The organism is Enterovibrio calviensis DSM 14347 (assembly GCF_000621165.1).
Lineage (GTDB): Bacteria > Pseudomonadota > Gammaproteobacteria > Enterobacterales > Vibrionaceae > Enterovibrio > Enterovibrio calviensis.
Window position 1 is genome coordinate 57,672 of sequence record NZ_JHZA01000019.1, and the last position, 45,731, is coordinate 103,402.

At 45.8% G+C, this 45,731-nt stretch carries 50 protein-coding genes and 1 tRNA gene (1 of these 51 only partly in view); 16 read left to right on the top strand and 35 right to left on the bottom strand.

Going from position 1 to position 45,731, the window contains the following annotated elements; translation table 11 throughout:
* Nucleotides 1–1,474: the 3' portion of a SulP family inorganic anion transporter gene (locus Q365_RS0115390; protein WP_028024187.1), read on the top strand. It extends 83 nt beyond the left edge of the window; the window shows 1,474 of its 1,557 coding nt (coding positions 84–1,557); the start codon falls outside the window, past its left edge; the stop codon is at nt 1,472–1,474.
* A gap of 92 nt (nt 1,475–1,566) precedes the next feature.
* Here the strand turns inward: Q365_RS0115390 and Q365_RS0115395 are convergent, their stop codons facing one another.
* The 3 genes from Q365_RS0115395 to Q365_RS0115405 all read right to left on the bottom strand — a co-directional run bounded on the left by Q365_RS0115395 (nt 1,567) and on the right by Q365_RS0115405 (nt 3,217).
* The gene (locus Q365_RS0115395) at nt 1,567–2,055 is read right to left on the bottom strand and encodes a fasciclin domain-containing protein (RefSeq protein ID WP_407637594.1); all 489 of its coding nucleotides are present in this window, start codon (nt 2,053–2,055) and stop codon (nt 1,567–1,569) included.
* A gap of 132 nt (nt 2,056–2,187) precedes the next feature.
* The gene (locus Q365_RS0115400) at nt 2,188–2,877 is read right to left on the bottom strand and encodes a helix-turn-helix transcriptional regulator (protein ID WP_028024189.1); all 690 of its coding nucleotides are present in this window, start codon (nt 2,875–2,877) and stop codon (nt 2,188–2,190) included.
* Between the two features lie 22 nt (nt 2,878–2,899).
* Nucleotides 2,900–3,217 carry a hypothetical protein gene (locus tag Q365_RS0115405; protein WP_028024190.1) on the bottom strand — a complete coding sequence of 106 codons (318 nt, stop codon included), beginning with the start codon at nt 3,215–3,217 and terminating at the stop codon, nt 2,900–2,902.
* Between the two features lie 131 nt (nt 3,218–3,348).
* Here Q365_RS0115405 and miaE point away from each other — a divergent pair, with 131 nt between their 5' ends.
* Together miaE and Q365_RS0115415 are read left to right on the top strand one after the other, a co-directional pair.
* Nucleotides 3,349–4,128, top strand: a complete 780-nt coding sequence (miaE, locus tag Q365_RS0115410) for a tRNA isopentenyl-2-thiomethyl-A-37 hydroxylase MiaE (RefSeq protein ID WP_028024191.1) — start codon at nt 3,349–3,351, stop codon at nt 4,126–4,128.
* Nucleotides 4,129–4,279: 151 nt separating this feature from the next.
* Nucleotides 4,280–5,020: a sporulation protein gene (locus Q365_RS0115415; RefSeq protein WP_028024192.1), complete on the top strand. Its 741-nt coding sequence runs from the start codon at nt 4,280–4,282 to the stop codon at nt 5,018–5,020.
* Nucleotides 5,021–5,097: 77 nt separating this feature from the next.
* Here the strand turns inward: Q365_RS0115415 and Q365_RS0115420 are convergent, their stop codons facing one another.
* A complete protein-coding gene (locus Q365_RS0115420; protein ID WP_028024193.1) occupies nt 5,098–5,802 on the bottom strand; it encodes a class I SAM-dependent DNA methyltransferase in 705 nt (234 codons plus the stop codon).
* A 75-nt stretch (nt 5,803–5,877) separates the two neighbouring features.
* On the bottom strand, nt 5,878–6,705 hold the full coding sequence (locus Q365_RS0115425) for a LysR family transcriptional regulator (RefSeq protein WP_245621565.1): 828 nt from the start codon (nt 6,703–6,705) through the stop codon (nt 5,878–5,880).
* Nucleotides 6,706–6,850: 145 nt separating this feature from the next.
* On the opposite strand from Q365_RS0115425, the gene Q365_RS0115430 reads away from it, so the two are divergent.
* On the top strand, nt 6,851–7,141 hold the full coding sequence (locus Q365_RS0115430; RefSeq protein ID WP_028024195.1) for a hypothetical protein: 291 nt from the start codon (nt 6,851–6,853) through the stop codon (nt 7,139–7,141).
* A gap of 27 nt (nt 7,142–7,168) precedes the next feature.
* Here Q365_RS0115430 and Q365_RS0115435 read toward each other — a convergent pair whose 3' ends face one another.
* Complete coding sequence (locus Q365_RS0115435) at nt 7,169–7,885, bottom strand: RluA family pseudouridine synthase (RefSeq protein ID WP_028024196.1); 717 nt, start codon at nt 7,883–7,885, stop codon at nt 7,169–7,171.
* Between the two features lie 324 nt (nt 7,886–8,209).
* On the opposite strand from Q365_RS0115435, the gene Q365_RS0115440 reads away from it, so the two are divergent.
* Nucleotides 8,210–8,695 carry an acyl-CoA thioesterase gene (locus tag Q365_RS0115440; protein ID WP_028024197.1) on the top strand — a complete coding sequence of 162 codons (486 nt, stop codon included), beginning with the start codon at nt 8,210–8,212 and terminating at the stop codon, nt 8,693–8,695.
* Between the two features lie 85 nt (nt 8,696–8,780).
* On the opposite strand, the gene Q365_RS0115445 is transcribed toward Q365_RS0115440, so the two are convergent.
* Both Q365_RS0115445 and Q365_RS0115450 read right to left on the bottom strand, forming a co-directional pair.
* Nucleotides 8,781–10,292 (bottom strand): CoA-acylating methylmalonate-semialdehyde dehydrogenase, encoded by a 1,512-nt coding sequence (locus Q365_RS0115445; protein WP_028024198.1) that lies wholly within the window; start codon nt 10,290–10,292, stop codon nt 8,781–8,783.
* A gap of 221 nt (nt 10,293–10,513) precedes the next feature.
* Complete coding sequence (locus tag Q365_RS0115450) at nt 10,514–12,451, bottom strand: bifunctional 5-dehydro-2-deoxygluconokinase/5-dehydro-2-deoxyphosphogluconate aldolase (protein WP_028024199.1); 1,938 nt, start codon at nt 12,449–12,451, stop codon at nt 10,514–10,516.
* Between the two features lie 184 nt (nt 12,452–12,635).
* Here Q365_RS0115450 and Q365_RS0115455 point away from each other — a divergent pair, with 184 nt between their 5' ends.
* The 3 genes from Q365_RS0115455 to Q365_RS0115465 all read left to right on the top strand — a co-directional run bounded on the left by Q365_RS0115455 (nt 12,636) and on the right by Q365_RS0115465 (nt 15,046).
* Nucleotides 12,636–13,262: a TetR/AcrR family transcriptional regulator gene (locus Q365_RS0115455; RefSeq protein WP_028024200.1), complete on the top strand. Its 627-nt coding sequence runs from the start codon at nt 12,636–12,638 to the stop codon at nt 13,260–13,262.
* Nucleotides 13,263–13,395: 133 nt separating this feature from the next.
* Nucleotides 13,396–14,436, top strand: a complete 1,041-nt coding sequence (locus Q365_RS0115460; protein WP_028024201.1) for an NADP-dependent oxidoreductase — start codon at nt 13,396–13,398, stop codon at nt 14,434–14,436.
* A 133-nt stretch (nt 14,437–14,569) separates the two neighbouring features.
* Complete coding sequence (locus tag Q365_RS0115465) at nt 14,570–15,046, top strand: DM13 domain-containing protein (protein WP_028024202.1); 477 nt, start codon at nt 14,570–14,572, stop codon at nt 15,044–15,046.
* Here Q365_RS0115465 and Q365_RS27010 read toward each other — a convergent pair.
* Nucleotides 15,037–15,177 (bottom strand): hypothetical protein, encoded by a 141-nt coding sequence (locus Q365_RS27010; RefSeq protein WP_169737856.1) that lies wholly within the window; start codon nt 15,175–15,177, stop codon nt 15,037–15,039. The genes Q365_RS0115465 and Q365_RS27010 overlap by 10 nt on opposite strands.
* 107 nt (nt 15,178–15,284) lie before the next feature.
* Here Q365_RS27010 and Q365_RS25795 point away from each other — a divergent pair, with 107 nt between their 5' ends.
* Both Q365_RS25795 and Q365_RS0115480 read left to right on the top strand, forming a co-directional pair.
* The gene (locus Q365_RS25795) at nt 15,285–16,187 is read left to right on the top strand and encodes a patatin-like phospholipase family protein (protein WP_051563811.1); all 903 of its coding nucleotides are present in this window, start codon (nt 15,285–15,287) and stop codon (nt 16,185–16,187) included.
* 233 nt (nt 16,188–16,420) lie between these two features.
* A complete protein-coding gene (locus tag Q365_RS0115480; RefSeq protein WP_028024203.1) occupies nt 16,421–17,332 on the top strand; it encodes a DMT family transporter in 912 nt (303 codons plus the stop codon).
* A 76-nt stretch (nt 17,333–17,408) separates the two neighbouring features.
* Here the strand turns inward: Q365_RS0115480 and Q365_RS27460 are convergent, their stop codons facing one another.
* Nucleotides 17,409–17,501 carry a DNA-3-methyladenine glycosylase I gene (locus Q365_RS27460; RefSeq protein ID WP_407637591.1) on the bottom strand — a complete coding sequence of 31 codons (93 nt, stop codon included), beginning with the start codon at nt 17,499–17,501 and terminating at the stop codon, nt 17,409–17,411.
* 263 nt (nt 17,502–17,764) lie between these two features.
* On the opposite strand from Q365_RS27460, the gene Q365_RS0115485 reads away from it, so the two are divergent.
* The gene (locus Q365_RS0115485) at nt 17,765–18,331 is read left to right on the top strand and encodes a replication/maintenance protein RepL (protein ID WP_162176376.1); all 567 of its coding nucleotides are present in this window, start codon (nt 17,765–17,767) and stop codon (nt 18,329–18,331) included.
* On the top strand, nt 18,328–19,887 hold the full coding sequence (locus tag Q365_RS0115490) for a recombinase family protein (protein ID WP_028024205.1): 1,560 nt from the start codon (nt 18,328–18,330) through the stop codon (nt 19,885–19,887). Before Q365_RS0115485 ends, Q365_RS0115490 begins: the two co-directional genes overlap by 4 nt.
* Nucleotides 19,888–20,330: 443 nt before the next feature.
* On the opposite strand, the gene Q365_RS0115495 is transcribed toward Q365_RS0115490, so the two are convergent.
* The 18 genes from Q365_RS0115495 to Q365_RS0115575 form a co-directional block, all read right to left on the bottom strand.
* On the bottom strand, nt 20,331–20,768 hold the full coding sequence (locus Q365_RS0115495) for a hypothetical protein (protein ID WP_028024206.1): 438 nt from the start codon (nt 20,766–20,768) through the stop codon (nt 20,331–20,333).
* A 116-nt stretch (nt 20,769–20,884) separates the two neighbouring features.
* Complete coding sequence (locus Q365_RS27515) at nt 20,885–21,130, bottom strand: ParE family toxin-like protein (protein ID WP_456072984.1); 246 nt, start codon at nt 21,128–21,130, stop codon at nt 20,885–20,887.
* Between the two features lie 820 nt (nt 21,131–21,950).
* Complete coding sequence (locus tag Q365_RS0115500; RefSeq protein ID WP_028024207.1) at nt 21,951–22,199, bottom strand: hypothetical protein; 249 nt, start codon at nt 22,197–22,199, stop codon at nt 21,951–21,953.
* Nucleotides 22,196–22,423: a hypothetical protein gene (locus Q365_RS0115505; RefSeq protein WP_028024208.1), complete on the bottom strand. Its 228-nt coding sequence runs from the start codon at nt 22,421–22,423 to the stop codon at nt 22,196–22,198. Before Q365_RS0115505 ends, Q365_RS0115500 begins: the two co-directional genes overlap by 4 nt.
* 14 nt (nt 22,424–22,437) lie before the next feature.
* Nucleotides 22,438–22,845: a hypothetical protein gene (locus Q365_RS0115510; RefSeq protein ID WP_028024209.1), complete on the bottom strand. Its 408-nt coding sequence runs from the start codon at nt 22,843–22,845 to the stop codon at nt 22,438–22,440.
* Nucleotides 22,846–22,895: 50 nt separating this feature from the next.
* Complete coding sequence (locus Q365_RS0115515) at nt 22,896–25,292, bottom strand: hypothetical protein (RefSeq protein WP_028024210.1); 2,397 nt, start codon at nt 25,290–25,292, stop codon at nt 22,896–22,898.
* A gap of 2 nt (nt 25,293–25,294) precedes the next feature.
* Entirely contained in the window at nt 25,295–26,545 is a 1,251-nt protein-coding gene (locus Q365_RS0115520; RefSeq protein WP_028024211.1) for a hypothetical protein, read from the bottom strand.
* Nucleotides 26,542–26,925, bottom strand: a complete 384-nt coding sequence (locus Q365_RS0115525; RefSeq protein ID WP_028024212.1) for a hypothetical protein — start codon at nt 26,923–26,925, stop codon at nt 26,542–26,544. The genes Q365_RS0115520 and Q365_RS0115525 overlap by 4 nt, the downstream gene beginning before the upstream one ends.
* A gap of 44 nt (nt 26,926–26,969) precedes the next feature.
* Complete coding sequence (locus tag Q365_RS0115530; protein ID WP_028024213.1) at nt 26,970–27,605, bottom strand: hypothetical protein; 636 nt, start codon at nt 27,603–27,605, stop codon at nt 26,970–26,972.
* 1 nt (nt 27,606) lies between these two features.
* Nucleotides 27,607–27,876: a hypothetical protein gene (locus tag Q365_RS0115535; RefSeq protein WP_028024214.1), complete on the bottom strand. Its 270-nt coding sequence runs from the start codon at nt 27,874–27,876 to the stop codon at nt 27,607–27,609.
* Nucleotides 27,876–28,616, bottom strand: coding sequence for a hypothetical protein (locus Q365_RS0115540; RefSeq protein ID WP_028024215.1), 741 nt, complete (start codon nt 28,614–28,616; stop codon nt 27,876–27,878). Before Q365_RS0115540 ends, Q365_RS0115535 begins: the two co-directional genes overlap by 1 nt.
* Before the next feature lie 3 nt (nt 28,617–28,619).
* Nucleotides 28,620–29,597, bottom strand: a complete 978-nt coding sequence (locus Q365_RS0115545) for a hypothetical protein (protein WP_028024216.1) — start codon at nt 29,595–29,597, stop codon at nt 28,620–28,622.
* The gene (locus tag Q365_RS0115550; protein ID WP_028024217.1) at nt 29,594–29,812 is read right to left on the bottom strand and encodes a hypothetical protein; all 219 of its coding nucleotides are present in this window, start codon (nt 29,810–29,812) and stop codon (nt 29,594–29,596) included. The genes Q365_RS0115545 and Q365_RS0115550 overlap by 4 nt, the downstream gene beginning before the upstream one ends.
* A 3-nt stretch (nt 29,813–29,815) precedes the next feature.
* A complete protein-coding gene (locus Q365_RS0115555; RefSeq protein WP_028024218.1) occupies nt 29,816–31,918 on the bottom strand; it encodes a portal protein in 2,103 nt (700 codons plus the stop codon).
* Between the two features lie 16 nt (nt 31,919–31,934).
* Entirely contained in the window at nt 31,935–33,431 is a 1,497-nt protein-coding gene (locus Q365_RS25800) for a terminase large subunit domain-containing protein (protein WP_162176377.1), read from the bottom strand.
* A 31-nt stretch (nt 33,432–33,462) separates the two neighbouring features.
* On the bottom strand, nt 33,463–33,792 hold the full coding sequence (locus Q365_RS0115565) for a hypothetical protein (protein ID WP_028024219.1): 330 nt from the start codon (nt 33,790–33,792) through the stop codon (nt 33,463–33,465).
* A 121-nt stretch (nt 33,793–33,913) separates the two neighbouring features.
* A tRNA-Arg gene (locus tag Q365_RS0115570) sits at nt 33,914–33,989 on the bottom strand.
* A gap of 352 nt (nt 33,990–34,341) precedes the next feature.
* Nucleotides 34,342–34,779 (bottom strand): hypothetical protein, encoded by a 438-nt coding sequence (locus tag Q365_RS0115575; protein ID WP_028024220.1) that lies wholly within the window; start codon nt 34,777–34,779, stop codon nt 34,342–34,344.
* A gap of 710 nt (nt 34,780–35,489) precedes the next feature.
* Between Q365_RS0115575 and Q365_RS0115585 the strand changes: the two genes are divergently transcribed.
* The gene (locus tag Q365_RS0115585; protein ID WP_028024221.1) at nt 35,490–35,723 is read left to right on the top strand and encodes a hypothetical protein; all 234 of its coding nucleotides are present in this window, start codon (nt 35,490–35,492) and stop codon (nt 35,721–35,723) included.
* Nucleotides 35,724–35,832: 109 nt separating this feature from the next.
* Here the strand turns inward: Q365_RS0115585 and Q365_RS0115590 are convergent, their stop codons facing one another.
* Genes Q365_RS0115590 through Q365_RS0115600 form a run of 3 tightly spaced genes read right to left on the bottom strand, consistent with a single transcriptional unit; the run spans nt 35,833 to nt 36,964 of the window.
* A complete protein-coding gene (locus tag Q365_RS0115590) occupies nt 35,833–36,189 on the bottom strand; it encodes a hypothetical protein (RefSeq protein WP_028024222.1) in 357 nt (118 codons plus the stop codon).
* Nucleotides 36,186–36,482 (bottom strand): hypothetical protein, encoded by a 297-nt coding sequence (locus Q365_RS0115595; protein WP_028024223.1) that lies wholly within the window; start codon nt 36,480–36,482, stop codon nt 36,186–36,188. The genes Q365_RS0115590 and Q365_RS0115595 overlap by 4 nt, the downstream gene beginning before the upstream one ends.
* Complete coding sequence (locus Q365_RS0115600; RefSeq protein WP_028024224.1) at nt 36,479–36,964, bottom strand: hypothetical protein; 486 nt, start codon at nt 36,962–36,964, stop codon at nt 36,479–36,481. The genes Q365_RS0115595 and Q365_RS0115600 overlap by 4 nt, the downstream gene beginning before the upstream one ends.
* Before the next feature lie 273 nt (nt 36,965–37,237).
* Here Q365_RS0115600 and Q365_RS0115605 point away from each other — a divergent pair, with 273 nt between their 5' ends.
* A complete protein-coding gene (locus Q365_RS0115605) occupies nt 37,238–38,122 on the top strand; it encodes a hypothetical protein (RefSeq protein ID WP_155859019.1) in 885 nt (294 codons plus the stop codon).
* 319 nt (nt 38,123–38,441) lie between these two features.
* Here the strand turns inward: Q365_RS0115605 and Q365_RS25805 are convergent, their stop codons facing one another.
* The 3 genes from Q365_RS25805 to iolB form a co-directional block, all read right to left on the bottom strand.
* The gene (locus tag Q365_RS25805; RefSeq protein WP_051563813.1) at nt 38,442–38,975 is read right to left on the bottom strand and encodes a DNA-3-methyladenine glycosylase I; all 534 of its coding nucleotides are present in this window, start codon (nt 38,973–38,975) and stop codon (nt 38,442–38,444) included.
* Between the two features lie 218 nt (nt 38,976–39,193).
* Nucleotides 39,194–40,180: an inositol 2-dehydrogenase gene (iolG, locus tag Q365_RS0115615; protein WP_028024226.1), complete on the bottom strand. Its 987-nt coding sequence runs from the start codon at nt 40,178–40,180 to the stop codon at nt 39,194–39,196.
* A 92-nt stretch (nt 40,181–40,272) separates the two neighbouring features.
* On the bottom strand, nt 40,273–41,103 hold the full coding sequence (gene iolB / locus Q365_RS0115620) for a 5-deoxy-glucuronate isomerase (protein ID WP_028024227.1): 831 nt from the start codon (nt 41,101–41,103) through the stop codon (nt 40,273–40,275).
* A gap of 165 nt (nt 41,104–41,268) precedes the next feature.
* Here iolB and Q365_RS0115625 point away from each other — a divergent pair, with 165 nt between their 5' ends.
* On the top strand, nt 41,269–42,444 hold the full coding sequence (locus Q365_RS0115625) for a phytanoyl-CoA dioxygenase family protein (protein ID WP_028024228.1): 1,176 nt from the start codon (nt 41,269–41,271) through the stop codon (nt 42,442–42,444).
* Nucleotides 42,445–42,524: 80 nt separating this feature from the next.
* Complete coding sequence (locus Q365_RS0115630) at nt 42,525–43,148, top strand: GNAT family N-acetyltransferase (protein WP_245621566.1); 624 nt, start codon at nt 42,525–42,527, stop codon at nt 43,146–43,148.
* Nucleotides 43,149–43,208: 60 nt separating this feature from the next.
* Here Q365_RS0115630 and Q365_RS25810 read toward each other — a convergent pair.
* Nucleotides 43,209–45,731 (bottom strand): calcium-binding protein (locus Q365_RS25810; RefSeq protein WP_081796278.1); only part of this gene is annotated, 2,523 nt, incomplete at its 5' end.

Sequence of the window (45,731 nt, forward strand, 5' to 3'; positions counted from 1 at the left end):
AGAAGCCGTAGCATTTGCATTTGTCGCCGGTGTCGACCCAATGGTTGGCCTTTACGCCGCCTTTATTATGGGTCTGCTTACCTCCATTCTTGGTGGTCGTCCTGGCATGATCTCTGGCGCAACTGGCGCAATGGCTGTGGTTATGGTGAGCCTTGTAGCCCAGCATGGTATCGAATACCTATTTGCCGCCGTGATGCTGGCAGGTCTACTTCAAGTCTCGGCAGGTGTATTCAAGCTGGGTAAATTTATCCGCATGGTTCCGCATCCCGTTATGATCGGCTTTGTTAACGGTCTTGCCATCGTTATCTTCCTTGCCCAACTAGGCCAATTTAAAGCTCCAGATGCCTCTGGCGCTTTAGTGTGGCTGCAAGGCGAGCAGATGTTCCTTATGCTTGGTTTAGTTGCTACCACCATGGCAATCATTCACTTCCTGCCTAAGCTAACCACTTCAGTGCCTTCATCGCTGGTTGCGATTGTTGGTGTGACAGCAGCCGTTGTACTTTTGGATTTGGACACACGTAATGTGGTCGATTTCCTTCGCGCGATGAGTGGCGATGAAAACGCAACACTAGCGGGTACACTCCCTGCATTCTCAGTCCCTGCAGTGCCATTTAATCTAGAGACCATCTATATTATTTTGCCTTATGCGCTGATTCTTGCTGCTGTTGGCCTCATCGAATCACTACTTACACTGACTGTTATTGATGAAATGACAGGGACACGTGGCCGAGGTAACCGCGAATGTGTCGGCCAGGGTGTCGCTAACGTGACTTGTTCTGTGTTTGGCGCTATGGGTGGCTGTGCGATGATCGGTCAATCTATGATCAACGTGAATTCAGGTGGTCGTGGTCGTTTGTCAGGCATTGTTGCGGCAATTGCCCTACTCTGCTTTATTTTGTTCACGTCATCGCTCATCGAGATGATCCCATTGGCTGCACTGGTTGGCGTGATGTTCATGGTGGTTATCGGGACGTTTGAGTGGGCAACGTTCAAGCTAGCACGCCGTGTGCCAAAACAAGATTTCTTCGTCATTGTTCTCGTGACCGTCGTTACCGTCATGACTGATTTGGCAATTGCTGTCATCGTAGGTGTTATTGTGTCTGCACTGATGTTTGCTTGGGAACACGCTAAGCACATCTACGCGTCTAGCCACACCAACGATGAAGGCTCAAAAATCTATGAAGTTAACGGCCCTCTTTTCTTTGGTTCAGTGGCAAACTTCCTAGAACTGTTTGATGCACAGAATGACCCAGATGACGTTATCGTTGATTTTGGTAAATCTCGTGTAGCCGACCATTCAGCCATTGAAGCGATTGATACGTTGGCAGACCGCTACAATAAGGCAGGGAAGACATTGCACCTTCGCCATTTGTCGCATGACTGTCGCGCGCTACTGACGAAAGCAGGCAGCTTAGTCGAAATCAATCACATTGAAGATCCGAGCTACAAAGTGGCAGATGACTTATTGGGTTAACGCCCAATCAACGTAACTCACTGATTAATAATTAAAAAGCGAGCCAGGGGCTCGCTTTTTAATTAGTGATGACATGGTTGCTTTCAAGAAACCTAAGGAATAATCACACTGTCAATCACATGAATCACGCCGTTTGACGCTTCAATGTCCGTTGCTACTACGTTGGCATTGTCGACCTTTACACCGTCAGATGTATCAACCATGATCATATTTCCTTGGACGGTCGGCGCTTTGGTCAAGCCAACAACATCCGCAGCCATCACTTTCCCCGGAACAACGTGATACGTCAAAATCGAAATCAGTTGGTCTTTGTTTTCAGGAAGCAAAAGATTCTCGACCGTACCAGCAGGCAGCTTCGAAAATGCAGCATTAGTCGGTGCAAATACCGTGAATGGACCTGAACCTTGAAGCGTATCCGCGAGTCCTGCGGCTTTCACCGCTGCCACCAGCGTTGTAAAATCAGGGTTGCCCGCAGCAATTTCTACAATGTTTTGTTTGGAACCGTGATGATCAGCTTGAGCACTGCAGGCAGTAATGGTGAAAAGAATGAACATTGAAACGACAATAGATTTTAAAGACATGAAACCCTTCGTAGAAATCATCTGATTTCTCCTATTCCGTAATGATAAATCCTGAGCTTTCGCTCGACTCTACTGATCAGTGAAATACCAATACGGGGGTGTCAAACAAATGGTTTACCTCTTTGTAAAATGTCAGTTCTCGCAGCTATAGCAAATCGTCAAATAGTGCCTAAATGATTTCTCATCGCTGGTTTCAAAGGTGTCTCCCATCACATCAACACGTTTTATTCGGTCAATGCGAAAGCTTCGATAGTCATTTCTCAGTTCGCACCAAGCAACAAGCGTCCACACTTTGCCCCAATACACCTGTCCAAGTGGATGGATGATTCTTTCTGAATCAACACCCTCACCCGTAGCATAGTGAATATGTACTTTCTCACAGTTAGACGTTGCCTCACGCAATTGCTCGCTGCGGTCTGCACAGTCGCTTTCTACGTGAAACGCTGGCACCTCTAGAGGGATAGCTTCGATCTGAGCTTTCAAATGTTCAGGTAAAATAGAATGGATCTTGCGGGAAGCTGACTCAGAAGCGGAAGCTAGGCGTTTATCGGACCAAGCCCTGACCATTCTCATGCCGAGCTCAATGCCTAACATTTCCTCTTCTGTGAACATTAACGGCGGAAGATGTGAGCCTTTACCGAGCAGATATCCAACCCCTGCCTCTCCCTCAATAGGAACGCCTGACAACAGCAAAGATTGGACATCTCGATAAATCGTGCGCTCGCTAACACCGAGCTCTTCTGACAGTGCTTTTGCCGTCACCGCGTAACGCTTAGAGCGCAGCAGGGTCAATAGCTCAAACAAACGCTCCGATTTACTCATTCACTCTTCCTAACCATCAGATTTACATTGAGGAACTACATACACTCATTTTGACGTAATCATGCGCCATGACAAGCGACGTAGGATCAATAAATGCAACCAGCTTCTGTGCAGCTTCAAACGACATAAATTGCTCTGATGCAGCAACCGCATTTTCCATCGTTGCCCAATACACAATATCCGTCCAAAGTTGTGAGTCAGCATTGTAGCTGAGTGAGCGATACTGGAATCCTTCAAAATCACGAATGAATGACTCGGTATTCTCAGCCGCCGCAACAAATGCCTGCGTGTCTGTGCCTTCGACCAATTTAAAGCGAACGGTTTCAACAACGTTTTCCATGGTACTCTCTCCTTTTGTTTGGGTTAGGAGAAGCTTACTGCCACCTACTGACAGAATATGTCAGGAGTGTTTGTCAGGCTTCTCATCACTTGTATAATCAACACCTTCAAAAAGATGAAAAGACCCGACCCATGTCATTAAACCAAGAACTAGAAAGCCTTCTTGAGCCCGTTCGAGGCTTCTTACATTGCGATACCCCACAAGCTTGGGTCGATGAAGCAATCAAACCAGAAAATGAAACCATTCTGTTGCGCGACCATGCCAACTGCGAATTGAAAGCTAGCCAAACAGCGATGTGGCTGATTCGTAAATACGCGATTGACAGTGAGAGCGGCGCGCTCCTTCTCGCATGGTCAAAACCTTACGAAGACTTTGTTTATAAGCGTCAGAGAGATGGCCTGTTCCAAGGCAAGAAAAATGGACTTAGTGCCCCTCTTACTCCCAAGGCTGGTTTTAAACATGGCCAAGAATTGATCGACAAAATGGTTCGATTGATCAAAGAGGAATTTCATCATTTTGAACAGGTTATCGAGATCATGGACAAACGCGACATGCCTTATGCATATCTACACGCAGGTCGCTATGCCAAAGGAATGATGTCTGTCGTTCGTACCTTTGAGCCAGCAACATTGATTGATAAATTGATTGTGGGTGCCTACATCGAAGCGCGATCATGTGAACGTTTTGCCAAGGTTGCGCCTTATCTTGACGAAGAATTGCGTAAGTTTTATATCTCATTGCTCCGTTCAGAAGCCCGCCACTATCAAGACTACCTGCAACTAGCCGCCTGTATTGCTGGTGAAGACATCAGTGAACGTATTCGAGTAATTGGAGAGCGAGAAGCTGAATTAATTCAAGCGCCCGACGAACTGTTTCGCTTTCATAGTGGCTCCCCCATCCAAGCTGCCTAATACTATTCAATTATCCTGCTGGAACTGCCTAATTAGGCGGCAAATTTTTAGGATTTCGCGTAAACCGACACTTGTTTCAAGGTTGCTGCTTGCGCAAAACCGCATGGTTGTGTAAACAGAAACATAGGTTTAACACTTAACAAGGATTAGCATGTTCAAGAAACTCAAGGCGTCGCTGGGCATTGGCGCTGCCAAGGTAGACACACTTTTGCACAATGAGTCTGTCTATCAGGGAGAGACGCTAAAAGGCGTGGTTCTCATTAAAGGTGGAGACATTGAACAGCAGGTAGACGCGATCACGCTGAAACTTTGCACAGAAGTAAAGGTGGAATCGGACTCAGGTACTAGCTATCAAACGTTCGTCCTTGGTTCATTGCAAGCCAATGATCCATTCGTTATCCAACCAGGGGAAGAAAAAGTCGTTCCTTTTGAGTTGGTTCCTCATCAAGAAACGCCAATCACGGCTGTGAATGCACGCTCAAACAAGTGCCATGTATGGGTAGAAACCGCCTTAGACATTGAATTCGCTATTGACCCGAGCGATCGTGATTTTCTCGAAATTCGCCCCCTGCCAGCCGTTCAACGCGTACTTGATGTGTTAGAGCGAGAAGGCTTCACCATGGTGAAAGCCGATGTAGAAAAAGGCCACCTGCGTGGCGATGGGTTTTCTTCACAATCAGGTTGTTATCAGGAACTAGAGTTCCAAAACAGCGGCCTGTTTAACCGTCGCGAAATCGAACTTTCATTCATCCTTGATGGTGGTCGAATCCACTGCTTGGCAGAAATTGACCGTGCACTCGGCCGTGGTGACATGTTCCGTTCATTCACTATTTCACGTGATGCATCGCAAGGTGAAGTAGAGCAAGCATTGGCAGCAACGCTAAGAGCATAAATCCATACGCCAAATGTCGATCTAAAATGCCTGCATTGCAGGCTTTTTTATGCACAGAGCAATGAAAGAAAGTGCTATCACGCTAGTGCTTTTTCACATCTCACGAAAATGAAGTTAGGGCTTCTTTTCAGATGGTTATAGGTTGATTCACACATGGCTTTCGCTCGGTCATCAACACATCCTTCACTGATATTGGAGATCAGTAACCCCGCGGACGTTATCGCGCTGCAAATTTCCGTGAGTGAGCGACGATAGAAGCTCACCTTTACCGGAACCCCAACCGTGTTCCATTCTTCTTCTATCTGTTCGCGGCTAAAATAGTTTCCTGATGGCGAGCATTCAAAATCAGCAAACGGGTGATGCGTAGAAAACACCATATAACCTCCCGGTTTCAATACGCGAAATGCCGCGTCAAACACGGGGACAAGTTCTTCCACGTAATGCAGCACCAATGGGCATACGATAACGTCAGCACTGTTATCAGATTCCGACGGCAGACCCTTTGAAATGTCTTGGGTATAAGCGCGCACTTGGTCACCGAACCTATCTTTCACCAGCGCAACCATCTCTTCCGATAAATCCGTACAAACAAGACTCTTTACTGATTGTTGTAAAAACCATTCTGCATAGGCACCCGGACCGCAGCCAATATCAATGACATCCTTACCCTTCACGCAGTCCAATAAGGCTAACGTTGATGGTCGTTCCAGCATCGCGTTGTAAATATTGTCTTTCACCGCTTCTGCGTACTTGGCTGCATGCTTTGTGTACATATCAGACATAAGATTCACCTTATTATTGTTCTTATCATGCTTAGATTCAGAGTCTTACACCAACGAGGTATTTCGCCAACAAGGTCACCCTGTCAGTACATCACAAATTTTATCTATCAGTTGGCGAACCTCTGGCAAATAACGATCATCTTGATGTGTCACCATCCATTGGTCATGCCCCAACGCTTCAATAGTGTCTCCGACACGATGTAACGAAGGTTCGGCATCACCAATAAATGTCGGAAGCAAAGCAATACCTTGACCAGCAAGGGCTAAATCCAAGCTGTTACGCGGAACATTCACCTCGCATATGGCATCATTGCAAACAACACGATCTAGCCACTGCGCTGAAGGTATATCGGCCAGCACTTTGATCCACAACGTCTGTTCACTATCAGTGGCGTAAGGCGCAAACTCAACCTGGGCGAGCTTTCTGCACGCGAGGGTAGGCTCAATAGGGCGATGGTTTCTAATCCCAAGTACGACCTCACGATGCGCGATATCCAACACTTTTTCGGTTGAAACAAAGCGTAAGCGGATCCCAGACAATGGCTCGGACAGTTTGTCGAGACGCTGGATCAAAAACAGCGTTGTCCATGTGCCGGCAGAAATTTTCACCAGTGGTCGCAAATCTCGATCTGGAGACGGTGTCAGGTCATGGATACGAGACTCAATCTCCGTCAATGCTTGAAGCAAAACCTTACCCTCGGCGAGTAATTCATAGCCGCGATCATGGCGGGCAAACAACTCTTTTCCTAACGCACGCTCTAGCATATGCATACGCCTACCCAATGTAGCAGCACTGCGCTGACAGGATTTCGCGGCTGCAGACAATCCCCCTTCTCTGGCCACAGCAAGAAACAACTGTAAGTCATTCCAATCGACATCGACGTTCTCGCTCATTTCATTCATGAAAAGACCTTTGCATCTCATTTCATTGATGAAACGATTTTATCTTGTATTCTCAAATCAATTCACTACTGGGAGCACACTTTTTGCTGACATCTCAAATCAGCGAACAGCGCTAACCGGCAGGTGATAGTTAGAGGAGCACAAGATGAAAACGAATCCAGCTAGACAAACAACGAGTGCCACGATGCGTAGCGCAGGTCTCATACCTTTCCCACAACAAGGTAAATCTCGATCGCTAAAAGAGGAAGATGATTTTTACACAACCTATGGCAGCGACGAGATCTGTGCATTCTATGGCTTAACCAAAGCACTTGGGATGACAACTGAAAACACAATACGTTGGATAAAACGAGTCTGCGGACAGAGAGCCGAAAAGCGGGACAGTGATGAGCAACGCCTTTCCGTCAAACCTGCACGCTCGTCTAAGTCTTCTTAGCGCTCAGTTAGACGCATTCAATAGGCGCTAGGCAAACGGACTTGCACACTCCGCATGCATTGCTTCACCACTTGCTGGATGTTCGAAGAACAAATCACTCGCATGAAGTTGAAGTCGGTCTGCCAACTGTTCACTCTGCGCGTTTTTATACAAATCACAGCCAAGAATCGGATGCCCTATGCTTTGGCTGTGAATGCGCAACTGATGCGTACGTCCGGTGACAGGTGTATACCGCACCAAAGTTCGGCGGGGGTTATCCAATCGCTTTATCACTTTAAAATGGCTAGTTGCCGATTTGCCCGTTTCCTGGCAAATCTTCACGCACGGAAAAAGAAGCTTGTCTTTGGCAATCGGCGCTGTGATTTCGCCCTCATCATCTAGCACCCAACCTTCCAGCATGGCGACATAGCGTTTTTGAACCGCACGCGTCTGAAACTGCTTATTGAGGTGCTGACCGGCAACAGCGTTGAGCCCAACAACCATGACACCTGATGTGCCAAAATCTAATCGATGCGGCAGTATGGCATTGGGAAACGCTGGCGTGCGCCCCTCTTGCCCGTTCACTAAACGGTAATGCACTGAATCCCAGTTCAACGGATTTTTCCCTGAAAGGCTGAACAAACCGCTGGGTTTATTGATCAATAAGATATCCGCATCTTGATAAAGAATGTCGACGACACCCTCGCAGGCTGGAGCAACGAAATTATCCACGATGGTATGCGTTTGAGGATCAGCTTGGTGCATTCAATATTATCCGGTAGTAAGAAAAACACAGATCAAACATCTCGTGTGAGGGCTGTGATAGTAACGGTTCCTTTGTCGCTTGGCATCCAATTACATGGTATTACCCAAACAACCTGAAGATGCAGGATTCAGCGAGCATCTTCAGGTTGCTTTGATATAGCTATGTCCGTTCGAAAAACAATGCCGCTCATTGTCGCTTTCCAAGAATGAATTACGCGCTAAATTCACTGAAAAACAAAGAAAATCCCAGCATGAAAGTAATGTGTTTGTTATAAATAAGGGTATTCACGCAGTAAGAATGTTCACGTAGTAAGGATCATAACGATGAGCGCAAAACAACGGGATATCACTTTACGCTTTCTCGCAGAACCGAGTGATGTAAATTTTGGCGGCAAAGTACACGGTGGTGCCGCCATGAAATGGATCGACCTTGCCGCCTATGCTTGTGCAGCAGGATGGAGCGGAAAGTACTGTATTACCGCCTATGCTGGCGGCATTCGTTTTGTGGCTCCCATCCACGTGGGCAACTTAGTCGAAGTCAGTGCCAAGGTAATTTATACCGGTAACTCCTCCATGCACATCGCCATTGATGTCCAAGCGAGTGACCCAAAAGAACTCAAAAATCGCCTCACCACTCACTGTATCGTCATCATGGTAGCCGTTGATGAAAACGGCAAACCTAGCGCCATTCCAAAGTGGGTACCTGAAACGGATGAAGACAAGGAATTGGAACAGTCCGCCATTCGTTTAATGAACATGAGAAAGCAAATTGGCGAAGAAATGGAAGCGCACGTAAAACTGTATAAATGATTCACGCGCAATGCCAAAATTCAAAAGGCCGCATCTGCGGCCTTTTTGCTCTACAACACTCGGTCGTTGATACGTAATCTGCGCATTAGCCCATGGTCGGCATCGTAAAGTGGCTCTCATGGGTTTCCAGTCGAACACTCGCAGGCCAGCGTGTGGTCACGGTTTTCATTCGCGTATAGAAACGCACGCCATCGTTGCCGTGAACATTCAGAGGGCCAAAAATCGAACGCTTCCAACCGCCGAAGCTATGAAATGCCATAGGGACCGGAATTGGCACATTCACGCCAACCATGCCCGCCAGAACATCTTCACTGAACTGACGTGCTGTTTCGCCGTCACGCGTAAAGATGGCGGAACCATTACCGTATTCATGTTGATTGATGAGTTCCAGCGCCGTTTGATAATCAGGAACACGAACAACAGATAACACAGGCCCAAAAATCTCTTCTTGGTAAATGCTCATGTCAGGGGTGACATCATCAAACAAGGTTGGCCCCACGTAGAAGCCATTTTCATGCCCGTCGACTTGGCAATCTCTGCCATCCACCACCAGCTTCGCACCTTGAGCCTCACCTGCATTGATGTAACCAAGGATCTTCTCTTTGTGTTGTGCGGAAATCACAGGGCCCATATCATTTTCTGGGCCTTCTACGATACCTGGGCCAACACGCATTTTGGCAATGCTGTCTGACAGCGAAGCAATCAATGTATCCGCCGTTTCATCACCCACGGCGACAACAACAGACAGCGCCATGCAACGTTCGCCTGCCGCACCAAATCCGGCCCCTAAAATCGCACCACTTGCCATGTCCATGTCTGCATCTGGCATCAATATACAATGGTTTTTCGCACCGCCAAGCGCCTGACAACGCTTACCATGGGCCGATGCAGTGGAATAAATATATTCTGCAATAGGTGTTGAGCCAACAAAGCTTACCGCTTGAACACGTGGGTCAGTCAGAAGCACATCTACCGCTTCTTTGTCGCCGTTCACCACATTGAATACGCCGTCTGGCAATCCTGCTTCTTTGAGTAACTCCGCCAACACTAAGCCCAGTGATGGGTCTTTTTCTGACGGCTTCAATATGAAAGTGTTACCGGTAGCAAGCGCTATGGGGAACATCCACATTGGCACCATAGCGGGGAAGTTAAACGGCGTGATCCCGGCACAAACACCCAATGGTTGCATGAGAGAATGGCTATCAACCCCAGAGCCAACATTGGCTGAGCTTTCACCTTTTTGTAGATGAGGAATGCCGCATGCAAACTCCACTACTTCTAGGCCACGGGTTAGCTCACCCACCGCATCTGAATAGACTTTGCCGTGTTCATTGCTGATCAAGCGAGCCAGTTTGTCTTGGTTTGCTTCCAGCAAAGCTTTGAAATTGAACATGACACGCGCTCGGCGCAACGCAGGCGTTTTCGCCCACTTAGGAAATGCAGCCTGCGCAGCAGTGATCGCTTGCTCGACTTCTTGAGCTTTGCTCAAAGCAACTTGGCGAGTTTGCTCACCGGTTGCAGGGTTAAAGACCGCACCAAAGCGTTGAGAGGTGCTTTCTACGATCTCGCCATTGATAAAGTTGTGAACGGTTTCCATGTCTTGGGTCTCCATGCTTTGATTCTGGGAGCGTAAGTTCTGAGTGAAAGTTCTGATTGAAAGTCATCAGGTTCCAACATTCAGATTAGGTCAGCATTGTGCGCAAACGCCGCCAAATTGTGATAACTGGGTATTCATCGGTATGCGGATAGGCAATGTAGGGATCTCGCTCTGCGTCAACAGCTATAGATCCCTTGCCTTGCCTTGCCTTGCCTTGCCTTCTAGCGCTGACGCCACGTCTCGATAAGCGCAAGGTAGTTGGCCTTTACAGCGTCAACAAAGCGCTCGTTATCCAACTCACCACGCAGCCACTGTCGGCTTGGCTCTCCGAATATTGTTCTTCCTACCGCAAACCCTTTTACCGTCTTTGCATTCGCTGATGCCGAAAACCCTGCTTTTAACTCATCAGCAGGTGCATCAAGCCCGAGTAACACAACGCCTCTACAGTGGGTATCTCGTTCAAAGATCAAGGTGTCCACACCCTGCCAGCCATTTGCGGTGAGCGGAGGTAGTTTCCACCAATCAGGCTTAATGCCCACGTTATAAAGCTTTGTCATCACACGCAGGTAAAGATCATCGGCAACGTCGGGCGACACGGCCTCGCCGTCACGAGGTAAAATGACTTCCACTAACAATTCATTGCCCGTGGCACAGCATGCTTGATATACCTCTAACAAGGTTTGTTCTTGTTCCTGTTGCATTTCAAGCTGGTCGTCTGGGTGATAGAACATCAAACATTTCACCACTTGCTCTCTTGGCCAGTTCGCAAGTTGTGTCCCAATATTTCCGTGCTCTAAGCGAAGAGGACGAGAGCTTGGCAGCTCAATCGGTCGGCCTATCCAGTAACGCTCTTCCACTGAGTTTCCAAAGCCAGTAACTGCGTTAAGAACATCTGTCCCAAAGGTAGAGTCACACAAAATACCGGCCTTACCTTGAAGACCCGCACTTTCCGCCACTTCTTGTGCGGCACGCCAAATCAATTTTTTCAAATAAGGAATGTGGTCAATATCAGCACCGGCTTGCTGCGCCATTTCAACGAACTGAGAACGGTGATCAAACGCGAGAACACATAATTCGGGCCACTCTTTTTCACGGGTTGTTACGCGATGCAAGTGATTGAGATTGTTGTCTCTATCTGGGCGCGGGATTTCATGCTCATGAAGCAGGTAATAGTCGAGTTCTTCTTTGGTTGGCATCGCCGGTGAACAACCATGGCGAGACACCACCAATGCACCGCAGGCATTCGCATAACGGCAGCTCTGTTCCCATGGTTCATCGTTTAGATAACCACGCAACAAGCCCGACATAAATGCGTCACCCGCACCGAGGACATTCAGTACCTCCACGCGCACGCCTTTGACCGTTATCCCATCATCAAGATGGTTACCGATCTCATCAGTAAATACGCTGCATCCCAGCGGGCCGCGTTTGCACACTAAGGTTGCATCGGTAAACCCGCGCACGACTTTCAATGCTTCGATTGAATCTTCTGAGCCGCCAGCAATGTGGAACTCTTCTTCTGTGCCAACAATCAGGTCGAACAAACCAAGCACTTCTTGAAGCTGATTGGTAACTTCTTCAGACGCAATGAATCGTGTTTCACCGTCACCCAAGGATGTCAGTCCCCAAAGCACAGGGCGGAAATCCACATCTAGTGCCGTGCGTACGCCATGCTTTCGCGCGTAGTTAAGCGCTGTGATTACGGCTTCTCTTGAACTTGGGTTGGACAAGTGCGTTCCCGTGATCGCCAGACACTTCGCAGAGGCAATGTATTCTTCGCTAATGTCATCGGGCGTGATGGCTTTGTCTGCACAGTTGTCACGATAGAAAATCAGAGGAAAGGTGTCTTCATCTTTGATGCCGAGCAACACCAACGCAGTAAGTCGTTCTTTATCCGTAATAATATGACTGGTATCGACGCCCACTCGCTCAAGTTCTTCACACACAAAACGCCCCATGTGCTCATCACCCACGCGCGCCAACATGCCAGATTTCAGCCCCTGCCGTGCAGTTCCGTGTGCAACGTTACCTGATGAACCGCCCAGATATTTCGCAAATGTGCGCATGTCTTCCAGCCTTGCACCCACTTGTTCGCCATAAAGATCGACGGCTACCCGCCCTAGGCAAATAACATCCAATGTCCTTTCCTGCGTTGTCATGTCTGGCTCCTATCTGACGGTGAGTTTTCTCTCCGAAAACACAAAATGAAATGTTCATTTCATTTTATGGTAATTGCGAAACGAAAAAAGCGCAACCCATGAAACAAACATTTCATTACTCTCTTTAACATTTTCCTTTCACTCTCCTCTAGACGACTGGTCTAATTTCTTGTAGGGTAGCGACATGAATACAGAATCACACTCAACTCGCCAACACATCCTTGATGTGGGCTATCAGTTAATTGCAGAGCGAGGCTTCTCGAATGTTGGCCTATCGCAACTGCTCGCTGAAGCAGGCGTACCAAAAGGCTCCTTCTATCACTACTTCAAATCCAAAGAGAAATTTGGTGAAGCACTGATCGAAGACTATTTCGCCAGTTATCGTTCTCGCCTTGATGTTTTATTCAGCGATCAATCCCAAAATGGATTCGATAAAATGATGACCTATTGGGGAAAGTGGATTGAAGCCAGCAATAGCCAAGGCGCTAGCCAGCAGTGCTCTCAACACGGCTGCTCTAATCAACGTTGCTTAGTGATCAAGCTTAGCGCGGAAGTCTCTGATCTTTCTGATGCCATGCGCGTATCACTGCTTAATGGTGCCAATACCGTTATTGCAATGCTCGCCAACTGCATTCAACAAGGTATCGACGATGGCTCTATTGGTGTGTCTAACAGCCAAAATGCCGCAGAGCAGCTCTATCACTTGTGGATTGGCGCTGGACTAATGAGCAAACTGAATCAAAACACTGAATGCTTATCGCAAGCATTTGATACCACTGCGCGTATGCTGAAAGGCGACGTTGCTTTTTAATCTGTCACGTGACAATGCATTACCGATTAACTCGGAAATAAACCTAACTGTGATTGGAAATACCGCCATAATTTGTTGGCGGATTTTTTTGCCCAATCACTAGACGACTGGTCTAATTTTAAAGGAAACGACAATGTCTGCAGCCATGGAAAATACGAAAATCGTCCTAGCCTCTCGCCCTGTTGGCGCACCTGTTACCGATAACTTCCGTTTAGAAACATCAGACGTTCCTGCCATCAATGCAGGTGAAGTGCTGCTTCGTACCATCTATTTGTCGCTTGATCCCTATATGCGTGGCCGCATGAGCGACGCTAAGTCATACGCCGATCCTGTTGAGCTTAACGATGTCATGGTGGGAGCAACCGTTTGTCAGGTTGAAGACTCTCAGCATGCAGACTTTGAGAAAGGTGAATGGGTATTGGCATACACAGGTTGGCAAGGCTACGCCGTGTCTGACGGTGAAGGTCTACTTAAGCTGGGTAAGAACCCTTCACACCCATCGTTTGCATTAGGCATCATGGGCATGCCGGGCTTTACCGCCTACATGGGCCTGCTAGACATTGGCCAACCTAAAGAAGGCGACACCATAGTGGTTGCTGCGGCGACTGGCCCTGTTGGCGCAACGGTAGGCCAAATTGGCAAGCTAAAAGGCTGTCGCGTTGTCGGCATTGCGGGCGGCGAAGAGAAATGTCGCTATGCCGTAGACACTCTAGGATTTGATGTGTGTATCGACCACAAAGCCGATGACTTCGCCCAGCAACTCGCAGCGGCGTGCGACAACGGCATCGACGTTTATTATGAAAACGTCGGCGGCAAAGTGTTTGACGCCGTTATGCCATTGCTGAACACCGGAGCTCGTATTCCTGTGTGTGGCATGATTTCCCAATACAACGCGACCGCGCTACCAGAAGGCCCAGACCGCATGGGAATGCTAATGGCGACGCTGCTAATCAAGCGCATCAAGATGCAAGGTTTCATCATCTTTGATGATTACGGACACCGTTATAACGAGTTTGCCGCGGACATGACCAAGTGGCTAACTGAAGGAAAAATGCGATACAAAGAGCAAGTTATTGACGGACTAGACAAAGCGCCTGAAGCCTTCATGGGTTTGCTTGAAGGCAAAAACTTCGGCAAGTTGGTGATTAAAGTTGCCGACCCTGTCTCGTTCTAACTTTTAAGAACGCGCTAAAAAAGCCTGTCGGTGATTTCACTGGCAGGCTTTTCTTTTCACCGTTAACAAATCAGCGTGTTATGGTTATTAAAACAGTCTGTTTAGTATGGATGCACAAACAGGAGCCATCACAATGAAACCTCATCACATTCTCTTGCTACTTTTTTCACATGGTATGGCCATTGTCGTGGGTTTTGCGGCGGGAATTTACGCTCTCCCCATTTTAATTGCCCCAGAAGGGCCAAGCACTGAAGATGTCTCCGCTTCCGCCGAGAGTGCGAGTTTTTACGGTGAATTTCGCAAAGATCTCATCTCTAGCGACACCTTTCACTGGGGGGAAGGCACAGTGGCTATTGGGCCTACGACTGTTTCATTTGAAGGCGAATTGGCACCTGGGCCAGACTACAAGCTCTATTTCTCGCCAGAGTTCGTTGAAACTGAGGCAGATTTCGAAAGGCTCAAACCCAAAATGGCCCAAGCGGGCGATGTTAAAACCTTCGATAATTTTCTCGTAAGGGTTCCGGCTCACATTGACCCGACGAAATACAACACTGTGATTGTTTGGTGTGAATCCTTTGGAGAGTTCATTACGGCAGCTCGCTACCAGTAGTTTCTATTCGCGGAAACTGTCACACCCTTATCGTTTATCGCTTCAATAGCTTCAATAGCTTCAATAGCTTCAATAGCTTCAATAGCTTCAATAGCTTCAATAGCTTCAATAGCTTCAATAGCTTCAGCCATCAAAGCTTCTTCCTATCACAGTGATAGTCAATAACGGCTATCACTGACTCCCCTTCTTCACTATCGTGACCGCTCAACACTCAATGAAATCGAGTCGGAATTTAACGATGACAAACAAACGAGCAATAGTCGTAGAAGGTGGTGCAATGCGAGGCATTTTTGCCAGTGGCGTATTGGATGAATTCCTTGATGTAGACTTCCGTCCGTTTGATTTCGCCATCGGCGTGTCTGCCGGGGCATCGAACCTTGTAAACTATCTCGCCAAACAGCCTCAGCGTAGTTATCACGTGGTGACTGAGTTAGCAACAAACTCGCGTTTCTTTAATCCCGCTCGTTTCGTCAAAGGCGGTAACTTAATTGATGTCGATTGGTTGTGGAAAGAAGCGCTGCTGCGCTACCCGTTAAACACAGACGCGCTATTTGACAGCATTCCACTCCTCGCAGCGGTAACAAACGTTGAAACCGCGGCTGCAGATTACTATTGGGTGAACGAAAGCAACTTATCGAATGTCATCGAAGCGACCTCAGCTCTGCCCATTGCTTATCGCCAAACTCCGTGTTTCTCAGGCGGTTGCTACACAGACGGCGGCGTGGCGGATTCAATTCCTGTTGTCGAAGCCTATCGTCGAGGCGCGCGCGATATTACCGTTATCCTGTCGCAGCCTGAATCTTATGAAATGACGCCAATGCGCATTCCTAGCTTGATGGATCATATTCTGAAAAAGCACCCTAGCATTGCAGATGCCATGCGCCTGAGAGCGGAACGATACAATGCTTCTCTGGCATTTATTCGCCAACCACCTGTCGATTGCAAAGTACGCGTTATCGCACCACCTGAAAGCTTTCCTGTTGGTCGATTTACCATGAAGAAAGCGAAATTAGATGAGGGCTACCACATGGGACGTCAAGCAGCGAAAAACCACATTTTCGATACACTGAAACTTACCGTGCTGAAACATCATGATTGGAACAACACAGCGGCCAAGCCGACGACAAAACCAACCTATTAACCGTTGCATATCAACCGTTGCATATCAGCCGTTGCATATCAAGAGTATCTGCGTTAGTTTGTTTGTTCATCCAATAGGAACGCTATTACTCATGTTCACTTTTACGCAATCACTCTGGCTCCTGCTTCTTATGCCCTTCAGTCGGTAGAGTGATTCGTTCCCGGCTGTGAGCAACGCAGCCGGAACTCGTTCTCACAGCCTTGATTAATCAACACAACATCAAGGAAGTTTCAATGAACGATGCGTCAGTCAGTACACATTCCTCTTCAGATTATCGTCAAGGCATTGTCTATGCGTTGATCGGCACGGTGCTATTTTCCATCAAGCCTGTGCTCGTTAAACTCGCGTACGCTGCTGGCGGCGATGCTACTGCAATCATGAGTCTGCGTGCTGTCTCGTCACTTCCTCTCTACATTGCCATTCTCCTCTGGCTTTGCCGACTCCCTGATGAACGAAGTAAGTTGCGCCAATTTGGCTGGCAAGCTGCGCTGGTTGGCGTACTCGGCTATTACTTTGCTTCGTTACTCGACATTTTGGCGCTGGAATTTATTTCGGCTCAGCTCGAACGTTTACTGATCTTTTTGTTTCCTTCATTTGTTGTCGCTATCAGTTGGATTTTTCTCAAAGAGACGCCCATTAAAGGCACCTTGCTGTCTATTGTTCTGGGTTACATCGGCGTGGCCTTGATCGTCGCCCATGACTTGCAATCATTCGGCCCTCAGGTTTGGACAGGTAGCCTAATGGCTGTTGGTTCAGCGTTGGTATTCGCTATCTATTTGATACTCAGTAAAAAAGTCATTGGACAGATTGGGCCAAAGCTTTTTACCAGTGTGGGGATGGGTAGCGCGGGTGTAGTCATCATGATGCAGCATCAACTAAATGGAACGGATTTCTCGGCCATGCCGAATGAACTGGTTCTGATGGGCATTGCTATCGGTATTTTCTGTACTGTTTTGCCCTCTTACTTTGTCGCAGCAGCAATGGCGAAACTAACACCCTCGGTGCTTAGTTTAACCAGTAATATTGGCCCCGCGATCACAGCGTTATTTGCTATCACCTTACTGGATGAGACCTTTACTATTTTGCACGGTATTGGCATGTGTTTGGTGGTGTATGCGGTGGTGAGGATGAGCAAGAAAAACTAACGTATAAAGGTGCTTAGAACTAAACAGCGGGCTGAAGGCCCGCTATTTTTTGCGTTGGTCGCGAGAAATCCGGAGATTACTCGCCCACATCCACGCCATAGCGAAAGCACGATGTCATGTGGTCATTGACCATGCCGGTGGCTTGCATCCTATTGTGGCAAGAACACACCCCTGTTGAAAGAGTGCTTGAAGGGGTATTGTTAGAACTAAATAAAGGGAGTTTTCGCCATAAATGGCGATAAGTGATTGATTTTAGAGAGGAATGTATAGTTTAAATTGTTAAACTCACACTTATACAATGATAAAGTGTAGCTTTAACAATTGTTTGTTTGCATAATCACGCCCTGAAACGAGAAAACCCCCTGTTGAAGTCGGTCGCCAAACTTATTCAACAAGGGGTTTAATTTGCTAATCCGAACAATGGAAAAACAAGTGGTCGATTATAAACTACAGCTAACAATTCTTCAATCTGCATACAATGAACAAGCAAGGGAACTTGCGAAAGCAACCGCTGAAATTAGGCAACTGAAACAGACACTTAAAACCGTTGAAAGCCAATCAGAAGACAAAAACAGAACGAAATTTATGATGATTCAACTTGCTGTAATGCCTGCTATACATGAACTGCTAGACTCAAACCAGAATGCAGCCCTGAAAACTTTCTTCTATCTCGCTGAACATTCAGCCCGTGATGGTTCGCACTCCGAAACAGTGCGCTCAATGGCGCAATCACTTAACTATTCCGCTCCAACCATTCAGGCAAGCATTAACCGCTTGCGTGATAAAGGGCTAATCAAGGTTGTTCGTGATGGTCGCCGCAACTTCTACTGTGTTAACCCTTCGTTTTGTATGAAGATGAACACAAAACACATTGATTCAACGGCTTATCGTAAATTGGAACGCTTCGAAAATGGCGACATTACCAAAGATAAACTGTCTTTCCTGACCAATTACGTTATTAGCACCGCCGAAATTAAGAAGAAGAAGAAACAACAATGAACACCTATTATTCATACCTCCGCTTTTCATCTGGCAAGCAATCAAAAGGTGATTCTTTCAAGCGTCAAACCGAGCTTGCAGAAGCATACGAAAAGGCCAATGGAATAACGATTTCAGACACTCGCTTTGCTGATTTGGGGGTATCTGCATACCATAAGCATAACCTCAATTCTGACGCGGGTTTAGGTCGCTTTATCGCTGCTGTTGAATGCGGGGAAATCGCCACACCTTGCACACTGTTGGTTGAAGACTTCGACCGCATGAGTCGTGCCGATGTAGACACAGCCCTATCTCAATTGATTAACCTGACAAATCATCAGGTGAAGATAGTCACGCTGTTTGATGGTCGCACCTATCAGAAAGGCATGGGCGTAACTGAATACATTACAGCAATCGTTGCAATGCAACGTGCCTACGAAGAAAGCGACACCAAATCAAAGCGACTTAAATCAAAATGGTTAGCCCGTCGCGTTAATCCAGAAGAACACAAGAAATCAAAGAACTGCCCATTCTGGCTTGAACCATCAGAAGATAAACAAAGCTACGTGCTCAATGACAGCGCAGAAATAGTCGCCCGTATGTTTGACTATTCAGTTGACGGTTTCGGCTCACTTCGCATTGCTAAAATCTTGAATGGTGAAGGTATCAAAAGCCCGAAAGGTAGTGATTGGAGTTGTTCCACTATCTCCAAAGTTCTATCAAGTCGCGCAGTGATTGGAGAGTATCAGCACCACACCCGAGAAGGGCGCAAATCAACGCCTGTTGGTGAACCTGTCCCTAACTACTTTCCCGCTGCCATAAGTGAAGACACGTTCTATTTGTCCCAATCACGCCGAAAGGGTCGCCACCGCTCACAACAACACGGCACAACAAGAACGCACTTGAACGTACTTCGAAAGATTGGCACTTGTTTAGAGTGTGGCTCACATCTAACCCTTGTTTCACACGATGGCCTGAACTATCTGAAATGCACCGCTTCAACCAATGGCACGTGCAAGCAAGGCAAGTTTAATCTGTTTTATCTTCGTGATTGGTTAAAGGAACAATTCGTTAGCCCAATGTTCCATTCTGTTTGGTCTAAACAAGTGAAGAAGACAAGAGACAACAGCAAGCAAATAGCCACGCTGGAAGGTCGTCAGTCTTCAATGGTCGCTGACCTAGAAAGAATGCTTGAAGCCTTTGGAGCGCTTTCTAGCCCCCTTATCGTGGACAAAATAGCCCAACGAACAGAACAGATTGCATCGCTAGAAACTGAGATTGAAGAATTGAAGGAGAAGGACGCGGAGAACGGCTCAATTCATTTGTCATTACGCAACACTAATAAGCTGGTTAATAAGGCTTTTAAATCTGGCAATGAACCAGAACAATTAGCGGCAAGAATGGAACTTCGACGCCTTCTAACTGGCTTCGATTCATTCCGTGTAATAGTCAACGCTGATTTAGTTGTGTGCTTTGAGGTTGTCGCGGGGGATAAGACGTTTGTTTTCCATTCCCGCCCATCTGTTTATCGTCGTCCATCTATTGACCTCCCTGTCTGGAAACTGACATTTATTTAGATAAACATCAGGAAAACAAGGCGATAGCGCCAATGATGCCCCCGAAAGGGGGTTTCTTTTATGTGAAATGCGCTATCAGATAATTCCTCAACAACAATTTGTGACAGTATCACTTCTCCAGCGTACCAACAGTGCTAATTCTAGTCGGTCGGTGAATTCGTCGGGCGCTTTCCTCACAATCCAAAGTTGGTTTCTCAATTGGTCATTAATGACCGAAAGTCCAGCACGTAAAAATGACGTAGTGCTCTGCAAATCCGCATAGTGCCCGTGACCTCAAACCGCAATAATCCGGCTGAAACACCCAATTAGGTGTTTGAAAGTCCCAATTAGGTTTTTGACAATGCAAATTTGCATTCTCAAACGGTAAAAACGCCGTTTCAGAAAGGCACAAAAAAGGGGCTAATCAGCCCCCGAACAGGGCTTTCAGCCCTCAATTGCTCAAACTACAAAGCCTCACTACCTAACGTGCTCCAAGCAACTGTGAAGCCTTTAGCAGTTTGTTTATGCTCACCATAAAAGGCTGTTGAAATAGAAACATAGCTACTTTTCTTGAATGAATCCGCAATGAAATCTGAACCTCGTTTGCTTTCTGCACTTGCGTAGGTGTAATTGTGCTTATCGTAGCTAATGCAAAGAACAGACATTCTCACGTTTTGACCATTGAACCGCCAAACCTGCTCTTTGAGCGTGTTCTCTCTTGTGCATTTTTCAGGTTGGTGAAACATAAAGTCAATTCTTGGGTATTCGTTCAACGCATTGATAGATGAAAACACCGATGTATCACCCACGTTGTAACGAATCGAACCATCAGACCAATCATCAGCATTTGCACTGAAAGAAAGTGAAGCAAGGATAAGTGAAGCAATTAGTTTAGTTTTCATTGGTTTAGCCTGAATTAGCAATAATCATCATAAAGTGATGGCCGACACCCCGCCGACCAATACCCAGAAAAAACGCTAAACAATTGATTAACATTCACTTTCTGGGCTTTTAGGTTTTATCTTTTCTTGATTTCGTTGTTATAAATTTCGTGTGGTAGTAGATACCACTTGCCACGCTTATTCAATAACCTGTAATTCCTTCCAACATTCAAGCACTTATGCTTATGTTGCTTGGTTAATCTGGCTCTAATGATGCCATTCAAGTGACTATGAAGCGTAGTTTCAGCGCATTCAATTACATAGATAGGCGTTCCTTTTCTAACTCTCACGTTTACAGCCCCACACAATAAGCAGGACAGCACCAAGAATCATAGCTAACCATGCACCGCCAATCATAGCGGCAAGCCCATAGCAGACCATAGAGCACGTATTGCAAGCCCTACAGGGGCAATGATAGATACACCTTTAAACGTGGCTTGTTCTAATTCGTTAGAGATAGTGATTAGTTTCATAGTTTGGCGACCATAGATAAGTAAGGGCGCTGATTATAGGCAAGGTGTCTACTTGCCACAACTACATAATGTGTGGCAAATGGTTTGTATGTAGTTATGTAAAACCGTATACCCCTGATTAACAAAGGGGTTATCTCCTACTAAGTTAGTCAGGTATACGTGATTCCTTGTGAAATCTGAGAAGTGATGCGGGGGATTGGTATCAAGATTTAAATGTACGTTGCTCGTTATTTAACCCAGTGCGCATTAACTACAATATGTTAAATGCGCATTTGCTAATATACGAAACGTGTTTCGTTAGAAATCAATAACTTATGGTTATCGGTGCATTTACCCATAATTATTGGGCGTTATTATGGCGACACTCAAAACGGATAATTGGCTATAACGAACATGAACAAAATGGGGAATTACAAGGGATTAACAGTTGCAACAGGTGTGCAACAGAGGGAATGACGCGGGGTGATTGGGGGTGATGTGGTTGATTAGTAGGCAGTGAATGCACGATTGCACCCACTTAATGGGAGTAGATAGGTTGTCAACTAAAAGAACATAAAGCTTTGGTAATCAAGGGGTTAGCGATTTATCAGCGCTATACCGTAGCGTAAACCTTTTACAATTCATTTACCTACGGTCATCACCCCATAACGAAAATTTAAAAATTAGAAAGTTAGGCGTATTGGTAAATCTCGCCCGTCTCTTTCCATTCCTCGTGCATTGGCTCTAAGTAATCAATTACAGCGTCATGTAAAAACTCTGACCTTTCAGCGTCAAAAGGCCAACCGCCTTTTTTCAGTCTTTCAAAAACCAACTCTCGAAAGTCTTTATAAACAAAATGGTCAGGGTAAAAGTGAAATCGTTGGGGGCAATGGCGGAGGTGATAATCAACGGCTTGTTCAAAAGTTTGATACCTAATCATTCTGTCTCCTTCCACTCTTTCCATTTTTCCATTGTGTGGTCATGGACAACCCCACTTAGGTACTTAGAGCGGTCTCTATCAAAAAACCATCCAGCCCCGCGAAGCTTCATATATACAGCTTCTTTAAAATCCACATAATTCACGCCGTTTTTGTTAAAGGTGTAATCTTGTGGTGTGTTTTCAACGTGATACTTAACAGCATCCTCAAAGGTTTGTGATTCCATTATTGTAATCCTTTTTATAGAAATTTTTCTACGATGAAGAAACCTTCACCTGATTTTTTATCTTTGAAATTCAATCGTTTAAGTAGAAAGTTTCTAACATTTGAATTGCAATAGATGCCTACCTTTTCAATACTTGTTTTCTTCACGTAAGCAAGTGCAGTTGAATAAAGGTCTTTTGATTTGTCTCTGAATTCAGGCCAAACATAACCATGTAAAATGGCATAAGTCATAGACTCGGGAACTACTTGCAGCCATGCCGCTTTTTGTCCATCGATTTCGATAACAATGTGTGTGCCTCTATCAAGGGATGCGGAAAGAATAGAAAAGTGCTCATCGTTTTTAACGCCTTGTTTAATTAGGAAATCGGCGTTCTTCATCAATGAGTTAGCGATTAGTTCCGCCGATGTTGTTGTAATTTTCATAATGAATTGCTCCAAAATAGAAGGGGGTGATTAACCCCCAACAATGGGGATTATTCATCAGTGTTTTGTGGGAAGCCTTGAGCGATAGCGCCACCATAAGAAGCGGGAACATAAGTGATAATGTCTTGCTCTGGTGTTGCACCAAACTTAATAACCATTCGTTGTTTAACGTCCGGTTTGAATGGATGCGGGGCACGGTCAATAACAACAGAGTCATAACCTTGTTTAATCAAGTCGTCTCTGTTGAAATCTGGCAATGAACCATCACCGCTTGCCCTTAGATGAACAGGCTTTTTGACTTGTAGACCTTCAACGGGTTGAGCGTTTGCACCCTCTGTTCCACTTGTTTTGGTCTGTCGTTTGCCGTCCTGCCATTTCGAACTGTGCTTGCTGTAAAACGTGGTGTCGCCCGTTGTAGGGTCAGTTCCATAGTCATACATGGTTTTTGCCATTGGTTGCGGCTGTCGCAGTTGAACGGATTCACCAGAATCTAAAAACAAGGTGTCGTGTCCCTTGTTTCTCAAATCATCGAAGTAGCGTTCTTGTTCGAATGGATCAGTGGGGATAGAAGACGATTTATCATAAGCGGGTCGTGTCGATTGGCCTGTGATTTCGTGTTGTCCTTCGTCCCAGATAAAGCGGTCTTTCTGCGGATTGGCTACATCAGAGAAACCAGAATAAGCAATTGGCTCTGGTGCAGCTTGTGCCGTGTATGGGTTCTTATCTGGAATGGTTGGCTGTGTTGGTGCGTCAAAGTCCCACGGTTGCGCCTGTGTGCGTCGTCCTGCGACCTTTGCGGATAGTTCGCCTTGTTGCCTTGATAGCATTCGACGTGAACCCATCTTCGCAGCACGTGCGCTTGTACCGACAAGAACAGGGACGGCGAAACTTGTCATAAAGCCAGTAGTTAGGGACATGCCATACCTGACAGCATCCATTGGATTGAGTCCGGTACTTTCCTTTTTCCCTTTCTTCATCAGCTTGGAGACGTTTTTAAACGTACTAACTAATCTATCCGTTTCGTCTGCAATGTCGTTAAACCCTGCCTTTCGAAGTGATTTGGTATCAAGGGATTTAATCAGTGATTTAGCGTGTGATTGGTCTAAGTCTCGAAGCGCTGTTGCAATGTCATCAATCTTTCTACTGTTGGCCTTCACTAACTCATTGTCTGCATGAGTGACCGACTGTTTGAATAGATTAGCTTGTGATTGAACGGTCGCCTTAAACTGTCCCTCTGTGATGCCTTCAACTTTACGTGATACACCGCCAACCAAATCAAGAACGCTTTCACCGCCTGCGCTTTTCATAAATGAAGCAACGTTATCAACCTTTGTTGGTGTGATACCAAGCTCACGTAGCACCGCTGAATCTCCGAACAAGTCGCCTAATTCTTTGGTGGAAACTGCTCTACCGCTGCGGTTTAGCTCTTGACCGACTTTCAGCGTGTCAGATAGCTGTTTCATTTGCCTAACACTGATTGAAGTAGTGGCGGGGATTTCTACGCCATCAGAATCAAATCGCTTCATTGGGGTTAGTTGAGTGTTCAAAAGGTTTTCATAACCTTCAACATCACCAACCGCTTTCAGTTCATCCAGCTTTGAACCAAACGTTGATTCCATTTGATTCGCATAGTGTGCGAGTGCGTCTGGTGTTTCCTTGAAGAATTTACCCGCAATGGTTGCGCCACCTTCACCGATAACACCACCGAGCGAACCTATAACACCTTCTTTGAAAAATTCAGGGTCTAAATAGCCGTCTTCGTATTCTTCTGCACTTGCTGCACTGATACCGCCTCGCATTGCTTCAACGCCTGCTCTAGCAGCAAACGTCGCGTCTTTGCCTGCTTTGATGAAACGAGAAGGGGCAACATAAGCGGGAATTGAACGAGCAATACCCGCTGTAATACCTGCCGCTAAATTGTCTTCTTCAAAGGCTTTACGCTCTAAAGCTCGTTCATGCTCGAAGCGTCGTTCATCCTCAAAGAAAGGCAAATCAATGTCATCGATGAATGAATTTATACCGTCTTTCATTGGACCAGGAAGGGCGTTAATCAAATTTTGAGGTATGTTTTTTGCACCTTCAATCAAGTTTTCTTGTGCGATTCCGAACATTCCCTGATTGGCTGGATTGTCCAAAACAGACAGTAATTCGCTAGACGGCTGAAACAAGGTGTCTTCTGTGATGCCGTATTTCGTGTTTAGTTCTTGTTCCTGAACTTGCGCTACCTGATTAGACATAAGCCCCTCAAGTTCTCGAACAGCGTTCAAGTCACCCGCTTGGAGTGCGATTTCTCTAGCTTGTGCGAACTCGTTCTGTGTGTAACCGTCAGTTCCTTGAACTTTCTGTGTTGCTTGCAGTTTGCGAAGTTCTTTCACGGCTGCAAGGTCATCACTGTCTAGGGCTAAATCAATCGCTTGGTTGATTTCATCATCTGAATAATCACCCATACTTAACCCCCGCGAACTTGCTGGAGGTACTGAAGGGAAATAGTCGGTTTAACGACGTTCTCTTGTCGCATAACACCAACGCTATTCGTCGTTGTTCCTGCTGGGAGTGTTGCGCTTGAACCTGTTCTGACACGTTCCGCTTCAAGTAGTTTGTTTAATTCTGCTGGTGTTGGCTCTCGGTTGTTGGACAAAGCAAAATCGTTAATCTGTTTCATTGTCTGCAAACTGGAATTAACTTCTTGCATGTATTGCCTAACATGCTCCTCTGATAAACCTTTTCTAACTGAACCCGTTTCAGTATCAATCAAACTGTTGATTGCACCTGAAAGCCTGCCGCCTTCTGAGTTGGACAGTGCGCCCATACCTTTCATTTTATCAATCTGCTGTAAGAACTGATTTGAAATCAACCTATTGAACTTGCCAACCGCTGTTTTAGTGCTTTCGGCTAATTCAGGTTTTTCAATGGCGTGTTCCCATCCTGAAATTGCTTTAATGTCTGCGTCATTGATACCTACCGCTGCATTAAACATGTTGTGGTAAGTGTTCAGAGAGTTGTTTAAGCCTGTGTTGAATTCCTTCTCTGTTTCGGCTGTTGCCTTATCAGTGGCGATTTGCTCCGCCGTCTTTCCAACTGCTTCAAACTCTTGGATAGTTGCGCCGTCTTCTGAATTAATCAGGAAACTCGAACCATCGTTATTGGTGATTAGTTGAGTTTTAATCTCTGCCTTTGTTGGGGGTTTATCAAAGGTTTGGATTTGTTGGCCTGTCATTGTGTTGATAAGTGCCGCTGAACCATCAGGTAAACTAACGTATTGCGTTTTCAGGGGTTCTTTCTTCTTCAATACGTTGCTATCACCTTTGAGCACGAAATCTTGAACTGATTCCCACGTGTTACCCTCTTGTAGATACTGTTCACGCATTTGATTGCGCTCGTATTTGCCTGCTAAATCTTCTTCAACTTGATACATCGACTTATACGCTGAACCAAGATTTCCAGTTTCTAACAGTGAAGTGTAGAAAGCACGTCGCTCACTTTGGCGACTACGGAATGACGCGGGGTCATCCACTTGAACCCATTCACGGCTGTTTGTTCTTGTTTGTGTTGTAGTGCCTTCACTCGTTGCCGTTGCGCCTGCTGGCGCTGTCGCTGTCTCTGTTGCAACTGGTTGCCCTGCTGCGACTGCTGCGCCTTGCTGTGAGGCTGTCTGAGCGTCTGCAAGCGGGGTTTCAGTGGTGTTTGTTTTGTCCATCATTCGCCGTACTCCTTAAACTCTGAACCTTCCATTTCAGAAAGCATCGCTGATAACATTTCCATTGCCTTTGGTTGGTCAATTGGGTTGTTAGGGTCAGCTACCATTCCGCGTAATTGGCTTACTGCGTTGTGCATGGTTTCACGGTCTTTTGACAAGATAGGGTCTGTGTCTGCCGTCCTTGCAAACGAAAGCATTTTCTCTCGTTGGTCTTCTTTCACTGCATGGTCATACTCACCATTTGGGGCAAACAATTCTTCTTCTTCTGTCGGTGCATTGCCTGCTTGTTGTGGCTGTTCGAATGGGTCTGGTTCTTGTTTAGTTGCCATTCTTTCAAGGCCGTAGCGTTGGCGGTACATCGCTAAAGTTTCTTCAACGTTCATAATTTAAAATCTCCAATGAAAAGAGGGGGATAACCCCCAACTTTTTAATCTCTGCTGCGTCTTGCAAAGGCTGAAATGTAAGAAGAAGGCGAATTCTCCGCGAAACCCCGAGTTAAATAGCCTGTTGCGTCAAAGTCGTTTCTTGCTCCGCCACCATAAGAACCCATTGAGGCCGACGCCGTGGGCTGACTTGTTTGTGATGCTGGCATGTTGATAAGGCTTTCTGCTGCCATTGCACCGAGTGATTCACCCCAAGTGTTCTGGTACATGCCATTTTCACCAACACCACGAACGGCACTTGATACGCCTTTCCATGCTTCACCGCCAAATTCACCAATACCATTAGCAAGTTCAAGTGCTGCATTTTCATAAGAGTAAGAAGGCATTAGATTCTTGCCTGCATCGACAACTTGCGCACCGATGACAGAAGGGTCAGCAAGGCCAACCGCTGCCGCTTCTTTGCTTGCTGCAATTGCCTCTGGTGATCCTGCAATCACTGAACCCTCTGTGAAGCCGTTCATTACTGCACCCGCTGCGGTATCAAGGCCGATAGCACTTGCACCCGCACCAATCGCACCACCTACGGTACTTGCACCGGACGCAATAGCGCCACCCGCTGCACTTGCACCACTTGCAATGGCTGAACCTGCGCTTGAAAGCGCTGTTAATAGAGCACCCATTTTAACCTCCAACGCCTTTAGCGAATTGAACCAAATGCCATAGCGGAGAACCCTCGGGAACAATGTTTGATAGGCCATTAGCACCACCTACACTTGAACCACCGAGCATTCCACTAATTGGGGGATTGGTTGTTGTAGAAGACTTATCACCAAGCAAGGTTGAAGCAGAAGACATTGTGTTTTCTGGCATCCTTCCAGCGTCAGCAACTCGCTTTATTGCTTCTTCATCAATGAGAGAACTTGTACTTGAATTTTGTAGTAATGCGCCCATTAGCTAAACCACCCCATAAAGCCCTGATTCGTGTTATTGGTATTTTGGTTTCCTGTTTGTGTGCCACCCGCAACACCGCTTGCTGAATTGGCAAGACCTAACAAGAATTCCATTTTACCCGCCGCCGTCTGCCCGTATTTATCCTTCCATTCAGCGAGAACCTTTTGTTTTTCATCGTCTTGCATAATGCTCGAACCTGTGAAGGAATCTTTTGCGATGCCTTGCAGTTGGTTTGCTGCATTAGTCATAATGTTTTGTTCGTTCTGCATGAACTGTTGATTCTGTTGGGCTTGAATGGCTGCAAGGTTTGTTTGTGCATCTGAGGCCGCAATACCTTGAGCTAGACTTTGACGACTACCACCGGACGTTCCCGCTTGTGTCGCTCCGCCCTGAATGTTCAGGAATGATTTATCAAGGGCTTTTGCTGACTGTGCCGCCGATGCTGTATTCAAATCTTGCAAGCCTTGATAGCGGTCTGCCTGTCCAGCACCGCCCAACACTGAGGCGTAATACTGACCAGTTGCGCCACCTGAACCCATTTGATTAATTGCATCCAACTGACCTTGATTTAGGCCAACGTGAGACGGCGATGTTGGGACACCGCCATTGATAATTGATTGGATTGTATCGTTGTACTGTCCCGCCATTTCTGGTGTCCATGCACCGGATTGCCAACCGCTATTACCTGTTGATGTTGATGCTTTATCACCACCAACCAAACTTTCTACTAAACCGCCCATTTCTTAATCCTCCAAGAAATCAAAGACATCTGACATTTCATAATCACCCGCATGACCGCGTTTAAATGCTTCTACCGCGTCAGTCTGTCGTGGTGTGGTCGTTCGCTTTGCTGGCGTTGGTGTGGCTCGTTGTCTAACCACTGGTTTTTTCAGGGTATCAACAGCCTTTTTGATTGAGCGGTCATACTTCATTGCTTTAATTGCAATTTCAGCGAATTCAGGCGTTAGCACTCTGGCAACGTCTTGCAAGTTCATGCCAGATTTAACGATGTATTGGCCTACATCCTCTTTGATTTCAGACCAATCAGAATGGGAACGAGAAAGGCGACTATCAACAAGGTGATAACGGCTTTCGATTTCCTTTGCTCGGTTAGCTTCAACCATGCGTGAATACTGATTAACTTCACCCTCAATCACGTTCTTTCGTGCCTGCGCATTATTGAGTTGTTGGTATAGCCTGCCGCGATCTGCGTCAGTGAGATAAGGGTCAGCTAACTTTCGTTGTACTACGCTGATTTGTCGGTCGGCTTCTGTCTGCACACCAACCAAGCGTTCTTTCAGGAACTGCTCGTTAGCTTCAAGGTCTCTACCGAGATTAACCATGTGTGAGTAAGCACCGTCTAATTCTTCACTGCGCTGGACAATAGATTGAACTTGTTTCTTTGATAGTTCCTTGCCGCCAATGGAAAGCGTCAGGTTTTCCGGCAATTCGTCGAAGCTACGCGAAAAGTTTTCCATAGCCTCCGCCTGTTCCTCTAACATTTCATCCTGCGCAACGTCTGCACGCTCTAAAATGTCTTTGTCGTAGTCGTCTTGGTTTGTTTCTTCTTCGTACTCAACAGGGAAATCAGCATCATCGTTGAACGTTAGTGATTGGCCTTGCTTGCCTGCATCAGCCTTGCTTTCCTCCGCCCACATTGAAACGAAGTCGCGTTCATCTTGTGGCATTGGGTCATTTACATAAATGTCTTGTTCGTTCATTCGGTTACACTCCCTGTCAGATTCATTTCTAACTTATCTAAGTATTTGTATTCAGTGCGCAATTCTGTGTATTGCTTCGCGTCGATTAGAAAAGAACGTTCTTTCATTTCACGGCGTAAAGTCTCGAAAATTGCTGGTAGGTATTGCGCTACAATCGGCAATGCAATTGCGTAATGTTGAGCTAATTGCTCATCACTCATTGTTGAAAAATCCATGTGTTAGCCTCCAATCAAGACGGGGCGGTCTTGCATTGCTTCAAGTTCTAGTTCAGCCCTACCCATAACAGCGTCGTTTTCAATCTTCGCTAACTTGCCGCCTGTGTCTTTGGCTTTTAGTTCAAGGGCTTGGAATTCACGAAGTGATTTTTCTTCTTCACGTTGGCGATTACTCGCACCGTCTAAAATCATTTCGCTTGTTCTAACTTCTTCTTTTGCTGTTGTGATTAGCAGTTGTTTAGCCTGCGCTTGCGCAAGTTCCAACTGTGCTGTTAGTGCTGCCAGTTCAAGCGCTTTCTTTTGTTCGATGATTGCTAAATCTTCTTCGCTTGGGGGTTGTTCAGGTGGAAGGAAACGGGCGATTTGGTCGGCTGTGATGTGAGTTGCTTTGAGCATTTCCTCAATTACAGCCCTTGCATTGACAAGCTGTTGCTGTTGCGCTGCGACTGCAACTTGAACCGCTTCACTCAATACAGCGACCATCACACCCGCGTCACCTTGGGTTAGAACGTCAATTGAGAAGTCAGCAACACGTGGCAAATCTGCCGTATTGAAAGTTGAACCATCGTCTAACAGTAGGTCTTCGCTTTCTTCTCGAAGCATTCTGTATAAGCCCTCAAACATTGGTTTAACCAAAGTTCGAGCAAATGAACCCGCAATACGCTTATCTTTAATCTCTTGATTTCCAAGCAATAAAGAAACAGTGTGAGAATTCACGTTGTTCATTGAACTTGTTTCTAATTGGTTGCTTGCTTGCGTTCCAACGCTTCTGTCTCGACTACCGCCAACACTTGCAAGAACGCTATTAAAATCGGGGGCGACTGCATAAAGCGTTTCTGGTTGAACCGCTCCAATACTTGAAACTTGAACAATACCGCCTGCTCTATAATCGACTAATGAACGGGGGTCGTATTCGCCTTTGATAGCGTGAAAACGGGGATGAACACGCTTCAAATTGTCGTCCATCTGCAAGCGCACTGTGTGAGTGATTGCATCTTGGTAGACCTTGCAAATGTCGTGCATTGATTGGCCTAGAAACGAACCTGAAATCGTAATAGCTCTACCGTGAGCGAAAGGAATAACAGGACATTCATAAACTTCTAAAATGTCTTTATCAGTTGCAAAAACTCGGTATAGCGCTGTCTTGCCAGTTGGAATAGATGAATAGATGAAGTGTTCAAATAGATGAACTCTCTTTTCCATTGGGTCTAGGGATTCAGCGATTGATAAACCGTCGCTATGTAGCAGGCCATCTATCATCATTGTTCGTTTGTTCAGTGGAGCGTTAATCTCCGCCGCGTCTGCTGATTCAAGCAGCTTTGAACTGAAACCCATCTCTAATAGTTGGCCTATTGGGTATTCCTGACGATGACAAACATAACGAGCATCACTGATTTCAGTAGCGAACCTATCAACAAACATTTCATTCAAATTCACGTGTGAAATCTGAGGTTTACGTGTGATTTTCAGTAAATCCAATTTCCCTTTAACGTGCATTTCTGGAAGCGTGATTTCTTCGCCTGTTTGTGGGTTGATGGTCTCAACCTTCACCGTTTTGGTTTCAAGCGTTGATACGTCGGTATCTGGGAACATTTCGAGAATTGGCGATAAGCCTTGCGCTGGAATCCAATCATCAAGCGTTATACATTCTTCGTCTGTTTCTTCTTCAACAAACCATTTAACGAAAGCACCACCGCTCACCAATGCCTCTAAAAACGCATGACTTAGAACTTCATAGCCGTTGTTTTCACGTAGATAGATTTCATTGATTCGACGATTAACAGCGTCAGCGATTAGGGACGTTGGCAACGGCTGACCGTTTCCAGCTATAAGGGGGCGTGTAGGTCGATAGATAACAGCCTGATTCTCATTCGCTGTAAAGATTCCCATCTGTTGTGGGAGCAATCTATCAATGCAATCACGTAGAACGGGTTCTACATAGTTAGAGCCATTCTTTACCACTACGGCGGGGGCTTTGCCTTGGAAGTAATCCCACGCTTCACCGTATCTTTCAGCCTGTTCAGATTGGAAAGACTCCGCGTCAGCGTAGGCGTGTTTAATCTGTGCAAAGAAACTCTCTTTCTTCACTGCTTTTAGTTTAATCATTGTGCTTAAAATCCTTTTAATACACGTCATAACCGGAATCTGAGGTGGTGAAACCATCGTTCCAATCATCAAAATCGATTCGTGTTTGTGCCGCTGGGATGCCGTATCGGTCGATAGTGAGAAGGGCATAGCGTGAGGCGTCTATCGTGTCGTCGTGAGTAGATGCGCTGATAGTTTTGCCGCCGCGTTGTTTCCAGAAGAATGAGCGCTTTTGTCTGCGCCAGTGCATACAATCTGCCGCTACTTTTATGAAACCCGATTTCAGGCCGTAGGCCATCCAATGCAAGCCGCCTTCGCGTCCTTGGTTCTTTTCCTGACAGTTGGTTATTTTGTTTTGAATGAATTGGGGGTTGTTGAAAACACGCCTAATAACGTTGCAGTTAAGCCCACGCAATAACCTTGCCTTGGTTTCCATTCCGCCGCCTTCGACGGCTGTGTTGGCGTCGTGGGGCACGATTACGGGGATTCTCGGGTATTGGCTCGTCTTGATTGCGTTAGCGATTGCATCAACCGACTTATCAACGTTTAAAAAGAACTCTTTGAAGATGAAATACGTTTCTGTTTCGGGGTCTTTGGTAATGAACATCACAACAGAAGGGTCAACCGACTTTCCAAAATCTACGCCTGCAATTACAGGCCAATGCTCTTGGGGTTCGAAATCAGGAACAGAGATAAAATCATCATCAACAGGGAAAATTGCGCCTGAACCTCTCGACGGTAAACCTTTAGTTCTCATTGGTATTTCCCATTCAGGAATACCCGCCAACAGTTCAGATTTGATTGTTTCAGTGAGGTGTGGTGCGTCGTCCCATCCTGCATGGAAGATAAACAGCCCTTGTTCTTCTTCAAACTTTCGGATTAGCTCGGTATAACCCGCCTCCGGTGTCGCCGTCTGTAAGATACGGCCTTTGGCCTTCGTGCCTGTTCGCGTGAGGCACTGTGCGAAGATTTCTAATGATTTATAATGGTCTTCTTCATCCAACCAAATAAAATCAACTGACTGTCCCATTAAGGACATAACGCCTTGTTGTGTACTTCGAAATTCGAGAGTAGATAGACCGTCCTGAATGCCGTTCGTATAGTGCTTTACTCGAACGGTTTGGATTGTATTACCGTCGCGTTCCAGCGAAGCAAAATCAATAAAATCACGTGGTATAGAACCAGAACCAACATTTGATAAGTCTTTCCCTATTTCAGTTCCTAATACTTCTTTCTGCATTACCGTTCTTGTTGAGTTGGCGGTTAATCCAATAGCCCAAACTAAAACCGGATAATCGTACTTAATACCATTCCACCATTCGGGGTATTTACCTGTCAGGTGATAAGCGACCTCTAATGAACCCGCATAAGTCTTGCCGATACGGTTAGCCAAACATGCGTACCTTGAACGATGTTTAACGCCTGCACCGAACATGGTTAGCTGGAAGTCATAAGGCTTAAAATTCAGCCACTTATTGAACTTTTGTGATTCTTCAATTTTACCGAGAAGGGACAACAGTTCTTCAAGTTCCATTGATGCAACGTCCATGTTGCCCCCTTATTTATTATTCGGCGGTCAACGTTGCAACGCGGCTTTTAATAAGCTCTAAAAGTTCGGATGCGTTATCAGCGTTAACTTTCATTTCTTCGCTTTTAAGTTCCGCTGCTGCATCAAGAATCATCTTGTCAGCGATTAGTTTCATTGCTAATTGGTTCTTTTTGAATTCGTCAGATTGAAGGCATTCAATTAGCTTTTCACGAAACAAAAGTTGAACTGTTGGTTCTGATACCGTCGCACGAAAGAACGATGTGAAATCTTTCACGCTTTTAGGTGTTTTATTTGGGTGAAGGCGTGAAACATTACCCGCAACACCTGATTTTAAATTACTAATCATTGGTATTACTCCAATTTAGTGAAAAAAAGGGAGCAGCATTTAAGCTGCCCCCGATAGATAAGAAAGAAGACTCTAAAATAACAAGTCGGCACTTGATAAAATAAAATCTTCTTTCTTATTTTGGCGCGGTTATCTGGACTCGAACCAGAAATTGAAACTTAGGAGGTTTCCGTTATGTCCTGTTTAACTATAACCGCGAAAAAAGGCGCTAACGTAGGAGTTCGACGTTAACGCACTTTGCCTAATTGCATGTTTTAGGAGTACGCAATAAAACTTTTAAGGCGATTCTTAGCGCCAGTGTACGCAACACCATGATGGATAGGAGGCTTTTTGATTGGAAGCCATAACCAATTATGCTTATTTGCCGAGAAAACTAATAAACACATTAAAATAAGGCCGTTTTTGATTATGGTAAAAACGGAAACCCAATAAGCGAGGTGTGACTACATAACCCCGCTGATTTATTTGTTTTTAAGTTTTGAATCTTGCGTTTTTCTGTAAATGTATTGCTCGTTCCTGAACAGTTCCGCTAATTCTCTATCTCGTTCTTTATCGCCCTTTGTTGGCGTCTTCTTCTTCATTGGTGAAAACCTCAACATGTGCGCCTAACTCACTGACCGTTGGCCTTAGAACAACACTCCAACCGCGATGTTTTGCCCTACCATTCAACAGCATACGATAAATTTCACGTGTAATTAGGCCGTGTTTTCTAGCGAATTCAGCAATTGGAGAATCAACCGTGTGACTGATTCCGTTGGAGTCTTTAAGTATAAAAAGAGGAAAGGTTTTTTCTTTGAAGAATATGCCGCGAGACTTAAAAGAATTGCCACTTGATAGCATTGCAATAGTTGTGTAAGGGACATTTAGCGATTTAGCGCAAAACTTTAATGAGTTAGTTTTAATTGTTTCACCAAAGCTATTTGAAAATAACCAGTAACCAAAATGAACACGGTCTGAATCGAAGTCGTCTAGTCGAATTGTTTTCATTATATTTAATCTCTCTATTTAATCTCATTCCTTACACTCATACCTATTAGTTTGCAGTCTAATAAGTATGAGAAGTTAGGAAAACAACCCTATACACTGAAAGGGCACACTGTAAAAGATACACTGTTAAGGAATACTGCTAAGGAATAACTCATTAATGAGGATTCACTTTTAATCCTCTAATTCATTAAGAAAGATAGATAAACTAATTAATCTTCATTCCTTATTAATAAATAAGAGGATAATGGGTTAATTAATTACTTTTCCTTTCAATCCTTTCTTATTTAAGGAAAAGGAAAGAGGAAAAGTAAGAAGGATTAAAAAGTATCAGTGTAATAGATACAATTATCCTTAACCCTCCTGAGTCTTTCATCAGAAGAACCCACGCACTACCCAACCCTTGAAATTATCTCCTAATGGTAGCGGTGTTATCCATTCACTGCTTAAAAGGCGTTAAATACAGTGTGGATAGCAGGTTAATTAACCTCGGTGTTTCATCAGATTGTCAGACCTTTTTGAATTAATACATTTATCTAATCCATATACTTTAATACGCTAAAAACGACCAATCCTCACAAAATTATTTAATTATTTAGCATTTATTTAACAGCCCACCAAAGTAGGACAAAAACAATGAGAAACAGAAAAATGAAGAAGCAAAGAATTAACACAAATTGGTTTTATTTAAACAAATCGAAGGAGGCGATTAAGTGATAACACCCATTACCATAAATAAAGAAAGGACAGGTTTAACGATGTATCGAGGGATAGAAAGGCCAACTGTCTATGATTGGGACAGCCATAAATACGCGACAATAAAAACTAATAAAGGCGGCGTTGAATGCTTGGAGGTGAATGTGGGGGGAAACGTCTATGAATTGCCATTGCATCAAGTTATTGAAAGCGGCGGTGTCATTACAGTGGATGAAGAAAAGGGGCTGTAGTAGCCCCTCGTATTATGTCCAGATTGCGCCTGTAAGCGACGCTACACCACTATCTATTGCTCGGTGATACAACCGCCGCACCCCTCAAAATGCGCCAGTGTAGCCCCTATTAGACGTGTGCGATTAGATGACGATTATTCACGTTATCAGCCCAGTTTTCAGACTCAACAAAGAACAAATGAACTTCGTGATTGATGAACGGGCGAATTGCCGCAACATAAGTTTGGTAGAACTCATTCAAGCTATGCTCTGGGGCATGGTCGAACACCTCCGCATCACAATGATATTTCTTGGTTTTCACAAGATAAACAAAAGGTTGCAATTTCACATAACCTTCAACCCATTGATGCAGATTTAGCAGCTTTTCAAGCACTTCTGACGCTTCACTTTGACCGCTTTCGTGATTGCGACCAACCACAATAACGAAATCTTTGATTTCTTCGATTACCTTAATTGGCTCAATCATTCTTCTGTTTCCATAAAGTATTTAATGCAAATCTTAGAGCGCAAGTTTAGCGAAACGGTAACCATCACCGCGTTGAAATCGTCGCTTTCACCTTCAAGCTCAACAGCTTCTTTTTCCAATCCGTACCAATTGCCGCTGTTGCCGTCCCAACCGTCTTCGCAATCTGCGATTTGTGCAGCGATGCGAGTAACTTTCAGCACTTCATCAGCGTCTAACAGTCGGTCAGTGCCAACGGTGATTTCAACAGTGGCGTTAGCGATACCAAAAGGACGCTCAATAGAAAGAATGTTCATTTTGTTTTGGTTTCCATTTTATAGATGAAACAAGGCAAATCGATGAAAGAACTTTCCAGCGTTGAATAAACAACATCGGAAGGAAAGACAACCCGCAAGCGGTCTTCTGTTGCTTTCAATTGAACTTGCATTACAGGTGGGCGCAAAGTGCGGAGGCGTCGCTGAATAGCGTCCTTTGAAGCCCCGCCGATAATGCACACAACATAATCACCTTCGTGTTCCTGTGTCATGCCGTATACAACAGAGTGCTCACCACAAGAAACGGTCGCAGTATGAAACGGCAAACCATTAATTCTTTCGTCTTCCACTGTCTTCTGAATCATCAAAAACGCCATTTCAATCTGTTTCACGTCAATTTTGCGTGAAATCACAACCGAACTTTCATCAACAGTGTATTTAATGCCGTCCTTTATTGTTTCTCCAATTGGAAATTCATCAAAAGGATTAGGCACATAAGTAAGAGACAAAACAACTTTCTTCATTCACTTAAACTCGCTGATTAGTGTGCGGCGGAAATCTTAGTAAGCGTAGCAACTAAACACAAGCACTTTTTACCAATGTCAAATTTATTATGCAGACAAATAATGTAGTGCCCTCAATAACTTACATCGTTTATGGACTGTGATTTACTTCACGTTTTTGGTTTGGTGAAGTGGTTAGGATTAGCGCCCTTTTGTTGGTACGGAATGCCGAAAATGAACAGTAGAGAACGCCTAATTTATAACCTGTCCGAGAAGTCTGGAAAGATTGGCACAATGTTAAAAAAGAAAGGATTATCAGGCATTGGTGACATTCATCATTGGAGATTGTCAATTAGTGGTCTTTCTGTTCATTTGGAAATACACAACCTTGGGTCGCCACAACCAAACATCATCGCGTTGAATTCCTTTGAAAACATTGAAGAATTGAGCGCTTGGATTGATAACGGTCGAAAGTGTCAGCGAGTGATTAACAATACGTTCCTCGAAACGATTGGTTTAAGAGAGGCAAAACGAAAGTACACAAGAAAATCAACGAGTAAGGCGAAGCCCAAACAAAAAGAAGAACCGAAAGCAGAACCAGAAAAGCCAAAGAGAGCACGTCGCACAAAAGCGCAAATGACGGCTGTTAAATCGGAGATTGAAAAGCTAGAAGTAGAAAGAACGGTGTGTTTTAGCCAAATGAGAGACCATGAAATAACACGTGATTGGTTCGAAATTGTGAAGCATACCATTAACACCAAGATTGAATTCTTGAAGAAAGGCGGCTTGGTTGATGAACTGAATAGATTTGATGCAACACCACCGGAAAACGGCAAGGTGTTGAGCTTTCCATCTATGCAGCCAGAACAAAAACCAGATTTGCCAGAAGATGAAGCATTAGCCCTTGTTCTTCAATCGAGATACATCTACTCACAAGCTGACATTTTCAGCCCTAATCAGGTTGTTAGGAATGCGCAAATCAATCAGTTGAAGTCGTGCGTTTCGTATTGTCGTTTTGTGTTTGGTTATCCATCATCGGGAAGGATTAACGAGAAGAAACTGAAAACCAAAGTAAGTAGATTCTCACTCAAATACCACCCAGATAGACAACATGGATGCAGTGAGCGCATGAAGGCCATAAACGCCGCCGCTCAATTGCTACTCTCCAAGCAGAAATAACACTAACGACGAAACACCGCGTCAGGGATAGTTCATTTAATGGCTATCCCTTTTTTGTGATTACGGTTTTACCTTTCCTGTCCTCGCTTACTCCACGCCTCGAACTCACGAAAACAAGTTTCGTTCGCCCTCGTTGGGTTGTCTTTTTGTTTTTCCCTCTTTGAAATACTCTTAAAATCAATTTTAAGGCACTTCTAAGCCACGCTACGCCGTTCTATTTCATCATTTGAATGCTGATTCACCTGTACGCCTGTTAAGGGCACTGTGAGCGATTGAGGCGCAACAAGGCGAAGAAACTTGTTTCTTTGTTTTGGTGTGTCTACCTGCTCTTGGGGGTATTACGTTGCCACACGTTCATGTATGCGTAACAAATTGTACTTCCGACAAACTTAAAGCCGCGTTTCTTCATTGCCTTGCTCATTGCATCAGACTCTGGCGTTGTTGCGGGTACATCCGCCATGGTTTCCCAGTGATTCACAATGGGCTTTCCGCCAACAAACTGCCAAACATAAGCATCAAAACTGCCAAGTTCTTTTTGAATTTCAATGACCAGCTTGGCATTGGTGACTGTGCCATTCACCTTGAGTTTGTTTCTCACAATAGCAGGATTCAAAAGCAATTCAGCAATTTTGCTTTCGTCGTACGCCGCCACCGTTTCGATATCAAAATTATCAAACGCTTCTCGATATCCTTCGCGTTTTTTCAGGATCGTTGTCCAGCTAAGGCCTGCTTGAGCACCTTCCAGTATCAGCATTTCGAACAGTTCGCGATCGTCATGAACTGGAACGCCCCACTCTGTATCGTGGTATTCCTGATCGATCGTGCTGACATTCGCCCAGCTGCAACGTTCCATATTTCGTCCTCTAACTATCTTAAGAATTCATGGTCAACATTGACCCCATTAACCTGAGAGTATACTCAAAAAAGCACTGTATATATAACCATGACTATGTTTTGACCACAACCCAAAAGAGGGCGCAATGCTGAGATTGCGCCCTCTTTTAATATCATTAGGTTAAATGTGTGAACTATACGCAAACAACCTGAAGATGCAGGATTCAGGTTGTGGGTCTATATATTGACCGTCTGATGCGTTTCCAACGATTCCAGTGCAGCCTCGGCTAGTTCAAGTGCTAACTCTCCGTCTACTCCAGTACATCCCGGTTCAGCCTTTCCATCGAGTACATCTACAAAGTGCTGCCATTCCGCAATATATGCCTCTTTGTAGCGCTCTAAGAAAAAGTATTGAGGTTTCGCACTGCTGCAATCGTCTTCTCCCCAATGCTCAACCAAGTGTTCACGAACATTGCCTGCTTTTAGCATGCCTTTGCTTCCATGAAGCTCAATGCGCTGATCGTAACCATAACCAGAGCGTCGACTATTGATAATGTTCGCCATCGCACCAGAAGGGAAATGAAGCACGATAACGGCACTGTCGATATCGCCCTCTTCAGCAATTGCGGGGTCGACCAAACACGAACCGTGTGCGGACACAGACACGGGGTCTTCACCCATGATGTAGCGAGCCATGTCTAAGTCATGAATCGACATATCACGGAAAATACCACCAGACACTCGGACGTATTCTGCAGGTGGCGGTGACGGGTCACGAGAAGTGATCACCAAGGTTTCCGCTTTGCCAATCGCGCCACTTTCAAACAAATCTTTCAACGTACGGAATTGCGGGTCGTAACGGCGATTAAAACCGAGTAAAAACTTTGCGTTTTCTTCGCTAACAACGGCTAGGCACTCTTTCACTCGCGACAAACTTAAATCAATCGGTTTCTCACAAAAAATCGCTTTGCCTGCTTGGGCTGCCAATTCAATCAAATTGGCGTGGGTGTCCGTGGCGGAACAAATACACACGGCATGAATATCCGGATCAGCCAAAGCTTCTTCGGTGGTCATCACATCCGCATGGTATTTTTCTGCCAATTGAGCCGCACCTTCTGTGTAGGGGTCAATCACGGCACGGATTTGCGTGAGGGGGTGTGCATCAATATTAACGGCATGCACCTTACCAATGCGCCCGCAACCAAATAACGCGATATTAAACATAGCCACTCCTTTTGCTTATGCTGAACGCCAATCGATGCGCGATGCCATCGTTGACGTTCATATGTACTTACGCTGTCACCAACATCGAACCATCATTTCGCATGCTTGTTGGCGTACTCTGCTGAATTAATCCAAGCATGATCATCTTCCCAGCTAAACAACCATTGGCGCACAGGGCCGGCCATCACGTTTAGGTAGTAGCTGTCATAACCCGCCATTGTCGCCACGGGGTGATAACCTCTGGGCACTTTCACTACATCGCCGTCATAAACCGCCATGCATTCGTCGAGATCACGTTCATCGGTATAGACACGCTGAATGCAGAAACCTTGAGAAGGGTTGAGTCTGTGATAATAAGTTTCTTCCAAATGCGTTTCTTCAGGCGGTGCATTGCGGTCATGCTTGTGACTCGGGTATGAACTGGTGCAACCTTCGTCAGTGTAGACCTCAACCACCAGCAAACTGTCCGCTTCTTTGTTATCTGGCAAAATGTTGTGTACATAGCGCTGATTGTTTCCTACACCTCTCGCTTCTGCATCAACATGCTCAGGAGTGATTAGGCGTGAAGGAAACGTGCCTTTGCCAGGGGCGCGACACACCGCGAGTTCAAGATCTGTCGTTGCCGTCAAAGACGCAACGTCGCCCGCAGTAACATACAGTGAGAACGGTTTTTTACGCTCAAATGGACCGGCTCTGTCGCCAATTTCACCTAAGGCGTTGCCCGCCAAGACCGCGTCAGCTTTGCCTCCTACAAGCACAATGCAAAGCTCTTCATCTTGGCTGGCGTTGAATGAGAGCGTTTGGCCTTTAGGTACTTGGTAGGCATCAAAACCGACGTACTTCCAACCCGCAGATTCTGGCGTGATGTGTTGATAACGCCCATCCTGATTTGGGGCTTGCCGCTTCGACAGCAGTTCAGACATAACCTCTCCTTGTCGTCGGTCACTATTCCATCATGGATACTATTTCATGTGTCTGCCAATAATAGAACATATTTTTCAATTCTCAACCAAATGAAATTTACGTTTCATTTTATTGAGTATTTGAAATAGACTGAATAACATTCAGTGGATACAAGGAGCAGGGAAATGCAACGTAACGACCAAACGCTGACGACTTCGTTTTATGGAACCTCCGATGTTTCACTCGTGGACTTTAAAGAAAGCTGCGAGCGAAACACGCCAGTGGAAGGCTACCCCCTTGCCAAGGGTGTCGTGTCGAATGTGGTGGTGTATGACGGCGACGATATTCGACAGCATCCCGACAGTGCTCGTGCCTTTCAAGATGAAATGGCAAACGTATTGCTGCATGGCCCCGGCGTATTTGCCGTGAAAAGATTTTTTGCCGACACCGCCGTTATTGATGAGATGAGCCAGGTGTTTGAGGACATTCTGGAGGCCGAGCGCGGTTTTGGCGCAGGAGATCACTTCGGTAAAACAGGACCACAGGCTAACGGCCGGATTTGGAATGTGTTCCAGAAAAGCGCAGACGCCGCCCCATCCACGTTTGTCGATTACTACAAAAACCCGTTGCTGCAACTTGTCTCCGAAGCATGGCTTGGGCCGCACTATCAAGTCACGGCACAAGTGAACATCGTCAGACCCGGTGGTGAAGCGCAGGTTTCTCATCGTGACTACCATTTGGGCTTTCAGCAGCCACAAGAAACTGCGAGATACCCGCTACACATTCAGCAAATGTCTGCGATGCTCACCCTTCAAGGCGCGGTGGCGCATACCGACATGCCGATAGAAAGCGGCCCGACCAAGTTGCTCCCCTATTCGCAACACTACCCACTTGGATACATGGCGTATCACGACCCTTCCTTCCAACGTTACTTCGAGGAAAACTACGTTCAAGTGGCGCTTGAGAAAGGGGATGCGGTGTTTTTCAATCCCGCATTGTTTCATGCTGCCGGTGCAAATAAGACGCAAGATTTCCATCGCTCGGCAAATTTACTGCAAGTTTCCTCGACGTTTGCTAAACCAATGGAAACTGTAAACCTTGCTCATATTAGCCAAATCATTTATCCCTATTTGTTTGACGCGTGGAGACACAGCGCATTGAGCGACGACGAAAAGAGCTCCATCATCACCGCAGCGAGCGATGGATACTCATTTCCCTCCAACTTAGACACGGATCCGCCGATTGGTGGATTAGCCCCAGAATCAATGTCTGCGTTGCTAAAACGCGCATTGGACAGCGGTTGGACAAGCGATGAATATCAAGTTGCAGTGTCGCAGTTACAAACAAAGCAGCAGGCTTAACGGAAAGGATTTCCATTTCATCGCCATCTTTTAGTGCGAAGCACGAAAACCCTTGTCTGGTGGAAATATCGGCGTATTCTGTGCGCGTATTTCCACCACAGAAGACAAACAACGTGTCGAACATCACTACATTCAAGCGTGGCCAAGCCATTCCGCTCATCGAGGGCTACACCATTGCGCTGATCCAGCGCAGCGACCTAAACGATATTATCGACATGCTGGGCGAACCCAATGTCACGCAATATCTCTACTTTGCGCCAGCACCAGAAGACGTTTACCGTGGTTATTTCGGCCCAATCATCGAAGGAACGGTTGAAGCAATCGGTCACGGCGAATGGCCTGAGAGTCCAACTAGCGTGATCCGTGATAGCGAAGGTCGCTTCATGGGTATGGTAGGTTTGCATGCGGTGATGTTCTTACAAGGGAACTACGAACTTGGTTTCCAATTTACTGAGAAAGCTTGGGGCAACGGCCTCGCGAGCAGTGCTAGCGCATTCCTGCTCACTATCGCGTTCGATGTATTTGGCGCGCATAAAGTGGCTGCGGATTGCTACCACTCCAACGTGGGGTCGTACAAAACCTTACTAAAAGTCGGTTTGGTTGAAGAGGGCCGTCAAGCTGCCTACTACAAAACACAAACAGGCTTTGATGATCGCTTGCATTACGGCATCACTAAAGCGCAATACAACGACCTTCCGCGTTAACTCAATACAAAAAAACCCGCGAAACGCGGGTTTTTTTATTAGCAATTTTTCTAGAGATTACTAGCCGTACAGGATGTCTATAGAACCATCGATGATGTCTCGGTCATTCTGCAAGAAGAGTTCTGCATCTGTCCAGACAGTGATAGATTCGCTATCATGGGTGAACACATAAGCATTCATCTCGCCCACTTGTGAGTCCGTCAGACCCATAAAGGCAATTTGTTCAGCGGACAGCGCTTCAACAGTGCCATTTCCGTGTCCTTCATATACCCATCCTTCACCGTCAAGGTTAATGACATCGCAATCACCTTCACCCAAGTAGGCGACAAAGCCGTTCCAGTCGTCAGCATCGTGGTGAGGGTTAGTCTGCATGTCCTCCGATTGTGCTTCAATCGAAAAAGCATTAACGTTGACAATCTGGTGTCCATCACCTGTCGCCACGACAGCCTCAACATCAGTGATTGCTCTATTCTCGCCACGATCAAAACCATAGTACCGACCCGTCAAGTCGATGAAGACATCTCCTTCAACGAGCAACTGGTCAAAACCACTGGCGCCAGTGTAAATGTTTCCATGCTCTTGCAAGAAAGCGAAATCACAGAAGTCGTCTTCGTCAAAGACCATGGTATCGTTGCCTTTGCCCCCGACATAAAGGTCTTGTCCTTGACCACCATCAATAATGACATCGTCTCCATAGCCAGCTTTGAGGTAATCGTTGCCCGCACCACCGTATAGCGAATCATCACCACCACCGCCATAGATAGCATCGTTACCAGCACCGCCGTGGATGACATCATCGCCCTGACCGCCATGGATAACATCGTTACCAGCACCGCCGTTAATGACATCATCGCCATGGCCACCGATGATTTCATCATTACCAAAGTCACCATTAATAACATCGTCGCCATGGCCACCATTGATAACGTCATCATCCATTCCACCGTGAATGGTGTCATTACCATCGCCACCGTCAATGTTATCCACACCTTTGCCACCAGCGATAAAATCATCACCACCGTTGCCGTGAAGCGTGTCATCGCCTTCATTGCCGTGAATCTGATCATTACCAAGGCCACCGGTGATGGCATCATGGCCATAACCACCCCTGATAAGATCGTTACCTAAGTCGCCATTGATGACATCGTCGCCGTCATCGCCTCTGATCACATCATCATCTTTTCCGCCGTGAATGATGTCGTCACCATCACCACCACTAATGACGTCCTCACCTTCTCCGCCAGCGATAAAATCATCACCTTCATTACCGCGAAGCGTGTCATTGCCTTCGTTACCGTGAATCTTGTCGTCACCGTTGCCGCCGTTGATGATGTCATTGTTGCTTTCATCATTATCAGCAAGAGACAATGAAACATTATCAATCAAGGCACCCAGATTTTCGCCGTTTGCCGATGATTCGAAGCGCAGCGCAATGGATTCCACACCGTGGGGTAAAACAAACTCCGCATTAAAATCCAAAAACCCTTCGTTTGACTGCAAAGCGTCAATGGTCATTTCATAGATAACGTTGCCGTCTTGGTCGAACACCTTCACAGTGAATGGGCTGTTTTCTAGCTCGCCAGTTTGGGTGCGAAATCCGTAGTTGAAGCTCAGCGCCATCGTCGCATCACCTGCAGTAGTGAGATCAGCGGTTGCGACCTCCTGCTGAACCCAAAGGTGACCATCAAGATTAAGATCCAACACAGTGTTATCAAGACTGTTCTCTGGCCCACCGGCAATACTGCCTTGTTGAACAGTGATCGGATGATGCCCCGGCGTATACCAGCCAAGGAATGCGTGATCAGCGAGGGTTGCACTTGTGTTTTCGCAATCGTTGCCCCAGCCTTCCATATCGCCATTGATGAGAAGGTTACGAGCAGTATCACCATAGATAACATCGTTTCCGTCGCCGCCATTCAGAGTGTCATCACCGTTCCCGCCGTGGATGACATCATCACCAGACTCACCAAAGATGGTGTCATTGCCATTACCGCCATCGATAACATCATTCACGGTGTTTGAAGCAGTTAGCGAGACGTTATCGATCAATGCGCCTGCGCCATCCGCTTTGCCATGGCCAGTGAAACGCAGCACCACACCGGATGTCCCTTCAGGGATCACCACGTCGAAATCAAAATTCTCAAAATGATCATTGCTTTGCGTGTTGTCAAAATACTGTTGGTAGATAACCTTGCCATCTTGGTCAAACACAGTGACCTCAAATGGGCTGGTGTCATCACGGACACCGTGTTTTTTGGTGAAACGGTATTGGTTTGCGTAATCAAACGAGAGTGAAAGTGTTGCATCACCATTTTTTGTTAGGTTGGCGACATCAATATCTTGCTGGATGGATTTATTATTCTTACCGCCATCCAAATCGATTACCGTATTTGAGCTGTCGTTTTGAAGTGCTTTATTTAGTTTCCCATTACCTTGGTGAACTTCGATTGTTCCATTGTTGTGCGTATACCAACCTGAGAAGAAGGTGTCTTTGATATGTGCGTGTGCTTTACCAGCATCATCACCCCAAGATTCCATGTCGCCGTTTACCAAAAGATTCTGGCTTTCATTTTGGTTACCGTA

Bases quoted from the DNA above. Each gene is read 5' to 3' on its own strand.
- Q365_RS0115395 (WP_407637594.1), bottom strand. From the start codon at position 2,055: ATGTCTTTAAAATCTATTGTCGTTTCAATGTTCATTCTTTTCACCATT.
- Q365_RS0115400 (WP_028024189.1), bottom strand. From the start codon at position 2,877: ATGAGTAAATCGGAGCGTTTGTTTGAGCTATTGACCCTGCTGCGCTCT.
- Q365_RS0115405 (WP_028024190.1), bottom strand. From the start codon at position 3,217: ATGGAAAACGTTGTTGAAACCGTTCGCTTTAAATTGGTCGAAGGCACA.
- miaE (WP_028024191.1), top strand. From the start codon at position 3,349: ATGTCATTAAACCAAGAACTAGAAAGCCTTCTTGAGCCCGTTCGAGGC.
- Q365_RS0115415 (WP_028024192.1), top strand. From the start codon at position 4,280: ATGTTCAAGAAACTCAAGGCGTCGCTGGGCATTGGCGCTGCCAAGGTA.
- Q365_RS0115420 (WP_028024193.1), bottom strand. From the start codon at position 5,802: ATGTCTGATATGTACACAAAGCATGCAGCCAAGTACGCAGAAGCGGTG.
- Q365_RS0115425 (WP_245621565.1), bottom strand. From the start codon at position 6,705: ATGAATGAAATGAGCGAGAACGTCGATGTCGATTGGAATGACTTACAG.
- Q365_RS0115430 (WP_028024195.1), top strand. From the start codon at position 6,851: ATGAAAACGAATCCAGCTAGACAAACAACGAGTGCCACGATGCGTAGC.
- Q365_RS0115435 (WP_028024196.1), bottom strand. From the start codon at position 7,885: ATGCACCAAGCTGATCCTCAAACGCATACCATCGTGGATAATTTCGTT.
- Q365_RS0115440 (WP_028024197.1), top strand. From the start codon at position 8,210: ATGAGCGCAAAACAACGGGATATCACTTTACGCTTTCTCGCAGAACCG.
- Q365_RS0115445 (WP_028024198.1), bottom strand. From the start codon at position 10,292: ATGGAAACCGTTCACAACTTTATCAATGGCGAGATCGTAGAAAGCACC.
- Q365_RS0115450 (WP_028024199.1), bottom strand. From the start codon at position 12,451: ATGACAACGCAGGAAAGGACATTGGATGTTATTTGCCTAGGGCGGGTA.
- Q365_RS0115455 (WP_028024200.1), top strand. From the start codon at position 12,636: ATGAATACAGAATCACACTCAACTCGCCAACACATCCTTGATGTGGGC.
- Q365_RS0115460 (WP_028024201.1), top strand. From the start codon at position 13,396: ATGTCTGCAGCCATGGAAAATACGAAAATCGTCCTAGCCTCTCGCCCT.
- Q365_RS0115465 (WP_028024202.1), top strand. From the start codon at position 14,570: ATGAAACCTCATCACATTCTCTTGCTACTTTTTTCACATGGTATGGCC.
- Q365_RS27010 (WP_169737856.1), bottom strand. From the start codon at position 15,177: ATGGCTGAAGCTATTGAAGCTATTGAAGCTATTGAAGCTATTGAAGCT.
- Q365_RS25795 (WP_051563811.1), top strand. From the start codon at position 15,285: ATGACAAACAAACGAGCAATAGTCGTAGAAGGTGGTGCAATGCGAGGC.
- Q365_RS0115480 (WP_028024203.1), top strand. From the start codon at position 16,421: ATGAACGATGCGTCAGTCAGTACACATTCCTCTTCAGATTATCGTCAA.
- Q365_RS0115490 (WP_028024205.1), top strand. From the start codon at position 18,328: ATGAACACCTATTATTCATACCTCCGCTTTTCATCTGGCAAGCAATCA.
- Q365_RS0115495 (WP_028024206.1), bottom strand. From the start codon at position 20,768: ATGAAAACTAAACTAATTGCTTCACTTATCCTTGCTTCACTTTCTTTC.
- Q365_RS0115500 (WP_028024207.1), bottom strand. From the start codon at position 22,199: ATGATTAGGTATCAAACTTTTGAACAAGCCGTTGATTATCACCTCCGC.
- Q365_RS0115505 (WP_028024208.1), bottom strand. From the start codon at position 22,423: ATGGAATCACAAACCTTTGAGGATGCTGTTAAGTATCACGTTGAAAAC.
- Q365_RS0115510 (WP_028024209.1), bottom strand. From the start codon at position 22,845: ATGAAAATTACAACAACATCGGCGGAACTAATCGCTAACTCATTGATG.
- Q365_RS0115515 (WP_028024210.1), bottom strand. From the start codon at position 25,292: ATGGGTGATTATTCAGATGATGAAATCAACCAAGCGATTGATTTAGCC.
- Q365_RS0115520 (WP_028024211.1), bottom strand. From the start codon at position 26,545: ATGATGGACAAAACAAACACCACTGAAACCCCGCTTGCAGACGCTCAG.
- Q365_RS0115525 (WP_028024212.1), bottom strand. From the start codon at position 26,925: ATGAACGTTGAAGAAACTTTAGCGATGTACCGCCAACGCTACGGCCTT.
- Q365_RS0115530 (WP_028024213.1), bottom strand. From the start codon at position 27,605: ATGGGTGCTCTATTAACAGCGCTTTCAAGCGCAGGTTCAGCCATTGCA.
- Q365_RS0115535 (WP_028024214.1), bottom strand. From the start codon at position 27,876: ATGGGCGCATTACTACAAAATTCAAGTACAAGTTCTCTCATTGATGAA.
- Q365_RS0115540 (WP_028024215.1), bottom strand. From the start codon at position 28,616: ATGGGCGGTTTAGTAGAAAGTTTGGTTGGTGGTGATAAAGCATCAACA.
- Q365_RS0115545 (WP_028024216.1), bottom strand. From the start codon at position 29,597: ATGAACGAACAAGACATTTATGTAAATGACCCAATGCCACAAGATGAA.
- Q365_RS0115550 (WP_028024217.1), bottom strand. From the start codon at position 29,812: ATGGATTTTTCAACAATGAGTGATGAGCAATTAGCTCAACATTACGCA.
- Q365_RS0115555 (WP_028024218.1), bottom strand. From the start codon at position 31,918: ATGATTAAACTAAAAGCAGTGAAGAAAGAGAGTTTCTTTGCACAGATT.
- Q365_RS25800 (WP_162176377.1), bottom strand. From the start codon at position 33,431: ATGGAACTTGAAGAACTGTTGTCCCTTCTCGGTAAAATTGAAGAATCA.
- Q365_RS0115565 (WP_028024219.1), bottom strand. From the start codon at position 33,792: ATGATTAGTAATTTAAAATCAGGTGTTGCGGGTAATGTTTCACGCCTT.
- Q365_RS0115575 (WP_028024220.1), bottom strand. From the start codon at position 34,779: ATGAAAACAATTCGACTAGACGACTTCGATTCAGACCGTGTTCATTTT.
- Q365_RS0115590 (WP_028024222.1), bottom strand. From the start codon at position 36,189: ATGATTGAGCCAATTAAGGTAATCGAAGAAATCAAAGATTTCGTTATT.
- Q365_RS0115595 (WP_028024223.1), bottom strand. From the start codon at position 36,482: ATGAACATTCTTTCTATTGAGCGTCCTTTTGGTATCGCTAACGCCACT.
- Q365_RS0115600 (WP_028024224.1), bottom strand. From the start codon at position 36,964: ATGAAGAAAGTTGTTTTGTCTCTTACTTATGTGCCTAATCCTTTTGAT.
- Q365_RS0115605 (WP_155859019.1), top strand. From the start codon at position 37,238: ATGTTAAAAAAGAAAGGATTATCAGGCATTGGTGACATTCATCATTGG.
- Q365_RS25805 (WP_051563813.1), bottom strand. From the start codon at position 38,975: ATGGAACGTTGCAGCTGGGCGAATGTCAGCACGATCGATCAGGAATAC.
- iolG (WP_028024226.1), bottom strand. From the start codon at position 40,180: ATGTTTAATATCGCGTTATTTGGTTGCGGGCGCATTGGTAAGGTGCAT.
- iolB (WP_028024227.1), bottom strand. From the start codon at position 41,103: ATGTCTGAACTGCTGTCGAAGCGGCAAGCCCCAAATCAGGATGGGCGT.
- Q365_RS0115625 (WP_028024228.1), top strand. From the start codon at position 41,269: ATGCAACGTAACGACCAAACGCTGACGACTTCGTTTTATGGAACCTCC.